The 53978-nt window shown below is 74.4% G+C and carries 62 protein-coding genes, 4 tRNA genes and 2 pseudogenes (1 of these 68 cut by a window edge); 37 read left to right on the forward strand and 31 right to left on the reverse strand.

The annotated features are described in order from the left end of the window. On the reverse strand, positions 1-236 hold the 5' end (the start) of the coding sequence (locus KKR89_RS14155) for an SDR family NAD(P)-dependent oxidoreductase (protein WP_208195996.1). The gene continues 451 nt to the left of window position 1, outside the view; the window shows 236 of its 687 coding nt (coding positions 1-236); it begins with the start codon at positions 234-236; the stop codon falls past the left edge of the window. Between the two features lie 136 nt (positions 237-372). Here KKR89_RS14155 and KKR89_RS14160 point away from each other — a divergent pair, with 136 nt between their 5' ends. From KKR89_RS14160 to KKR89_RS14170, 3 genes are read left to right on the forward strand one after another with little or no spacing between them, the layout of a single operon-like run. Next, positions 373-1224, forward strand: coding sequence for a helix-turn-helix domain-containing protein (locus KKR89_RS14160; RefSeq protein WP_208195997.1), 852 nt, complete (start codon positions 373-375; stop codon positions 1222-1224). Then, positions 1221-1460, forward strand: a complete 240-nt coding sequence (locus KKR89_RS14165; protein ID WP_208195998.1) for a hypothetical protein — start codon at positions 1221-1223, stop codon at positions 1458-1460. The genes KKR89_RS14160 and KKR89_RS14165 overlap by 4 nt, the downstream gene beginning before the upstream one ends. A 50-nt stretch (positions 1461-1510) precedes the next feature. Continuing rightward, on the forward strand, positions 1511-1987 hold the full coding sequence (locus KKR89_RS14170; protein WP_208195999.1) for a heme-binding protein: 477 nt from the start codon (positions 1511-1513) through the stop codon (positions 1985-1987). A 16-nt stretch (positions 1988-2003) separates the two neighbouring features. On the opposite strand, the gene KKR89_RS14175 is transcribed toward KKR89_RS14170, so the two are convergent. Together KKR89_RS14175 and KKR89_RS18630 are read right to left on the reverse strand one after the other, a co-directional pair. Further along, entirely contained in the window at positions 2004-3137 is a 1134-nt protein-coding gene (locus KKR89_RS14175) for an acetamidase/formamidase family protein (RefSeq protein WP_208196000.1), read from the reverse strand. A gap of 216 nt (positions 3138-3353) precedes the next feature. Next, complete coding sequence (locus KKR89_RS18630) at positions 3354-3707, reverse strand: integrase core domain-containing protein (RefSeq protein WP_208196001.1); 354 nt, start codon at positions 3705-3707, stop codon at positions 3354-3356. Positions 3708-3953: 246 nt separating this feature from the next. On the opposite strand from KKR89_RS18630, the gene KKR89_RS14185 reads away from it, so the two are divergent. Beyond that, entirely contained in the window at positions 3954-4502 is a 549-nt protein-coding gene (locus KKR89_RS14185; protein ID WP_208196002.1) for a hypothetical protein, read from the forward strand. 150 nt (positions 4503-4652) lie between these two features. On the opposite strand, the gene KKR89_RS14190 is transcribed toward KKR89_RS14185, so the two are convergent. Beyond that, entirely contained in the window at positions 4653-6923 is a 2271-nt protein-coding gene (locus KKR89_RS14190; protein ID WP_208196003.1) for a HelD family protein, read from the reverse strand. Positions 6924-7100: 177 nt separating this feature from the next. On the opposite strand from KKR89_RS14190, the pseudogene KKR89_RS18635 reads away from it, so the two are divergent. Further along, positions 7101-7328: pseudogene (locus KKR89_RS18635) on the forward strand (DUF1275 family protein); the annotation flags it as partial. A 50-nt stretch (positions 7329-7378) separates the two neighbouring features. Next, positions 7379-7795: a DUF1275 family protein gene (locus tag KKR89_RS18395; protein WP_251140901.1), complete on the forward strand. Its 417-nt coding sequence runs from the start codon at positions 7379-7381 to the stop codon at positions 7793-7795. A gap of 151 nt (positions 7796-7946) precedes the next feature. Here KKR89_RS18395 and KKR89_RS14200 read toward each other — a convergent pair whose 3' ends face one another. From KKR89_RS14200 to KKR89_RS14210, 3 genes are all read right to left on the reverse strand, one after another. Beyond that, complete coding sequence (locus tag KKR89_RS14200) at positions 7947-8195, reverse strand: hypothetical protein (protein WP_208196005.1); 249 nt, start codon at positions 8193-8195, stop codon at positions 7947-7949. 184 nt (positions 8196-8379) lie between these two features. Next, positions 8380-8703 carry a hypothetical protein gene (locus KKR89_RS14205; RefSeq protein ID WP_208196006.1) on the reverse strand — a complete coding sequence of 108 codons (324 nt, stop codon included), beginning with the start codon at positions 8701-8703 and terminating at the stop codon, positions 8380-8382. Between the two features lie 100 nt (positions 8704-8803). Beyond that, the gene (locus tag KKR89_RS14210; protein WP_208196007.1) at positions 8804-10297 is read right to left on the reverse strand and encodes a thioester domain-containing protein; all 1494 of its coding nucleotides are present in this window, start codon (positions 10295-10297) and stop codon (positions 8804-8806) included. 322 nt (positions 10298-10619) lie between these two features. Here KKR89_RS14210 and KKR89_RS14215 point away from each other — a divergent pair, with 322 nt between their 5' ends. The 4 genes and pseudogenes from KKR89_RS14215 to KKR89_RS18400 form a co-directional block, all read left to right on the forward strand. Further along, positions 10620-11648: a DUF429 domain-containing protein gene (locus tag KKR89_RS14215; RefSeq protein ID WP_208196008.1), complete on the forward strand. Its 1029-nt coding sequence runs from the start codon at positions 10620-10622 to the stop codon at positions 11646-11648. A 215-nt stretch (positions 11649-11863) separates the two neighbouring features. Beyond that, positions 11864-13705, forward strand: coding sequence for an ABC transporter ATP-binding protein (locus KKR89_RS14220; RefSeq protein WP_208196009.1), 1842 nt, complete (start codon positions 11864-11866; stop codon positions 13703-13705). Positions 13706-13980: 275 nt separating this feature from the next. After that, positions 13981-14457, forward strand: coding sequence for a cupin domain-containing protein (locus KKR89_RS14225; protein WP_208196010.1), 477 nt, complete (start codon positions 13981-13983; stop codon positions 14455-14457). A gap of 243 nt (positions 14458-14700) precedes the next feature. Then, positions 14701-14880, forward strand: a pseudogene (locus tag KKR89_RS18400) (integrase core domain-containing protein); the annotation flags it as partial. Positions 14881-14914: 34 nt separating this feature from the next. Here KKR89_RS18400 and KKR89_RS14230 read toward each other — a convergent pair. Together KKR89_RS14230 and KKR89_RS14235 are read right to left on the reverse strand one after the other, a co-directional pair. After that, the gene (locus tag KKR89_RS14230) at positions 14915-15475 is read right to left on the reverse strand and encodes a signal peptidase I (RefSeq protein ID WP_208196011.1); all 561 of its coding nucleotides are present in this window, start codon (positions 15473-15475) and stop codon (positions 14915-14917) included. Positions 15476-15543: 68 nt separating this feature from the next. Continuing rightward, positions 15544-16044 carry a TasA family protein gene (locus tag KKR89_RS14235; protein WP_208196012.1) on the reverse strand — a complete coding sequence of 167 codons (501 nt, stop codon included), beginning with the start codon at positions 16042-16044 and terminating at the stop codon, positions 15544-15546. A 451-nt stretch (positions 16045-16495) separates the two neighbouring features. On the opposite strand from KKR89_RS14235, the gene KKR89_RS14240 reads away from it, so the two are divergent. Beyond that, positions 16496-16568, forward strand: a tRNA-Lys gene (locus KKR89_RS14240). Positions 16569-16597: 29 nt separating this feature from the next. Here the strand turns inward: KKR89_RS14240 and KKR89_RS14245 are convergent. Further along, positions 16598-17179 carry a DUF6301 family protein gene (locus KKR89_RS14245; RefSeq protein WP_256443191.1) on the reverse strand — a complete coding sequence of 194 codons (582 nt, stop codon included), beginning with the start codon at positions 17177-17179 and terminating at the stop codon, positions 16598-16600. A 305-nt stretch (positions 17180-17484) separates the two neighbouring features. Between KKR89_RS14245 and KKR89_RS14250 the strand changes: the two genes are divergently transcribed. From KKR89_RS14250 to KKR89_RS14280, 7 genes are all read left to right on the forward strand, one after another. Beyond that, on the forward strand, positions 17485-17688 hold the full coding sequence (locus KKR89_RS14250) for a hypothetical protein (RefSeq protein WP_208196014.1): 204 nt from the start codon (positions 17485-17487) through the stop codon (positions 17686-17688). Between the two features lie 71 nt (positions 17689-17759). Then, positions 17760-18185: a MarR family winged helix-turn-helix transcriptional regulator gene (locus KKR89_RS14255; RefSeq protein WP_208196015.1), complete on the forward strand. Its 426-nt coding sequence runs from the start codon at positions 17760-17762 to the stop codon at positions 18183-18185. A 4-nt stretch (positions 18186-18189) separates the two neighbouring features. Further along, positions 18190-18648 (forward strand): hypothetical protein, encoded by a 459-nt coding sequence (locus KKR89_RS14260; protein WP_243882628.1) that lies wholly within the window; start codon positions 18190-18192, stop codon positions 18646-18648. Then, positions 18645-18908, forward strand: coding sequence for a hypothetical protein (locus tag KKR89_RS14265; RefSeq protein WP_208196016.1), 264 nt, complete (start codon positions 18645-18647; stop codon positions 18906-18908). The genes KKR89_RS14260 and KKR89_RS14265 overlap by 4 nt, the downstream gene beginning before the upstream one ends. After that, entirely contained in the window at positions 18905-19234 is a 330-nt protein-coding gene (locus KKR89_RS14270; protein ID WP_208196017.1) for a rhodanese-like domain-containing protein, read from the forward strand. Before KKR89_RS14265 ends, KKR89_RS14270 begins: the two co-directional genes overlap by 4 nt. A gap of 112 nt (positions 19235-19346) precedes the next feature. Next, positions 19347-19547: a hypothetical protein gene (locus tag KKR89_RS14275; RefSeq protein WP_208196018.1), complete on the forward strand. Its 201-nt coding sequence runs from the start codon at positions 19347-19349 to the stop codon at positions 19545-19547. 101 nt (positions 19548-19648) lie between these two features. Beyond that, complete coding sequence (locus KKR89_RS14280) at positions 19649-20734, forward strand: NADH:flavin oxidoreductase/NADH oxidase (protein ID WP_208196019.1); 1086 nt, start codon at positions 19649-19651, stop codon at positions 20732-20734. A gap of 47 nt (positions 20735-20781) precedes the next feature. On the opposite strand, the gene KKR89_RS14285 is transcribed toward KKR89_RS14280, so the two are convergent. The 10 genes from KKR89_RS14285 to KKR89_RS14330 form a co-directional block, all read right to left on the reverse strand. Then, entirely contained in the window at positions 20782-21168 is a 387-nt protein-coding gene (locus KKR89_RS14285) for a nuclear transport factor 2 family protein (RefSeq protein ID WP_208196020.1), read from the reverse strand. After that, a complete protein-coding gene (locus KKR89_RS14290; RefSeq protein WP_251140902.1) occupies positions 21165-22835 on the reverse strand; it encodes a DUF885 domain-containing protein in 1671 nt (556 codons plus the stop codon). The genes KKR89_RS14285 and KKR89_RS14290 overlap by 4 nt, the downstream gene beginning before the upstream one ends. Further along, positions 22832-23878 (reverse strand): LLM class flavin-dependent oxidoreductase, encoded by a 1047-nt coding sequence (locus KKR89_RS14295; protein ID WP_251140903.1) that lies wholly within the window; start codon positions 23876-23878, stop codon positions 22832-22834. The genes KKR89_RS14290 and KKR89_RS14295 overlap by 4 nt, the downstream gene beginning before the upstream one ends. Continuing rightward, positions 23875-24213 (reverse strand): TIGR04076 family protein, encoded by a 339-nt coding sequence (locus KKR89_RS14300; RefSeq protein WP_208196021.1) that lies wholly within the window; start codon positions 24211-24213, stop codon positions 23875-23877. The genes KKR89_RS14295 and KKR89_RS14300 overlap by 4 nt, the downstream gene beginning before the upstream one ends. After that, the gene (locus tag KKR89_RS14305; protein ID WP_208196022.1) at positions 24210-25454 is read right to left on the reverse strand and encodes an amidohydrolase family protein; all 1245 of its coding nucleotides are present in this window, start codon (positions 25452-25454) and stop codon (positions 24210-24212) included. Before KKR89_RS14305 ends, KKR89_RS14300 begins: the two co-directional genes overlap by 4 nt. Beyond that, a complete protein-coding gene (locus tag KKR89_RS14310; RefSeq protein ID WP_208196023.1) occupies positions 25451-26425 on the reverse strand; it encodes an ABC transporter ATP-binding protein in 975 nt (324 codons plus the stop codon). The genes KKR89_RS14305 and KKR89_RS14310 overlap by 4 nt, the downstream gene beginning before the upstream one ends. Further along, positions 26422-27429, reverse strand: a complete 1008-nt coding sequence (locus KKR89_RS14315; protein WP_208196024.1) for an ABC transporter ATP-binding protein — start codon at positions 27427-27429, stop codon at positions 26422-26424. The genes KKR89_RS14310 and KKR89_RS14315 overlap by 4 nt, the downstream gene beginning before the upstream one ends. Then, entirely contained in the window at positions 27426-28382 is a 957-nt protein-coding gene (locus KKR89_RS14320) for an ABC transporter permease (RefSeq protein WP_208196025.1), read from the reverse strand. Before KKR89_RS14320 ends, KKR89_RS14315 begins: the two co-directional genes overlap by 4 nt. Beyond that, complete coding sequence (locus KKR89_RS14325; protein ID WP_251140904.1) at positions 28379-29455, reverse strand: ABC transporter permease; 1077 nt, start codon at positions 29453-29455, stop codon at positions 28379-28381. Before KKR89_RS14325 ends, KKR89_RS14320 begins: the two co-directional genes overlap by 4 nt. Positions 29456-29517: 62 nt before the next feature. After that, positions 29518-31146, reverse strand: a complete 1629-nt coding sequence (locus KKR89_RS14330; RefSeq protein ID WP_208196027.1) for an ABC transporter substrate-binding protein — start codon at positions 31144-31146, stop codon at positions 29518-29520. A gap of 179 nt (positions 31147-31325) precedes the next feature. Between KKR89_RS14330 and KKR89_RS14335 the strand changes: the two genes are divergently transcribed. From KKR89_RS14335 to KKR89_RS14365, 7 genes are all read left to right on the forward strand, one after another. Next, on the forward strand, positions 31326-31862 hold the full coding sequence (locus KKR89_RS14335) for a helix-turn-helix domain-containing protein (RefSeq protein ID WP_208196028.1): 537 nt from the start codon (positions 31326-31328) through the stop codon (positions 31860-31862). 37 nt (positions 31863-31899) lie between these two features. Then, positions 31900-32832 (forward strand): dihydrodipicolinate synthase family protein, encoded by a 933-nt coding sequence (locus tag KKR89_RS14340; RefSeq protein WP_208196029.1) that lies wholly within the window; start codon positions 31900-31902, stop codon positions 32830-32832. Continuing rightward, positions 32829-34028, forward strand: coding sequence for an NAD(P)/FAD-dependent oxidoreductase (locus KKR89_RS14345; RefSeq protein ID WP_208196030.1), 1200 nt, complete (start codon positions 32829-32831; stop codon positions 34026-34028). The genes KKR89_RS14340 and KKR89_RS14345 overlap by 4 nt, the downstream gene beginning before the upstream one ends. Continuing rightward, a complete protein-coding gene (locus KKR89_RS14350; protein ID WP_208196031.1) occupies positions 34025-34351 on the forward strand; it encodes a (2Fe-2S)-binding protein in 327 nt (108 codons plus the stop codon). Before KKR89_RS14345 ends, KKR89_RS14350 begins: the two co-directional genes overlap by 4 nt. Then, the gene (locus KKR89_RS14355) at positions 34348-35928 is read left to right on the forward strand and encodes an FAD-dependent oxidoreductase (protein ID WP_208196032.1); all 1581 of its coding nucleotides are present in this window, start codon (positions 34348-34350) and stop codon (positions 35926-35928) included. Before KKR89_RS14350 ends, KKR89_RS14355 begins: the two co-directional genes overlap by 4 nt. Positions 35929-35942: 14 nt before the next feature. Continuing rightward, positions 35943-36353: a TIGR03618 family F420-dependent PPOX class oxidoreductase gene (locus KKR89_RS14360; protein ID WP_208196033.1), complete on the forward strand. Its 411-nt coding sequence runs from the start codon at positions 35943-35945 to the stop codon at positions 36351-36353. 173 nt (positions 36354-36526) lie between these two features. Next, positions 36527-37087 (forward strand): hypothetical protein, encoded by a 561-nt coding sequence (locus KKR89_RS14365; protein ID WP_208196034.1) that lies wholly within the window; start codon positions 36527-36529, stop codon positions 37085-37087. Here the strand turns inward: KKR89_RS14365 and KKR89_RS14370 are convergent. After that, the gene (locus tag KKR89_RS14370; protein WP_208196035.1) at positions 37041-37667 is read right to left on the reverse strand and encodes a hypothetical protein; all 627 of its coding nucleotides are present in this window, start codon (positions 37665-37667) and stop codon (positions 37041-37043) included. The genes KKR89_RS14365 and KKR89_RS14370 overlap by 47 nt on opposite strands. A gap of 246 nt (positions 37668-37913) precedes the next feature. On the opposite strand from KKR89_RS14370, the gene KKR89_RS14375 reads away from it, so the two are divergent. The 3 genes from KKR89_RS14375 (at position 37914) to KKR89_RS14385 (ending at position 40249) form a co-directional block, all read left to right on the forward strand. Next, positions 37914-38786, forward strand: a complete 873-nt coding sequence (locus KKR89_RS14375) for a formate/nitrite transporter family protein (protein ID WP_208196036.1) — start codon at positions 37914-37916, stop codon at positions 38784-38786. Between the two features lie 84 nt (positions 38787-38870). After that, on the forward strand, positions 38871-39419 hold the full coding sequence (locus KKR89_RS14380) for an MOSC domain-containing protein (protein ID WP_208196037.1): 549 nt from the start codon (positions 38871-38873) through the stop codon (positions 39417-39419). Positions 39420-39559: 140 nt separating this feature from the next. Then, positions 39560-40249: a YceI family protein gene (locus KKR89_RS14385; RefSeq protein ID WP_208196038.1), complete on the forward strand. Its 690-nt coding sequence runs from the start codon at positions 39560-39562 to the stop codon at positions 40247-40249. Positions 40250-40378: 129 nt separating this feature from the next. Here the strand turns inward: KKR89_RS14385 and KKR89_RS14390 are convergent, their stop codons facing one another. The 6 genes from KKR89_RS14390 to KKR89_RS14415 are packed head-to-tail and all read right to left on the reverse strand — an operon-like array spanning position 40379 to position 45746. After that, on the reverse strand, positions 40379-41248 hold the full coding sequence (locus KKR89_RS14390; protein WP_208196039.1) for a prenyltransferase: 870 nt from the start codon (positions 41246-41248) through the stop codon (positions 40379-40381). Then, on the reverse strand, positions 41248-41592 hold the full coding sequence (locus KKR89_RS14395) for a lycopene cyclase domain-containing protein (RefSeq protein WP_208196040.1): 345 nt from the start codon (positions 41590-41592) through the stop codon (positions 41248-41250). Before KKR89_RS14395 ends, KKR89_RS14390 begins: the two co-directional genes overlap by 1 nt. Beyond that, positions 41589-41951 carry a lycopene cyclase domain-containing protein gene (locus tag KKR89_RS14400; protein WP_208196041.1) on the reverse strand — a complete coding sequence of 121 codons (363 nt, stop codon included), beginning with the start codon at positions 41949-41951 and terminating at the stop codon, positions 41589-41591. The genes KKR89_RS14395 and KKR89_RS14400 overlap by 4 nt, the downstream gene beginning before the upstream one ends. After that, positions 41948-43600, reverse strand: a complete 1653-nt coding sequence (gene crtI / locus KKR89_RS14405) for a phytoene desaturase family protein (protein WP_208196042.1) — start codon at positions 43598-43600, stop codon at positions 41948-41950. Before crtI ends, KKR89_RS14400 begins: the two co-directional genes overlap by 4 nt. Further along, the gene (locus KKR89_RS14410) at positions 43597-44523 is read right to left on the reverse strand and encodes a phytoene/squalene synthase family protein (protein ID WP_208196043.1); all 927 of its coding nucleotides are present in this window, start codon (positions 44521-44523) and stop codon (positions 43597-43599) included. The genes crtI and KKR89_RS14410 overlap by 4 nt, the downstream gene beginning before the upstream one ends. A 41-nt stretch (positions 44524-44564) precedes the next feature. Further along, positions 44565-45746 (reverse strand): polyprenyl synthetase family protein, encoded by a 1182-nt coding sequence (locus KKR89_RS14415; RefSeq protein WP_208196044.1) that lies wholly within the window; start codon positions 45744-45746, stop codon positions 44565-44567. A 150-nt stretch (positions 45747-45896) separates the two neighbouring features. On the opposite strand from KKR89_RS14415, the gene galE reads away from it, so the two are divergent. Continuing rightward, a complete protein-coding gene (galE, locus tag KKR89_RS14420; protein ID WP_208196045.1) occupies positions 45897-46877 on the forward strand; it encodes a UDP-glucose 4-epimerase GalE in 981 nt (326 codons plus the stop codon). A gap of 58 nt (positions 46878-46935) precedes the next feature. Here galE and KKR89_RS14425 read toward each other — a convergent pair whose 3' ends face one another. Further along, entirely contained in the window at positions 46936-47841 is a 906-nt protein-coding gene (locus KKR89_RS14425; protein ID WP_208196046.1) for an LLM class flavin-dependent oxidoreductase, read from the reverse strand. Positions 47842-47940: 99 nt separating this feature from the next. Here KKR89_RS14425 and KKR89_RS14430 point away from each other — a divergent pair, with 99 nt between their 5' ends. Both KKR89_RS14430 and KKR89_RS14435 read left to right on the forward strand, forming a co-directional pair. Next, positions 47941-48891: a LysR family transcriptional regulator gene (locus KKR89_RS14430; protein WP_208196047.1), complete on the forward strand. Its 951-nt coding sequence runs from the start codon at positions 47941-47943 to the stop codon at positions 48889-48891. Positions 48892-48969: 78 nt separating this feature from the next. After that, positions 48970-50091 (forward strand): S1 family peptidase, encoded by a 1122-nt coding sequence (locus tag KKR89_RS14435; RefSeq protein ID WP_208196048.1) that lies wholly within the window; start codon positions 48970-48972, stop codon positions 50089-50091. A gap of 148 nt (positions 50092-50239) precedes the next feature. Here the strand turns inward: KKR89_RS14435 and KKR89_RS14440 are convergent, their stop codons facing one another. Both KKR89_RS14440 and KKR89_RS14445 read right to left on the reverse strand, forming a co-directional pair. Next, positions 50240-51157: a cation diffusion facilitator family transporter gene (locus tag KKR89_RS14440; RefSeq protein WP_208196049.1), complete on the reverse strand. Its 918-nt coding sequence runs from the start codon at positions 51155-51157 to the stop codon at positions 50240-50242. Positions 51158-51227: 70 nt separating this feature from the next. Continuing rightward, positions 51228-51590, reverse strand: a complete 363-nt coding sequence (locus KKR89_RS14445) for a metallopeptidase family protein (protein WP_208196384.1) — start codon at positions 51588-51590, stop codon at positions 51228-51230. Positions 51591-51707: 117 nt separating this feature from the next. Between KKR89_RS14445 and KKR89_RS14450 the strand changes: the two genes are divergently transcribed. The 6 genes from KKR89_RS14450 to KKR89_RS14475 all read left to right on the forward strand — a co-directional run bounded on the left by KKR89_RS14450 (position 51708) and on the right by KKR89_RS14475 (position 53500). Continuing rightward, positions 51708-51780: transfer RNA gene (locus KKR89_RS14450), tRNA-Glu, on the forward strand. Positions 51781-51834: 54 nt separating this feature from the next. Next, positions 51835-51908 (forward strand) — tRNA-Asp (locus tag KKR89_RS14455). A 40-nt stretch (positions 51909-51948) separates the two neighbouring features. Beyond that, positions 51949-52021, forward strand: a tRNA-Phe gene (locus KKR89_RS14460). A 211-nt stretch (positions 52022-52232) separates the two neighbouring features. Continuing rightward, a complete protein-coding gene (locus tag KKR89_RS14465) occupies positions 52233-52664 on the forward strand; it encodes a phage holin family protein (protein ID WP_208196050.1) in 432 nt (143 codons plus the stop codon). Positions 52665-52781: 117 nt separating this feature from the next. Then, on the forward strand, positions 52782-53216 hold the full coding sequence (locus KKR89_RS14470; protein WP_208196051.1) for a phage holin family protein: 435 nt from the start codon (positions 52782-52784) through the stop codon (positions 53214-53216). Next, positions 53213-53500 carry a DUF3618 domain-containing protein gene (locus KKR89_RS14475; RefSeq protein WP_208196052.1) on the forward strand — a complete coding sequence of 96 codons (288 nt, stop codon included), beginning with the start codon at positions 53213-53215 and terminating at the stop codon, positions 53498-53500. The genes KKR89_RS14470 and KKR89_RS14475 overlap by 4 nt, the downstream gene beginning before the upstream one ends. A 228-nt stretch (positions 53501-53728) precedes the next feature. Here the strand turns inward: KKR89_RS14475 and KKR89_RS14480 are convergent, their stop codons facing one another. After that, positions 53729-53944, reverse strand: a complete 216-nt coding sequence (locus KKR89_RS14480; protein ID WP_191782801.1) for a BldC family transcriptional regulator — start codon at positions 53942-53944, stop codon at positions 53729-53731. Positions 53945-53978 lie beyond the last annotated feature (34 nt).

Consider the following 53978-nt stretch of genomic DNA (forward strand, 5'->3'; position numbering starts at 1 on the left):
TTCACCAGCAGGTCGAGCCGACCCTCGGCCGCCTCGACGGTGGCCAGCGCCGCGGCCACCGACGCGTCGTCAGTGACGTCGAGCCCGACCCAGCGCGCACCGAGCTCCGCCGCGACCTGCTCACCCCGTCGCGGGTCCCGCGCGCCGACGTAGACGCGGTACCCCCGCTCGACGAGCCCGCGGGCGGTCTCCAGGCCGATGCCCCGGGTGGCTCCGGTGACGAGTGCGACGGTCATGCGTCCTCCTGTGGTCGGTGGCCGTGCGGCCGACCGGCAACGTAGGTCGCACGGCGCGTCCCGCGGCAGGTCCCTGCGCAGCCGGGGGTGCGACGGGGCCCCCGCTGCCGACGCCTCCGCGACCTAGCCTGGGCCGGTGAGCGAGACGACGAACCCCCTGGGCACGTACCTGCGGGCCCGGCGCGAGCAGGTGACGCCGCAGCAGGTCGGCCTGCCCGGCGGCGGCGTGCGACGGACCCCGGGCCTGCGGCGTGAGGAGGTCGCGATGCTCGCCGGCATCAGCGCCGACTACTACCTGCGCCTCGAGCGCGGCCGCGACCGCCACCCGTCCGTGCAGGTGCTCGAGGCGATCGCGCGCGTCCTGCAGCTCGACGACGCGCACCGCGCGCACCTGCTGTCGCTGGTCACGGGCTCGCCGCGGCGGCGCGCCCCGCGTGTGCCGCAGGTCCCGCAGGACGTGCAGGTCCTGCTCGACTCGCTCGTCCAGCCGGCGTTCGTCGAGGGCCCGTACTTCGACGTGCTCGCGGCCAACCGGCTGGCGCGCGCGCTGTCGCCCGGCCTGACGCCCGGGCGCAACCAGCTGCGCGACCTGCTGCTCGACCCGGCCGAGCAGGCGTCGTTCCCCGACTGGCGCAGCATGACCGAGTGCTACGTCGCGAGCCTGCGGCAGTCCGCCGGCGGCGCCGTCGACGACCCGGGCCTCGTGCGGCTCACGCAGGAGCTGACGGCCGCCAGCGCCCACTTCCGCGACCAGTGGGCAAGGCACGAGGTGCGCGGGCAGCGCACGACGGACCTGCGGCTCGTGCACCCCGACGTCGGCGAGCTGACCCTGCGGCGCGCACGGCTCGGCGTCGACGGGGCCGAGGGCCTGCGCCTCGTCGTCTACTACCCCGAGCCCGGGACCCGCGACGCCGAGGCACTCGCACTGCTGGCCTCGGCGAGCCTGCCCGTGGCCAACGCCCCGCACACGCGGCGGACCACGGCGTGACGACCCTCGCGATCATCGGCGCAGGCGAGGTCGGCAGCCAGCTCGCGCGCCCCGACGCCGTCGCGTTCGTGACGGACCTGTACGACCGGATCGGGTACGACACGGTCGACAACAGCCCGCTGCGCGAGTCGTGGCGCACCACGCCGGGGACCCCGGCCTGGCACGACCACGCCCGGCAGGACCGCGCCCGGCTGGAGGCGAACCTGCGGGCCGCGCGGCGGGTGGCGCGGCCGTGAGGGGTGCCGCCTGAGCCGCGGCCGCCGGCGACGTGCGTCAGGATGGGCCCGTGACCGCGCTCCCCACCTTCACCGTCGCCGACCTCGAGGCCGAGCCCCGGCTCGACCTCCCGGCGTTCACGCAGGACGACGCCGTGGACCTCGGCCTGCTGGCCGTCGCCGTGGTCCGCGAGCGCGGCGCGAACCTCGCGGTGCGCGTCGAGCTGGGCGGCGAGACGGTCTTCCTGGCCATGACCGGCTCGACGGGCGCGGGCAACCTGCCGTGGCTCGAGGGCAAGGCGCGGGTCGTGCACCGCTTCGGTGAGCCGTCGCTGCTGGTGCGCCGGCGCCACGAGGCCGCGGGCACGCCGTTCGACCAGCTCGCCGACGTCGACCACGGCCTGCTCAGGGCGCACGGCGGGTCCGTGCCGCTGCGCGCCGACGGCGAGGTCGTGGGCACGCTGACGACGTCGGGCGAGCCGGACGTCGTCGACCACGCCGTGGCGGCGGAGACCGTGCGGCGCTACCTGGCGGCGCGCACCGGCTGACGCGCCACCAGGGCGGCTACGTCCAGGCCGCCCAGTCCGCCTTCGCGATGAGGCAGTGCACGCCCTTGACCGCGTCGACCACCTGGCTGACCTCGAAGTCGCCGGCCGCCGACAGGTAGGCCAGCGCGACCGAGCGCGGCACCCCGAACCGCCCGTGCAGGAACGCCACCGCGTGGCGCACGGCCTGGCGCATGGCCTCGTCGAGGTCGGGGTCCATGCCGGTCGGGATCCAGTGCGTCGCGGTCTCCACCACCGGCATCCGCACGTCACCCAGGACGCCGGGCAGGTCCGCCGCGGCGACGACGCTCAGCCGCACGGTCGCCCGCAGCGACGCCTCGAGGGCGGTGAGCGCGACCTCGCCGTTGCCCTGCGCGAAGTGCGGGTCACCCGCGTAGAAGAGGGCACCGTCGACCGCGACCGGCAGGTACAGCGTGGCCCCGACGCCCGCGTGCTTGATGTCGATGTTGCCGCCGTGGTCGCCGGGCGGCACCGACGGCACGGGCGCGCTCGTCGCGGGCGCGGTCCCCATGAGCCCGAGGAACGGCGCGAGGGCGAACTGCACGGTGCGCCCGCCGCCCGCGTCCATGACCCCGACGTCACGCCCGGCGCGCTCCTCCACCCACGCGAAGTGGCTCACCGCGCCGTTCGTGATCATGCGGTCGACGTGTCGCGTCGGCGTCGAGTCGCGGTCCTGCGGGTACTCCCCCGCGAGCGCACCGAACCCGTGCCGGTTGCTGACGAACCCGTAGGGCACGCGGCGGGCGAGGTCGAGGACGTCGACCCGCAGCGCGTCACCGGGCCGGGCACCTGCCACGGCGATCGGTCCGGTGACGACGTGGGGGCCGTCCCCGGGTCCGCGCGCGATCCCGCTGCCCGCGATCTCGACGGCGTCGTCCAGCACGTCGACGTCGCCGAACTGCCGGATGTAGCGCGCGGGGTCGCGGCCCTGGTCGGGGAGCAGGCCCTCGTGGGACACGGTGTCGAGGGTGACGGTGGCACCGTCGGCGACGTGCAGCACCGGGGACGCGTCGGCGTTGGGGAGCCAGCCCCAGCGCACCTCGTCGACGCGCGAGGGCAGGTAGTGCTCACCCAGGACCGCGCCCCGGCCGGGCTGCAGCGTCGGGCGGTCCGTCGTCGTCCCCAGGCTCATGCCGCACCGCACGGCATGGCCGGGACAGCCCTGCGGGGGGACGTCGTGGGGAGCATCGCGCATGCCTTCCGGTCGCGGGCCCGAGGCGCCGGCCGGGGAACGGCGTGCCGCCGCGCCGACGTCCGTGCGGTCGGCCGGATGGTCCAGCCGATGTGCCCGAAGGTAGACGCGCCCCCGCGGGAGGAACAGGACTTCTCGGACTCGGAAACGTAGTCTTTACCGGCTCGACCCACGGCGAGACACCGGTCGGACCATTCGACCGCGAGGGTACGAGCGTGCCGTCCCGCGCAGCCGTGCCGCGGACGCGTCATCACCACCGGCGGGCCGGGCAGCGCCTGCCCGTGGCCGCGAGCTGTACTGACCCGCAGCGTTGTTGATGCGGTCGATGGGTCGTAGGCCGCCGATGCCGAGGTGGGGTCGGTCCAGGTTGTAGCGGTCGAGCCAGTGGGGCAAGAGGGCGGCGCGTTCGGCGTTGGTGGTGAAGACGCGTGAGTAGGCCCACTCGGTGGCCAGGGTGCGGTTGAGGCGTTCGACCTTGCCGTTGGTCCACGGGCAGTAGGGCCGGATCAACTTCAGGCGGATGCCGAGTTGGTCGGCCGCCTCGAGGAAATCCCGGGAGATCCGGTAGTTCCTGGCGTGTCGCTGATCACGCTCTCGACCGTGATGCCGTGGGAGGCGTAGAACGCGGCTGCTCGGGTCAGGAACCCGGCGCAGGTAGTGCGCCCGTGGACTGGCGGTGGGGGCCGGGTTCGGTAGGTCCGTCTCGGACTCGGACTTCTGGGCCGATCAGACGGAGTCCGCGCTGCGTGACCATCTATGGGCCACCTCGCCGGCCTCGTCAACGACGCCGGGTACACGCTCAACCGAGGTGCATGCCCGCCCGGCATCCAGGGCTACACCGACCCGGGCACCTGTCATGTGCGCGTGCGCGACGACGTCTCATCCGCGCAGGCTGTCAAGACCCTCGCCCACGACCTCGCGCACATCCGAGCCGACCACTTCGCGCGATTCCCTGACTACGCCGTCGACCTCCGATACCGCGGACAGGCGGAGATCGGAGCCGAGCCCATCGCCTACATCGTCACAACCCACGCCGGCATGGACAGCAGCGCCTACGCGGTCCCGTACGTCGCCGGCTGGGCCCAGGGAGACAGCAGCCTGGTTCGCGAGTGCCTCGGCCAGGTCGTTACGACGTCGTCCGCGCTGATCGCCGCCGAGTCGAGCGACACCGACGCGTCGCCGAGCGCACCGCCTCCATCGACATCCTCGCTGCCCAGGCGCGCCGCCCGTTCTGAACAGTCGCAGCCCTCGCCCAGCGGGTGGAGGAGTTCCGCATGGCATCCGCGGCAACGGCGCGGGCCTTGAAGCTCTGGACGTCGCTCGATATCCCACGGGGGGCGCCGATTCCCGGAATGCGGACCACCCGACGCGGCGGATTGACTGGCCGGTCGGAGCCATCGTTGATCCCACGCGAAACCGTCGCCGCCACCCTCGAAGGCTGCGCTCGGACCGCACTCAAGATGAGCGCCCGCGCGAGAGCCAGGTTGTGATCCGTGATCGCTTCTCTGGCGCCACACTGTCGTTCTGGCCTTGTTCTGGCGTTGCCGCCGCGGCGTGCAGCGCAGCCGTACCGGCCTCCTCGAATGGCATCGCGGAACTTCGCACGATCGTCAGACTCCGGGTGGCACGTGTCACTGCCACGTAGAGCAGCCGCGCGCCGGCCGTACGAGATGGCGCCGAAGCGACGATCGACTCAGGCTCGAGGGTGATGACGTGGTCGAACTCGAGTCCCTTGGCCTCCTGCGGCTCGAGGACTTCGACGCCGGCGGCATGACACGCCTCCCGGCCCGAGCGGGGGATCATCGCGAGCGTCGATGCGGTGCCGATCAGGACTGTAAGGCCAGAGCCTGCTCGTTGCAGCGCAACAGCGACCGACTGCTCGATGGCCCCGCCATCAGTTGCCACGGCGATGTCTGCCAGCGCGTCGGGCTCGTCGCGAACCGCGACTCCGACGGGAACGTCGGCGCCCGTGTAGGGAAGGATCGAGTTCGCCAACTTCAGCACGCGTGTGGGGAGGCGGAATCCGATCCGGAGCTCAGCGAGGGTCACGGCGCCGTCGACGGCCAGGTGATACGCGACGTCGCGCCAGTTAGTCGGGGTCCACGGGCCGGAGGCTTGGGCGAGGTCGCCGAGCAGGGTGATCCCGCCGCCCGTCGCCACCCGCCTGCCGATCAGCCGCAGCTCCATCGGCGTGAGGTCCTGCGCCTCGTCCACAGCGATGTGGCCCCAGACCTCGGCCCGGGAGTCGTGCGCGATTAGGGCAGCAAGCTCATCAAGCAGCGGCACATCACCGCGCGCCCACCCGGGCTTGGACGCCGCCGACCGATCGCGGTCCCACTCTCGATCCACCCAGGACCACAGAAGACGGACCTCTGATGGGTCCAGGATTGCGTCGGCTGCCCTAACCAAGAACTCCGACCGTGTCCACAGGTCGGCCAGGACCGATTCGGCCGAGATCTGTAGAACCGCGTTTTCGACAAGCTGGCGGATCGCGGGTAGCGCTTCAAGAGCGCTCATTGGATTCGGCACGGGGCTGAACTTGAGCCGACCAGATCCACCGATGGCCGCGATGTAGTCGTCTGACAGCCTTGAAACCACCCTGCCGAGGAACAACGACCGACGCTGGTCATGACGCCGCACATCGGCGCGAACCCCATCGAGGATGTCAGCGAGCTCTCCTCGACCAAGCTCGAGCCGATGGTCGGCAAGCTGGACGACGAGCGGGCGGTCGGGCAGGTGCACGTGCAGGTCGACGGCGCGCTGTAATACCTGTGCCATGCGAGCGTCACCCTTCAGGTGCGCTATCGGCCACGGCTCATCCTCGAGAGCCGTCGGTATCGAGGTGAGGTTCTCGATCGTGCGTTGATCAACGGAGGTGTCGCCGAGATCCGGTAGCACGCGTGCCACGTACTCGAGGAACTGGCTGCTCGGTCCGAGCAGCAGCGTGCCAGTCCGGGACAACTGCGGGTCGCGAACCAGCAGCATCGAGAGCCGGTGCAGAGCAACGGCAGTTTTGCCGGTCCCGGGCGCCCCCTGGACCGCGAGAATGCCGCGTCCTGGGCGCTCCATGAGTTCGTACTGCTCTGCCTGGATCGTTGCCACGATGTCGCGCATGTGACGCTCACGCCCGCGCGAAAGTGCGGCAAGGAGTGCGTCCATCTGTCCGTGGCCGCCCTGGTCCCAGGAGTCCGGGTGCCCGCCCGATGTATCGGCAATAGGCGCGCCAGATGTGCCCGATTGAGCTCGAGATGGTGATATCGCCGGTGCCGAGTCCTGCACGACCGGTAGGAAGCTCTCGTCCGAGAATGAAGCGACCGTGCCGTCTGCGAACGTGAATCGGCGCCGGCGCGCGACGCCCACATCAGCCCCGGGGCGGGCCGTGTAGAACGGTTTGGCTGCACGCGCCTGCCAGTTGACTACTGCGATGCCGTCGACGACGCGTCGGTGGGAGAGAGGTCGGTCCCCGTCGTCACGGACGAGGTAGCGACCTACGAATATGGCCTCGCCCGCCACGTCGTCGATCCGGCCGACGAAGTGCTGCTTGTCCAGCGATCGTTCGAGGGCCTCACCCGCTCGCCTCTCGGCGTGCGCCGCAAGCGCGGCGGCTGCAAACGCGTCAGCGCCCGCACGTTCCTGTCGTGGACCGAGTTGCTGGTCGAGAAACCTCTCCGCTGCTCGGTCCACGTAGGCATGCCACACCCGCTCGTTAGCAAGTTCCTCGTCCACCACACCTCCAGAGCCTGAGATCGGTATCGGCAGTTTCCTGCGTTTGCTCAACACCTCGGAGTCCGCAGTCCACGGCGCGACCTGCCTGCCATCAGTGCTGCGTTGGGCCCTCCTTCTAGCTGCTGGCCCGCTCGCGGTGCACCTCACCGCCATCCACGCCCTGCTGAAGGACACCTGATGCGCCGCCCCACCGCCGGCGGCCTGTTCACCTCGGGCCTGCTGCTGCTGACCGCCGCGACGGGCGCGACCGACGCCGTCAGCTATCTCGCCCTCGACGGCGTGTTCACCGGCAACATGACCGGCAACGTGCTGTTCCTCGCGTTCGCACTGGTCGGCGTGCCGGACATGCCGCTGCTCAACAACGGGTTCGTGCTCGCCGGGTTCGCCCTCGGCTCCGTCCTCGGCGGGCGCGTCGTGGGGCCCGGGCACCCCGCGGGCCTGCCGACGCGCAGCGCGTGCTGCTGGGCGTCGGGGCGGCCCTGGTCTTCGTGCTCGTCGCGGCGTGGACGGCGATCGGCCACCTGCACGCCCCGGCCGAGATCGCCCTCACCGCGGTGCTCGCCGCCCTCATGGGCGCGCAGGTCGCGGCTGCCAGACCCGTGGGCAACACCGACATCACGACGGTCGTCGTGACCAGCACCCTGGCCAACGTGACGCGCGAGAGCCGCCTCGGCGGCGGGCACCAGACCCGCACCCAGTGGCGCGACCGGGCCCTCGCCGTGCTCGCCATGGGCGCCGGCGCGGCCGTCGGCGCGGCCGTGCTGCGTACCGCCGACGAGCCGGCGGCGCTCGCCGCGTCCGGGGTCGTGTTCACCGCCGGGGTCGCCGCGCTGCTCGCCGGACGTCGGGCGGCGGCTACCGCGACCCCGTGACCAGCCCGTCGAGCACCGACCTCCGCGTCCGCGCGTGCCGCGCTGCCGGATCGGGCGCAGGGCACCGATCCCGAGGCCCACGCCGACGGGGCCCGGAAGCCCTGCGCCGCGGTCGGCGGCCCGAGGGCGGAGCCCGGGCCGTGGTCGACGGTCAGCGGAGGACGCTGCGCGCCCGGCGCACCATGAGCTCCTCCTCGCACGCCGTGGCCCACTCGCGGCGTGGGCCGCGCATGGTGGGTGCGGGAGCGAGGCCCAGCGCGACCACCGTGGCGAGGGCGTACGCCCGGCGCGGGGGGGCGTGACGCAGACGCGCCTTCACGTACGTCTTCCCGAACGCGCTCAGGTGCGCCTCGACGAGCACGCTCAGCGCCTGACGGGCGGGCTGGGACAGCGTCGACATGGTGGTCCTCTCCTCCGTTCCGACGTCTCGACGCCCCGCTGGCGGGGTCGGGGGCAAGTGTCGCTCTCCGACCTGAGTGCCTGTGGCGTGGGCGGGGCCCTGAATCGTCGGATCACGAGCCCTGGAGCGACGCGACAGGCTCGACCTGCTCACCGTCGAACGGGAACCAGCCTGACGCCGGCGTTCAGCGCAGCCCGTCCCGACCGGGGTCACCGTGTACCGCGTGGTGCCCGGCCGCAAACAGGTCGTGGGTCCAACGGCGTTGGGAGTCGACGACGATGCGCACCGGGTCGTCGGGGTCGGGCGTCTCGGCGGCGGCGTTGATGAACGCGCAACGGCGGACGCAGGGCATGCAGCTCACCGTGCCGATGAACTCCGCGAGGCGCGCCAGCGCATCGAGCGGGTCGGCCTGGTCGACGGCCGCTTCGTAGGCCTCGCGCTCGAGCGCGGCCTGCCGCCAGCGTCTCGTCGGCAGCGGGACCCCGTTCACCGGGGTCTTCTCCGACATCGAGTGACCACCTCGCCCGCGTGGTGCGGCGCGTGCCACGCCACGCGGGCGACGACGCGGCGACCCCGGGAGACCTCGGGGACCCGTGCCGGCGAGAGCATCACCCGCGGCGGGTGCCCCACCGTCGCGAGGCACCGACCAGGGCGAGCCCGGCAACCAGCAGGCCCACGGCGAGCGCGGCCAGCGGGCGCGAGAAGTCGGCGCCCGTGACGGCCAGTGCCGGCGCCCCGTCCGACGATCCGGCGTTCCGGGCAGGGTCGTAGGTGTTCGTCACGGTGATGACCGCGTCGGTGTCGGCCGTGATCGTGACGTCACCGGTACTGGCCGTCACGACTCCGAGGGCGGCCGTCTGCCCGGTGGTCGGTTCCGTGACGGTACAGGCGCTGCCGACCGGTATCCCGTCGTACCTGCTGGAGGTCGTGCCTGCGGGGCTGCCTGCGGGGAGGGTGATGCTCTGGCCGAGCACAGGGGTCCCGTCCAGCGTGCAGGCGACGTCGAGGACGACCTCGCCCTGCGCGCCCGCCGCGGCCCCGGCGATCGTCTTGTCGACCACCAGCGAGCCCGCCGCGAACAGCTCGACCGCGGCGGTCGTGTCCGCCTTGATGTTCCCTGTCTGCGCCAGCATGATCGTCTGGGCGGCCGCCTGGCCCGGCGTGTTCCCGTCGTAGAGGTAGATGGTGCCGGCGGGGACGTCGACCGTCGCGGTCGCGCCGAGGGACACCGTTCCGGGCGTAGTGCCGCGCAACCAGATCTGGGTGCCCGACGCGACCGGCGCACCGCTCGCGACCTCGACCGTGCCCGCGGCGTCGGAGTACGCGGTGACGCCGGCGGGGATGTCCAGGGTGGCGTCGGTCGGCGCGCCGTCGGTCGCCGTGGCGGTCACCGTGAGCGGTCCGACGAGGGCGCCCGCCGCGCCGCTGGCGGACGCCGGCGTGATCGCGATGGCGGGCGGTGACGGCTCCGCCAGCGGGCCGGCAAGGAGCGTGGCGGCCACGATGGACTCCACCAGCGGTCTGACCGGGTCCGCCGTGGAGACGATGTAGCCGTCAGTGAAGAACCAGATCGCGGCCTGGACGGCTGCTCCGCGCTGGTTGTCGTTCGCGGCAGCGGCCGGCTCGGTCGGGACGACGGGGTAGTAGCTGTTGACGATCCTGGCGACGTAGCCGGTGTTCTGCACGTTCGACTCGGCCCAGGTCGTGTTCGTGTACCCGAGGCCCGAGAACGTCCCGACGCGACTCTGGACGCAGTAGAACGGCAGGATCTCGCCGGTGTCCTCGACCGCGACCCGCCCGGTGCCGGCGAAGCTGGGGTTCCCGGGGTCGTAGCCCGTGGGGTTGCCGCTCGGGTAGCCGGCCGTCGGGTCGAACGTCGCTCCCACCGGGGGCAGGAACCCTGTGAGTCTCTGACCTACGGCGTTCGGAGGCGTGGCGATGACGAGGTCGGTGGCCGGAAGGTCGACGGGCGTCACGGGGGGCGGGTCGAGGATGATGATCGCCGGTGCCGGAGCGACGCCGAGCGCCAGCAGAAGGCCTGCGAACACCGCGACCGCTGCGCAGCGGCTCGCTCCCCAGCGCGCCAGACGTCGACCCGTCATCATGTCCCCCCGGACTTCACGTCACCGACGACTCACCCCGCGGACTCTCGTTCGAGAGCTCCGTCCGGGGCTCGCGCGCCCTTCATGACGTTTATACGCTATTCGGTCCGGTCTGACCGCTTCCGGCGGCGCCTTCGCGGGGGCTGCCCGCTCAGACGCGCGGACGGCAGGCACCTTCCGCGACACGCCACCGGCCGGATGACACTGCCCGGTCCAGCCGCGCTGCTGCGGCGCCCTGTGCCCTGCAGCTGCCGGTCCCCCACCCCCGCGACCTTCGCCATGTAGCGTCCGCCGCACGGGACTGGATGACGAGAGGACCACGATGGCCGACGGCCCCTCGGCTGACGACACGACGGCGGCGATCCGCTGGGCCATGTCCTACAACGGCTACGAGCGGCTCACCTCGGACCCCGGTGCGCTCGAGCGCCTCCTGCAGCCAGCCCGTGACGAGTTCGCCTCGACCGGCCGCACGCCCTCCTGGTGCGGCGTGGACCTGCTGCGCGGGTGGGCGTTCCTCCTGCAACGGCACGACTACTTCGCCGGCGGCGGGTCCCTGGGTGCGGAGTGGCACACCGTCCTCGACGCGGTACGTCACCACCCCACGTCGACGCGCGACGACCTGCCGCCGGCGCCGAGCACCGACCGGGCGGTCGGGGCGGGCGGTCCCGACGCCGTGCGCGTGCTCGGCGTGGACGGCTGCCCCCGCGGCTGGGTCGGGGTGGTCCTGGCCGGCGACGACGTGGCCGTCCACGTGGCGCCGCGGATCGACGAGCTCGTCGACGTCGCCGGACGCGACGCCCGTCTCGACGTCGTGGGCATCGACATCCCCATCGGCCTGCCCGATGCCGGCCGGCGCGAGGCGGACTCCCTGGCCCGCAGGCGCGTGGGCGCCCGGTCGTCGTCGGTGTTCACCACCCCGGTCCGTGAGGCGCTGCTGGCGGCGACCCACGCGGAAGCCGTCGCGGTGAACCGCTCGCGCGCGGGCACGGGCATCTCGATCCAGGCGTACGCCCTGCGGACGAAGGTGCTCGAGGTGGACGCCTGGGCGCGCCGGGCGCCGTGCCCGGCGATCGAGGTGCACCCCGAGGTGAGCTTCGCCGAGATGAACGGCGCGAGCCTCGCCCACGCCAAGTCCACGCGCGCGGGGCTCGACGAGCGCCTCGCCACCCTGCGCGCCCACGGCATCCGGCTCGGCGAGCCCGTCAGACGACCCGGGGCAGGCGCCGACGACGTGCTGGACGCAGCCGCCGTGGCCTGGACGGCGCGCCGCCGGGCGGTCGGCGACGCGCTGGCGCTCCCGGATCCGCCCGAGGTGTTCTCCGACGGGTGGCCGGCCGCGATCTGGGTCTGAGACCGGGCGAAAACCCTGTCCCTCGTCCCGGTCCGGACGCTATGGTCCGGTTTCCGCTGACCAGCAGTACCTGTGGCGTGCGGCGCCGCCCGGACGAGGAGGCCCACGATCGCCACGCACCGCTGGGCAGACCGGCCGTGAGGCGCCCCGACGACACCGCGAAAGGGACGCCGCGTGTCCAGGAGATGGTCCGTGCCCACCGGGGACGGTTCGTCGTGTCGTACGTCTTCCAGGTCGTCGGCGGGGTCGCGCCGCTGTTCCAGGTGCTCCTGCTGCGGGCGGTCGTCGACGGGCTGATCGAGGGACGGACCGGCACGGCGCAGGCCTTCGGACAGATCGCCGGGATGGCGGGGCTGGGGCTGCTCGGCGTGTGGTCGACGTGGGCCGCGAGCGTGACCGCGACCGCGGCCGCGGGCCTGGTCATCGCGGACCTGCGCTCGGCGATGTTCCGGCGCCTGACCACGATGCCGATCCACTTCTACACGACGGTCCGGCCCGGCGCAGTCGTCAGCCGCCTCACCAACGACGTCAACGGCGCCGAGGAGATGTACACCTCGGTGATCCCCGTGGTGGTCTCCAGCGTCACCACTATCGCCACGTCCCTGGTCATCGTCGCGTTCATCGACCCGCGCCTGGTGCTGCTGCTCGTCGTGATCCCGGTCGCCATCGCGTACGTGCGCAAGGCCGAGGCGCGGATCAACGAGCTCATCGCGAAGTCTTTCGACGTCGTCAAGGAGCTGTCGTCGACCGCCGAGACGTTCGTCAGCCGCGACGGCGCCGTGCTCGCGCGGCAGAACGGGCAGACCGCCCGGGAGCAGGCGACCTTCCAGGAGCGGTCCGCCGCGCTGGCCGGCCTGTCCACCGGCATCAGCCGCGCCGCCGCGACGTCGGGCGCGAGCTACGGGACCGCGTTCGTGCTCATCACCGCGGGCGCGCTGGCGATGGGCGTGTGGCTCGTGACGGAGCAGGACGTGACCGTCGGCAGCGTCATCCTCATCGTGCTCTACCTGCAGCAGCTCCAGGCACCGGTGCAGCGGCTGCTCAACACCCGCTACCCCCGGATGCGCTCGTCGATCGCGCTCGACCGGGTCGAGGCGGTGCTCGCCACCGAGCCGGAACGCGACCGGGCGGCAAGGGCCCCGGCAACGGGGACGGCCGACGGCCCGACGGCGGACGCCGACGACGGAGGGACCGCTCCGGCGCCCGCCCTGCGGACGCGTGACCTGAGGTTCCGGTACCCGGCGGTGTCGTCGTACTCGATCGAGGGCCTCTCCCACGCCGGCGACGCGCTGTCGATCCCCTGGCTGCCGCTGGTCGGCCTGTCCGGCGACGACGGCGCGCGCGCCGAGGCGGGCGTGCGCGTCGAGGCCGATGCCCTCGACGGGATCGACCTGACGGTGGGCCGCGGCGAGGTCGTCGCGGTCGTCGGGACGTCGGGCGCCGGGAAGTCCACGCTGGCCACGGTGATCGCCGGACTCGTCGACGCGGACAGCGGTGTCGTCGAGGTCGACGGCCGGCCGCTGGCCGACCTGGACGAGAAGCAGCGCGCCGGGCTCATCGCGTACATCCCGCAGGACCCGTACGTGCTGCACGCCTCCGTGCGGGAGAACCTGCGCTACGCGCGCCCCGACGCCACCGACGAGGAGCTCCTCGCGGTGTGCGAGCAGGTGGCCCTCGGTGACCTGGTGCGCGGGCTCGACGACGGCCTCGACGCGGTCATCGGCGAGAAGGGACACCGCCTGTCCGGCGGCGAGCGCCAGCGCCTCGCGATCGCCCGCGCCGCGCTCCGGCGCCCCGCGCTCGTGGTGCTCGACGAGCCGACCGCCCACCTGGACACCGCCACGGAGCAGCGCGTCCGCGCCGCGATGGCCACGCTGTTCGCCGGCGCCGGGGTCGTGATGATCGCGCACCGGCTGTCGACGGTCCGCGACGCCGACCGCATCGTCGTCCTGGAGCACGGCCGCGTCGCCCAGGAGGGTCCGCACGACGAGCTCGCCGCGGTGGCCGACGGCGGGTACCGCCGGTTGCTGGATGCGGGGGCGATGGGGCGGGAGTGACCGGGGTACGGGCGCGCCGCACGACGGACCGCGAGCGCCCGCGCCCGGTGACGCGCAGGTCTTGACGGTCCGCTCCGCGCAGGAGGACCGTGCCCGGAGGGCCGTGGTCGAGCACGGCCGCGCGGTCGCGGTCCGCCGCGACGTCCGCGACGCCGCACGGCGCCGCCACGGCGCACGGGCCGGGCCCGCGCCGCCGTCAGCCTGGCCGCGCACGCTCGCCGGCGTCGTCCCGCGCGCGCCGTGGCGTACGCCGTGATCCGCAGGGAGGCACCGCCATGCGTCTTCGTCCTGTCCTCACCGCCGGCGCGCTCGTCGCCGTCGGCACCGTCACGATCGTCACCGCGGCCGTCGGCACGCCCGGCTCCGGCACCACCGTCACCACCGACTCCGTGACCGGCCGCCTGGACGGCAGCGCGGGCCGCGGCGTCCTCAAGGTCCAGCAGGACGGCGTGCGGCTCATGAGCCACGGGCCGACCGACGTCACGACCTTCGACCTCACCTACCCGCCCGGCGCCTTCTCCGGGTGGCACTCGCACCCGGGGATCGTCGTGGTGGTCGTCCGGTCGGGCGAGGTCGTCCGGCAGACCGGGTGCACGTCGCAGCGGTTCGGCCCCGGCGACGCGTTCACCGAGGTCGGGCCGCACCAGGTGACCAACCCGAGCAGCACGACGGCCGTCCTGTCGATCACGCGGATCTACCCGGCCGCCGGCGCGTCGACACCGCGGATCGACGAGCCCGCGCCGCGCTGCTGAGCGTCCGCGCCGCTGTCCCCGCGTCGGTCACCCGCGGCCCACCGGGGTGACGTCGTCGCGCGTCCTCGCAGAACGCCCCCGCCCTCGCGGAGGCTGCGCTAGCGTCCGCGGCATGGACGGGCGCGTGGCCCGGTGTGCCATGGCGGCGGCAACGGTGCTGCGATCGTGCACGCGGATCGCGGAGCGCAGTACACGTCCTGGATCTTCGGGCACCGGCTGCGCTCGGCAGGCCTGCTCGGATCCATGGGCCGGGTCGCCTCGAGCGTGGACAACACGATGATCGAGTCGTTCTGGTCGACCATGCAGCGCGAGCTTGTGGACCGGCGCTCCTGGGCCTCCCGCGTGGAGCTGCCCTCGGCGATCTTCGAATGGATCGAAGGCTTCTACAACCCGGTCCGACGCCACTCCGGCCTGGGCTACCGGTCCCCGAACCAGTCCGATGACCTTCGCACCGCCGCTACGTCGCGACCGCGGCCTCGTTCGGGCGGACCGGACCGCGGGGCAGGGCGGCGCGCTGCGGCCGGGCCGCAGCTGCGTGCGGCTGCTCCGGGAAGAACAGGTCCCACAGCAGCGCCACCGAGAACAGGCCCGTGACGACGGCGGCGAGACCCGCCGGCTGCTGCAGGAAGACGAGTGCGTAGCCGGCACGCGGGATCTGGCCATGCACGACGCCGACGACGTCCGCGGCGTCGACCGGCGACGGGTCGACCGTCTCGTTGGCGTCGCCACGGGTCGTCAGGGACCCGCCGTCGGTGCTGCTGTCGACGCGGGCGACGCGGTGCGTCACGTAGCCGTACCGGGCGCCCTGCGGGGCCGGGAACGTCACGACGTCGCCGATCTCGACGTCACGGGGCGGTGCGGTGAGCACGAGGTCGCCCACGGGCAGCGCCGGGGTCATCGACGCGGAGGCCACCGCGAACATCCGGTGCCCCGAGAACCACAGGACGGCTCCTGTGGTGACGGTGCCGAGCACGAGCACGACGGCGACGACCCTGGTCAGACGCTTGAGGACGAGCACAGGAACCTCCGGAGGACGACCGGGGCGGGCGGGGAGAACGCCCGCCCCGGTCGGAGTGCCGAGTCGGATCAGGAGGCGGGGTGGACGTTGATCTGCGTCGCGACGACCTTGTAGCCGGTGCTGAGGTTCAGGCCCTGGAGGGCGCCGTGGCTGTCGTTGTCGACCGAGCTGTCGACGCTCAGCACGACCGGCAGCGTCGCCTGCCCGCCGACGTCGAGCCGCCCGACGTTCACGTAGTCGGCAGTGAGCACGTTGGTCCCGTTCACGTTGAGGTCGATGAGCGCGTGCTGCGCCCTCACCACCGCCGGGATCGACACCCAGAGGTCCACCGGGCTGTTGCCGGTGTTCGTCACCGTGGTCGCGCTTGAGACCGTGTCGCCGGGCAGGACGGTGCCCAGGTCGACGTCCAGGTCGGCGTTGACCGTGATGGAGCCGACGGTGCCCTTGATGGTGCCCGTCTCGGTGTCGGAGAAGTAGGCGCCCGTGCCGGTGGCGGCCAGCGCGAGGAGGCCGACGGTCGCGGCGACGGAGCCGACGAATCCGACGACGCGAGTGGTGCGCTTGTTCATGGAGGTCCTCTCGTGGACGGATCCGCCGACGGGGTCGACGCACCGGGCTGTGAGGCTCCGGTGGGGGGAATGGATCCGATGACTCCCGGTTTGCCCGGGCGCCATGAATTTAGGATGTCTTTGTTGTCCGTTTCGCCTGCCGAACGGGTGATCTTGGACAGATGTCCAGGAGTAGGGATGCGCGGGCGAGACCGGGGCACCTCCGGTGCGCGTCCCGAAGGTGGCCGGCCCCTCAGCCGTACCCAGGGGCGTGCGTGTCCGGTCGAAGACATCGGCGAGACACGAGCAACGGGCGGCGTGAGTGGTCCTGAACGCCGAGGAGGCCGCAGCCACGAACGCGCCCAGTCGGACGACCCCGCCGCGTACCCTGGGTGCGCGGACCTGCACGGCTGACCAGGGGTTCTCTCTCGAGTTCTCTCGATCCTTGTCTCAGTGAATGAGTGCTCGTCCCGGGCCTCTAGCTCAATTGGCAGAGCAGCGGACTTTTAATCCGCGGGTTGTGGGTTCGATCCCCACGGGGCCCACCTGACTCCCTCCTGACCTGCACGTTCACCTATTGGCCCCGACCTTCGGATCGGCCACAGCGGCGCACCTGGCGCAGCGCGTTCTCGAGGTCGTCGTGGCCCGTTCCAGGTACACGGTTCGGGTCGATACCCAGCCGCACCTCGTCACGCTCGAGGTCCGCCATGTCGCGCGAGAGCAGCTTGAGGATCACGACATCGTGCAGATCCTGCAGGACGATTCGACCACCGCTCGCCAAGTCCCACGCGCGGCGGGGGTACTCCCACGCATCGCGCCGTACCTCAGGCCCGAGTACGTCGGCGACGGAGGCGCAGACGCTCTCGAAAGCAGCGTGCACGGCCGCGGCGTCCGCCTCGTCCCGGTCGGAGACGTTCACAGTGAGGGACTCGAGTGTCGAGGTACCCGCCGCTTCGTCGCCGAGCAGCGCCCGCGCCCGAGGGTCGTCGACGGCTAGAGAGGTGACGAAGCGGAGGCCCGCCGAGCTCGCGCGGGTCACTCTCCAGCCGAGGCCCTCGGCCAACCGAAGCACTACCTCGCGATCGGCCGGCCACGCGACCTGCCCGAGCGCCTCGAGTAGGACTGCTACCTCTTGTGCCGCCGCTGCTTGTGCCACTGCGTCCTTCTCCTCGTTTCACGACCCGACGATTCGAACGTCGAGCGCGTTCTCACTCAGCCCCAGCCCGTGGATGCGCACGCCCCCGTCGCCCGACGCGTGGACGAGCTGGTACCGAACCCTGACGAAACCGTTCTCGCTGCGCGTGGTGTCGGTCGGGTACGGCGGAGTGGCGCCGGACGAAGCGCTCGAGGGTGTGCCCCCACTCGTCACCGGGCCGGGGTGAATCTTCTCAGCCCCTCGCCCCTCCTTGTCGATAGAGGGACGTACGCACATCAGCGCACGGCCCGGGGAGGAGATCGGCGATGAGCACAACAACCGCTCTCACGGCGAGCGACGTCCGGCGGGACGGCGAGCGGGCGCTCGCCGTGGCCCTCGGCCTCGCGCGACGCACGCCCCCGCCGGTGCGGCTGCCCTCGTTCGCGCAGCAGATCGTCCCCGGCCGTTCGCCGCTCGAGGCGTCGGGCTGGGCGGAGCCGGCCGTGAGGCGAGTGGCGACTCAGCGCTAACGGGGTTGCACGGCCGGCGGCGCGCGGGTCACGGGACGGTGCCACGAGCCTTGCGCCGTTAGCCTGCGGACATGCCCCAGGAACCGCCGTTCAGCCCCACGGTGACCCTCCTGACGCTCTCGCGCGCCTGGGACGCGGCGCTCACCGACGCGCTCAAGCCCCTGGGCCTGACGACCCGCAAGTACGGGCTGCTCGGGCACATCCGCGGGACGCCGGGCATCTCGTTCAGCGATCTCGCGCGCCGCTCGCGCATCACCGTGCAGAGCGCGCACGCGACGGTCGCGGCGTTCGCCGCTGCGGGTCTCGTGCAGGACGCGACCGCGCACGCCGGGTCCGCGTCGCGGCTGCGCGTGACGGCGGCGGGTGAGCAGCTGCTCGCGGAGGCGGGCGCCCGGGTGACCGAGCTCGACGCCCGGTTCTCCGCGTCCCACCCCGGCCTCGTCGACGCGTTGCGCGACGAGCTGCGGGCGATGAGGAGCAACCTTCAGTTAGACTGAAGGTATGGAACGCCTCCTGCTCGCCGCGCACGTCGTCGCGGGCATCCTCTTCGTCGGCCCGGTCGCCGTCACCACCAGCCTCTTCCCCCGGTACGCCCCGGTGGTCGACGCACGCGACCACACCCCCGGCGACGACGTCGGGCGCGCCGCGGCCGTCGCGTCGGCGCTGCACCGCGTCACCCGGCTGTACGGTGCGCTCGCGCTGACCGTCCCCGTCGTCGGGCTCGTGCTCGCGGGCGTGCAGGGGCGGCTCTCGGAGGTCTGGGTGACGGCCGCGATGGTGCTCACCGCCGTCGCGGGCGGGGTCCTCGTCCTGCGCATCACCCCCCTGCAGCGCGAGGCGCTCGAGACGCCCGACGACGGCACCCGGCTCCGCGCGCTGCGCGGGCTGGCCGGGGTGTTCAACGTGCTCTGGACGACCGTCGTCGTGCTCATGGTCGTGCGGCCGGGGGCCGCGGCATGAGGCCGCTGCTGCGGGTCCTCGACGTCCTGTCCGTGCTCGAGACGCTCAGCGTCCTGGTGCTGCTGGGCAACCTCGTCACGGTCCACGCCGACGGCATCACGTCGGCGCTCGGCCCCGTCCACGGCGCCCTCTACCTGACGGTCGCGGTCACCGCGCTGCTCGGCCGCGACCTGCAGCTGCGCACCCGGCTCGCCGCGCTCGTCCCCGTCGTCGGCGGCGTCCTCACCCTGCGCAACGTGCGGCGCGAGGCACGCCGATGAGCTTCCGCGACCGGCTGCGGCGGATCCCGACGGTCGACGCGCACGAGGCGATGCGTCTGGTCGAGGCCGGGGCCCTGGTGGTGGACGTGCGCGGCGGGCGGGAGTGGGCGCGTCAGCACGTCCCCGGCGCCGTGCACCTGCCGCTGCGCGACCTCGAGGCACGAGCCCTCGAGCTCCCCGACGACCGGCTCATCGTGACGTTCTGCACCGCGGGTCTGCTGTCGCGCGGTGCAGCGCGGCTGCTCACGGAGCGGGGCTTCGACGTGGTCGACCTCGCGGGCGGTCTCATGGCGTGGCGTGCAGCCGGCGGTCCGCTCGTGAGGTAACCCGTGGACCACCCCCCGCACCATCTCCGACGGCGTCCCTTGAGCCCGGCCGGCGGCGTGCCGACGATGTGCGTAGCAGCACCCGCACGTCGCCGTCCGGCGAGGAGGAGAGATGACCAGGCGCACCGCCGAGACCGCGAGCGACATCCGGCGTCACGGCGAGAGAGAGCTCGCTCTGGCCCTCGGCCTCGTGCGGCGCACGCCTCCCCCGGTCCGCGTGCCCTCTCCGGCGCAGCGGATCGTGCCCGGAGGCTCGCCGCTGGAGGCGTCGGGCTGGACGGAGCCCTCCGAGCAGGACCGCGCGCACCGCTGAGACGCCGGCGTCGCCGTGCCCATGCTCGGCCCGGCCGTGACGTCCGCCACGTGACGCCCGCGACCGACGCGGGGTCCCGCGGCACCGGTCAGACTGAGGACATGCCCTCCGCCCTGTTCTCGCCCCTCACCCTGCGCGGCACCACGTTCGCGCACCGCGTGTGGATGGCGCCGATGTGCCAGTACTCGGCCGCCGCCGACGGCCCGGACGCGGGTGCGCCGAACGACTGGCACGTGCAGCACTACGGTGCGCGCGCGGCGGGCGGCGCGGCCCTCGTGATCGTCGAGGCGACGGCCGTCGTCCCCGAGGGGCGCATCAGCCCCTTCGACCTGGGCATCTGGGACGACGCGCAGGTCGCGGCGCACCGGCGGGTCGTCGACCTGCTGCACGCGCAGGGGGTGCCCGCGGGCATCCAGCTGGCGCACGCGGGCCGCAAGGCGAGCACCGACGCCCCGTGGCGCAGCGGCGGGCCGCTGGGCGCCGACGCGGGCGGCTGGCCGGTCGTGGGGCCCAGCGCCGTGCCGTTCGCGGACGGGCACCCGACGCCGGTCCCGCTGACGACCGACGCGATCGCCGGCGTCGTGGAGGCGTTCGCCGCCGCGGCCCGTCGCGCGGTCGCCGCCGGGTACGACGTGGTCGAGGTGCACGCCGCGCACGGCTACCTGCTGCACCAGTTCTGCTCCCCGGACTCCAACGTGCGCGACGACGCGTACGGCGGCTCGTTCGAGAACCGCACACGTCTCGTCCGGGAGGTCACGTCGGCCGTGCGCGCCGCGGTGCCCGACGACATGCCGGTGCTGGTGCGCGTGTCCGCGACCGACTGGGTGGAGCCCGCCGGGTGGACGGGCGACGACACCGTGCGCCTCGCGCGCGACCTCGTGGGCGTCGACATGGTGCACGTCTCGACGGGCGGCAACCTGCCGCGCGTCCACATCCCGGTGGAGCCGGGCTACCAGGTGCCGCTCGCCGCACGCGTGCGGGCCGAGGCGGGCGTGCCGACGATCGCGGTGGGCGCCATCACCGACCCGGCGCAGGCCGAGCAGGTGGTCGCCGGCGGGTCCGCCGACGCCGTCGCGCTGGCCCGCCCGCTGCTCGTCGACCCGTTCTGGCCCCACCGGGCCGCGCTGGCCCTGGGCGTCGACCTGCCCCTGCCCCCGCAGTACGACCGGGCGCGCGCGCTGCTGTGACGACGCCGTCGGCGCGTCAGGCCACCAGCCCGACGACGAGCGCCCGGTCAGTCCCGGCGCTCTGCGTGGTGGTGCACGATCCGCCACGTGCCGTCCTCGCGGCGCAGCACGTCGGTGACGCGGAAGACCTCGTCGGGGGTGCCGTCGACGTACGTGGCGTGCAGCTCGTAGCGGACCACGCCCGTGTCGCCCCACACGTCGGCGGCGACCACGTGCGGCACGACCGACACCGGCCGCGGGCCGTCGGCGGCACGCGCACGGCGCTCGTCGCGCAGCGTGTCGAGCGCGGGCAGCCCGCGCAGGAGCCCCTCGGCGTCCGACTCCCACATGAGCACGTCCGGGTGCAGGTGCGCGTCGAACCGCGGCCGGTCGCCCAGCGCGTCGTACATCGTCGAGATGCGGGAGACGATCTCGCCGCGGGCGTCGGTGGTCATGCGTCGGTCCTGTCGGACGGGGTGCCCCGCAGGGCACCGTTGGTCAGGGCGGTCCGCAGCGGCCCCAGGCCCATGGGGCCCAGGCCGAGCGCGGTCATGTGGAACGTCTTGAGGTCGAGGTCGCCGACCTCGTCGCGGACCTGCTGCCACAGCCGGGCGCCGACCTTGAAGGCCAGCGCCTGCCCGGGCCAGCCCAGGTAGCGGTCGACCTCGAAGCGCGCGGTCGTGGGGTCCACCTCGGCGACCTCCTGCAGCACCTGCACCCCGAGCTCCGGGGTCCAGCGGGGCTGACCGTCGAGGCAGCGCACGCCCGTCCCGGACGGGATGGGCAGGTCCAGGTGCAGTCCGATGTCGATGACGATGCGGCACGCGCGCCACAGCTGCGCGAACACCGCGCCGAGCCGCTCACCCGGGTCGTCGAGCAGGCCGATGTCCTCCGCGAGGTGCTCGGCGTGGTGCGCCCAGCCCTCGGCGTACCCGTGGACGTGGCACAGCAGCCGCTGCCACGGGTGCAGGTCCAGCCCGTACGTGATCGCGTGCTGCAGGTGGTGCCCCGGGACGCCCTCGTGGTGGACGGTCGACACGTCGCGCCACGTGGCGACGTGCGCCGTGCCCGGCGGCACGGTCCACCACACGCGGCCCGGGCGGGTGCCCGCGGCGTCGGCCGGCGTGTAGTACATGACGCCCGACGCGGCCGTGGTCAGGCGGGCCTCGACGCGGCGGTGGGCCGCCGGGACGTCGAACCAGCGGCCGTCGACGGCGTCGGTGACGGCGTCGAGCCGGTCCTGCAGCCACCGCTCGAGCGGTGCGCCGACCTGGACGTGCCGTGCGACGTCGGCGTCGAGCGCGGCGACGGCCGCGGCGACGTCGGGCGTCCCGACGACGACGCGCGCGAGGTCGCGTGCACGGCCCTGGAGCCGCGCGATCTCGTCCCAGCCCCAGGCGTACAGGTCGTCGAGGTCGACCGACGTGCCGAGGAACGCGGCGCTGGTCACGGCGTAGCTGTCGCGCCCCACGCCGTCGGCCCGCCCGGCGCGCGGTGCGAGCCGGGAGCGCAGGTCGGCCGCGAACCGGGCGGTCGCCGCGGCAGCCGCGTCGGCTCGCTCGCAGAGCACGACGCCGAGCGCCGCGTCGCCGCCCGGGTAGTCGCGCACCGCGGCGGGGTAGTAGCCGTCGCGCACCCAGGTGTCGCACTGGTCGGCCACGGCCTGCACCTGACGCACGGCGACGACGTGCCCACGGTCCGCCGCGTCGTGCAGCGTGGCCGTGTACTGCTCGAGCGCGCGCGGCACCTCCGCGAGGTGCGCGGCGAACCGGTGCCAGTCGGCCTCGGTGTCGCGCGGCAGGCCGTCGAAGACCTGCCGCACCAGGTGCACGGGGGTGGCCAGCGGCGCGAGCAGCCGGCGCGTGAAGCCGACCTCGTCGAGCGCGACGTCGCTGCCGAGGCGCTCGAGCGCGGCCAGGCGCAGGGTCGCGTCCGGGCCGTCGGCGGGTGCGGCGCGCAGCGCGGCGAGCGTGCGGCGGTCGAGGTCGTTCCGCGCGGCGAACGCGTCGGGCGACAGGTCCGGCACGCGCATGACGCCGGTGCGGCCCAGTGCCTCGGCCGCGTCCGGGTCGAGGCGCGCCAGGTCGGCGACGTAGACGTCCAGGACGGCACGGGTCGTCACGCGGGCACCCCCGCCGTGGCACCCAGCGCCTCGCGGACGGCGGGCAGCACGGCCGAGCCCAGCAGGTCGATGCCGCCGGGGCCGCTCAGCCCGTGCGGCGTGCCGAACTCGACGCGCGTCGCGCCCGCCTCGACCAGCGCGACGGTCCGCTCGGCCACCGCCTGCGGCGTGCCGGCGAAGCAGAAGCGGTCCAGCAGGTCGTCAGGCAGCAGCGCACCGGCCTCGTCGAGCGCTCCGGCCGCCAGCAGGTCGTGCAGCCGGTGCAGCAGCGCGGGGTCGACGTCGACCGTCGGGTCGAGGGCCGCGACCACGTCGACGTACATCGCGACCTCGCGGCGCGCGACGCGACGGGCCAGGGCGCCGTCCTCGTCGACCACCGTGACGGCCCCGGCGACGACGCCGACCGCACCGGCGCCGCGACCCGCGGCCACCGACGCGTCGTCGAGCCACGTGCGCATGAGCCGCACCATGTCGGGGTTCGTCGAGCCGCCGATCTTCACCTCGTCGGCGATCCGCCCCGCGAGGCGCGCGCCGCGCGGGCCCCACACGCCCAGCAGCACCTCGACGACCGGCCGCAGCGGCCGGTAGTGCAGGCCCGTGCCGGCGGGCAGCGAGTGCACCGTGCCCTCGTAGCCCGAGTCGTCGCCCGCGAGCAGGCGCCGCACGATCGCGACCGTGTCCTCCAGCGCCGCCACGGGCCGGTCCTGCACGACGCCCGCACGGTCGAGCCACGACCCGCGCGCCAGGCCGAGGTAGGACCGGCCGCCGCTCGCCTCGTCGAGCGTCGCGGCCTGGCCGGCGATCTCCACGGGGTGCGTGAGGTACGGGTTGAGGCACGCCGGGCCGAGCGTGAGCGAACGCGTGCGCGCGGCGGCCGCGAGCAGCGCGGGCAGCGGCGGCTGGAACCCGAGGTCGGCGTACACGGACAGGCCGTCGAAGCCGTGGCCCTCGACGCGCTCGGCCAGCGCGCCGTACTCGGCGGTCGTCTTGTCGGACTGCAGGGCGACCGTGATCCGGACGGGACGGTCGGGGGGCACGCTCACGTGAGCTCCTCGGTGGGGACGGACGACCGGCCGGTGCGCTCGATGCGCATGATCAGCCGCTCCTCGGGGTCGGGGCACGCCACGTACGCGTCCTGCGCGAGCCAGTCGCCCGGCGCGAGGTCCCGCTGCTTGGCGGGCAGCAGCGGCAGGACGGCGGACAGGGCGTAGAGGCAGAAGTGCTGCCCGGCGGGGATGGTCAGGCGCGACTGCGACAGCTCGAGGCAGTCACCCACCCGCATGCCGCAGACCGAACGGCCCTCGATGCGGTCGACGACGACGCGCAGGTCGTGCAGGTCGGTCGTGGCACCGTCGGACGCCGGGTCGGGCGCCGTCACGGGCGGCCCAGCGCGGTCAGCACGCCGCGGTCGTCGCGCACGACGCGCCCGCCCTGGACGACGGCGTGCATCCCGCGCAGCGCCGACACGTCGGCGACGGGGTCGGCGTCGAGCACCAGCAGGTCCGCCACGGCACCGGGCACCAGGCGGCCGACGACCTCGTCACCGCCCAGCCAGCCCGCCGGCACGCTCGTCGCCGAGCGCAGGACGTCGAGCGGCGTCATGCCCGCCTCGGCCATGAACTCCATCTCGCGGACGGTCGCGGTGGTGCCGTCGTAGTCCGCCTGCGGCGGCATGTCGGTGCCCATCATGATCGTCACGCCGGCCGCGATCGCGTGCTGCAGCGACTGCCAGTGCACCGGCCCCGCGCCCAGCGCGCGGTCGATCATCCACTGCGGCACGCCGTTGGCGCGGAAGAACTCCTCGCAGCGGCTCACGGTGATGGTCGGGACGTACGCGACGCCACGCTCCGCCATGAGCGCGCACACCTCGGCCGTGAGGTCGTAGCCGTGCTCGACGCAGTCCAGGCCGAGCTCGACGGCGCGCGCCACGACCGGTGACGGCCCCGCGTGCGCCGTGACCTTGCGGCCCCAGTCGTGCGCGGTCGAGATGACGGCGGCCATCTCGTCGTCCGTCATCTGCGGGGTGTCGATCGCCTCGTGCAGCCCCGCGATGCCGCCGGAGACGCAGACCTTGATGAGGTCCGCGCCCGCGCGCAGCTGCACACGCGTCGCGCGCCGGAACCCGTCCGCGCCGTCGGCCTCCATCGCGTCGGAGTCGTGCCCGTGACCGCCCGTGCAGCACAGCGCGTGACCGGCGGTGAAGATCCGCGGGCCGGGGACGTGACCGGCGCGGATCGCGGTGCGCAGCGCCATGTCCGCGAAGTTGGTCTCCCCCACCAGGCGCACGGTGGTGACGCCGGCGCGCAGCGTCTGCGCGGCGTTGCCGGCCATGAGCAGCGCGAGCGTCGCGTCGCCCGCGCCCTGCGCGGCGTCCTGCATCGCTCCGGGCAACGCGAGGCCCAGGTGCACGTGCATGTTGACCAGGCCGGGCACGACGACCGCACCCGCGAGGTCGACGACCGTCGCGTCCGGAGCACCGGCCACCACCTGCGCCGCCGGGCCCACCGCCCCCAGCGTGCCGTCCGGCAGCAGGTGCAGCGCCTGGCCGGCCACGGCCGCGTCGGTCAGGCCGTCCCAGACCGTCGCGCCCGTCAGGACCGTCCCCCGTGTCGTGCTCATGCCCGTCCCTCCGTCACGCCGGCACCCGTGCCGGCCGTCTCCTGCGCGTGCAACCAGCACGCCGACCACTGCTGACCGATCTGCACGACCGGCGGCTCACCCGTGCACACGTCCATCGCGCGCGGGCAGCGCGGCCGGAACCGGCAGCCCGTGGGGATGCGCGCCGCGTCCGGCACCTCGCCGCGCAGGCCGACCGGCAGGGTCGGGTGCGCCGAGATGCGCGGCAGCGCGTCGATGAGCGCGCGCGTGTACGGGTGCTGCGGCGACGCCCAGACCTGGCCGGTCGGCCCGGACTCGACGATCCGGCCCAGGTACATCACCGCGGTGACGTCCGCGATCTCGTGCACCAGCGCCAGGTCGTGCGAGATGAACAGCATCCCCAGGCCCAGCTCGCGCACCAGGCGCACCAGCAGGTTGACCACCTGGGCCTGCGACGACGCGTCGAGCGCCGTGACGGGCTCGTCCGCGACGAGCACGTCGGGGTCGGCCGCCAGGGCGCGGGCGATGACGACGCGCTGGCGCTGCCCGCCGGAGAACTGGTGGGGGTACCGCTGCGCGGCGTCCTCGTCCAGGCCGACGAGGTCCAGCAGCCGGCGGACCTCGCCGTCGGGGTCCGCCGCGGCGGCCGGCGTGCGCAGGCCGTCGCGCAGCTGCGAGCCGATCGTGCGGCGCGGGTTGAGCGACCCGTACGGGTTCTGGAAGACCATCTGCATGCGGACGTCGTGCGCCGAGCGGCGGCGCCACCGCAGCGGTGCGACGGGCGCGCCGTCGAGCAGCACCGAGCCGGTCGTCACGGGCTCGAGCCCCACGACGGCCCGGGCCAGCGACGACTTGCCGCACCCCGACTCGCCGACGAGCCCGACGACCTGGCCTCGCTCGACGTCGAGGCTGACGCCGTCGACGGCGCGCACGGTGCCGCGGCTGCGCGAGCGGAACTCGACCTCGACGTCGCGGATCTCGAGCAGGCTCATGCGGGCACCTCGTGCAGGTCGGGCTGGACGACGCACGCCACGCCGCGGCCGGGGGCCACGGCCAGCAGCGGCGGCGGGGCGTCGGTGCAGCGGTCCTCGCGGAACGCGCAGCGCGGGGCGAACGGGCAGCCGGGGCCCGCGGTGGCGGGCGTCGCGGGCGTGCCCGGGATGGTCGTCAGGGCGTGCGTGCCGCGCGTGCCGGCGGCACCCCAGGAGTCGTCGGCGTGCGGGCGGGCGCGCAGCAGCGCCGCGGTGTACGGGTGGCGCGGGTCCAGCAGCAGGTCCGTGGTCGGGGCCTGCTCCATGACGCGTCCGGCGTAGAAGACGTACGACCGCGACGTCAGCGCGGCCAGCACGCCCAGGTCGTGCGTGATGAACAGGACCGACAGGCCCATGTCGCGCCGCAGCTCGTCGAGCAGCTCGAGGATCCCCGCCTGGACGGTCACGTCGAGGGCCGTCGTCGGCTCGTCGGCGATGAGCAGGCGCGGGTTGCACGCGAGCGCCGCGGCGATGGCCACCCGCTGGCGCATGCCGCCGGAGAACTGGTGCGGGTAGGCCTTGAGCGTCCGCTCGGGCTCGGGGATGCGCACGCGGTCGAGCAGCTCGGCGGCGCGACGGTTCGCGGCGCGCTTGTCGAGCCCCAGGTGCAGGCGCATGTGCTCGGTGAGCTGCCGGCCGATCGTCAGCATCGGGTGCAGCGCGGACGTCGCGTCCTGGAAGACCATGGCGACCTGCCTGCCGCGCACCGCGTTCCACTGCGCACCGCGCAGCGCGAGCAGGTCCGTGCCGTCCAGCCGCGCCGTGCCGCGCACCTGGGCGCCGTCGGGCAGCAGCCCCAGCAGCGCCTGCGCCGTCATGGACTTGCCGGACCCGGACTCGCCCGCGATGCCGACGATCTCGCCCTCGTCGACGTGCAGGGACGCGTGGTGGATCACGGGGACGGTGCCGCCACCCGCGGCGGGCAGGGCGACGGCCAGGTCCTGGACGTCGAGCAGACGGGTCATGACATGCCCTTCGCGTGCCGGGGGTCGAGACGGTCGCGCAGCGCGTCGCCGAGGACGTTGAAGGCCAGGACGACGGTGAGGATGGCCAGACCGGGGAACACGCTGACCCACCACATCGACAGGTCCCGCGAGCCCCCGGCGATCATGGCGCCCCACTCCGGCGCGGGCGGGCGGGGGCCGAGACCGAGGAAGGACAGCGCCGCGAGCATGAGCACCGCGTTGCCGAGCTCGAGGGTCGCGAGCACGACGGCCGGGCCCACGGAGTTCGGGACGACGTCGCGGCGCAGCGCCTGCACGGGCCCGACGCCCAGCATGCGGGAGGCCGCGAGGTAGTCCGACCCGCGGATGCTGAGGACCGCGGACCGGATGACGCGCGTGTACGTCGGCCAGGACACCAGGATCAGCGCCAGGACCGCGTTGCGCGTGCTCGGCCCGAACGCCGCCGACACCGCCATGGCCAGGATGATCTGCGGGAACGCGAAGAAGAGGTCGGTCACGCGCATGATGACCTCGTCGGCGACGCGGCCCAGGTAGCCGGCCACCAGGCCGAGCAGCCCGCCGACGGCGAGCGACCCCAGCACGATGACGAACGCGAGCGGCAGCGACAGGCGCGCACCGTGCAGCACGCGGCTGAGCACGTCACGCCCGAGCTCGTCGGTGCCGAACGGGTGCGCGGCCGACGGCGGCGCGTACATGTCGGGCGACTGCGCGATCGGGTCGATCGGGGCGATCCACGTCGCGAGCGCGGCCACGACGAGCCAGCCGACGACGATGACGAGCGCGACCACGACCGCGGGCTGGCGCCAGATGCCGTGCACGGACGGGACGCGCAGACGCTGCGGCCACGTGCGGCGCGCGAGCGCGCGGGCGGTGCGCCGGTCGACCGGGCCTCCCGGGGCGTCACCGGACGCGTCGGTGGGCACCGGGGCAGGACGCTGGACCTCGAAGCTCATGACACCCTGATCCGTGGGTCGATGACGCCGTACAGCAGGTCGACGCCGAGGTTGACGGCCGTGTACACGAGCGCGACGAAGAGGCTGACGCCCATGATCGCGGGCATGTCGAGCCCGCTCGCCGCCCGGTAGGCGTACTGCCCGACGCCGGGCCAGCCGAAGATCTGCTCGACGAGCACGGTGCCCGACAGCAGGGAGGCGAACGCCAGGCCGCTGACGGTGATGACGGGCACGAGCCCGGCGCGCAGCACGTGGCGGCGCAGGATGGTGCGCTCCGGCAGGCCCTTGGCCCGCGCGGCGCGGATGTAGTCGGCGTCGAGCACCTCGAGCATCGCCGAGCGCACGAAGCGCGTGAGCACCGCGACCGTGAGCGTCGTCAGCACGAGCACCGGCAGCGCGAGGTGCTGCACGGCGTCCCACCACACGTCCCACCGGCCGGCAAGCGCGGCGTCGACGGTCATCATGCCCGTGACGCGCTCGGGCGGCACGATCCACGTGCTGAGCCGACCGCCCGACGGGCTGACGCCCAGCACGTAGAAGAAGACGTACAGGACGACGAGCGAGAGCCAGAACGACGGCGTCGAGAGCCCGACGAGGGTGCCGACGCGCACGACCTGGTCACCCGTGCGGTCGTGGTGCACGGCCGCGTAGAGGCCGACGGCGGTGCCGATGACCACCGCGAGCAGCATCGCCGGCAGCGCGATCTCGAGGGTCGCGGGCACGTAGGTGAGCAGGTCGCCCAGCACGGAGCGGCCGGTCTGCTGGGAGATGCCGAGGTCGCCCTGCAGCACGTGGGTCAGGTACACCCAGTACTGCACCGGCAGCGGCTGGTCGAGCCCCCACTTGGCGCGGTACGCGGCGACGACCTCGGGGTCGTTCAGCGCCGTCTCGGACAGGTTGGCCGACGCGGCGTCGCCGGGCACGGCCTGGACGATGAGGAAGGTCATGACCGTGACGCCGAGCAGCAGCGTCAGGGTGATCGCGACGCGGCGCGAGATGTAGCGGGCCGCACGGGTGACGCCACGCCACCGGTCCCGGGCGGGGGCACCGCCGGAGGGCGGGGTGGTGGTCACCCCGCCCTCCGTACGGTCCTGCCGGGCGGTGGTGTCGCTCCCCGACGGGGCGACACCGCGCGTCATCGACGCGCCACGGCGCGCAGGTCGACCTGCCACCCGGCCGGCGAGTAGTCCGCGCCCACGAGGTCGGACGTCGAGACGACGACGCCCGAGTTGTACGCGAGCGGGATGTACGGCCCGTCCTCGTCGAGCACGCGCTGCCAGTCCTGCATGGCCGCGTCCTGCTCGGCGGTGTCGAGCGCTGCCCGCACGCGGTCACCCGCGGCGACGGCCTCGGGCGTGGCCCGCTCGAGCGTCCAGCCGGTGCGCTCGGCGCTGGTCTGGCCGGGGTGGAAGTTGTTCACCAGCGACGAGGCGACCGGGTAGTTCAGCGACTGCGGGCTGAACCGGAACGCGACCTTGCCCGCCGTCTGCGCGTCGAGGAACGACGCGATGGGCTGGGGGTCGAGCTGCACCGTGATGCCGGCCTGCGCGGCGTCGTTCTGCACCTTGGTGGCGATGGTCGCCAGGTCGACGCCCCGGTACGTCATGGCCGGGAACATCAGGGTGACGCTCGGGTCGGCGACGCCCGAGGCCGCGAGGTGCTGCTTCGCGGCATCGAGGTCCTGCGCCTTCGACTCGGACTCCGGCAGCGCACCGGCGAACGCCGTGGGGACCATGCCCGCGGCGGGACGCGCCTCGGAGCCGAACAGCGCCGCGAGGCCCTCGTAGTCGATCGACGCGCGCAGCGCACGGACGAACTCGAGGTTCGAGGTGATCTCGCTGACCGCGGGGTCCTGGTGCAGCGTGAGGAAGTAGAACGTGTCCTGCGTGCTGGAGACCTGCAGCTCGTCGCCGAGGTCCTCGAGCATGCGGCCCGACAGGTCGAGCGCGACGAAGTCGCGGCCCGCGCGCTCGACGCTCATCTTCTGGTTCTGCGCCTCGACGTTCTGGATGACGATGCGCTCGTACGCCGGCGCCTCGCCCCAGTACTCGGGGTTGGCCGTCAGGACGATCTCGGACGCCGGGTCGAACGCGTCGAGCACGTACGGGCCCGAGCCGATCGACTCGCCGTCCATGAAGGACGTCGCGGAGTCGGACTCGGCGGCGTCGGCCGCGTCCGTCGCGCCGTTGGCACGTGCCGTCTCGGCGTTGACGATGCTCGTGGCGGGCATCGCCAGGATCGTGGGGACGTTCGGGTTCGGCGTCTCGGTGGTGACGACGACGACGCCGTCCTGCGGCGACGAGGCGCTGAAGCCCTGGACCGTCACGGACGGGCTGCCCTTGAGGTTGACCAGGCGGTTGAGGCTGAACACGACGTCGTCGGCCGTGAGCTCGGAGCCGTCGGAGAAGACGACGTCGTCGCGCAGCGTGAACGTGAACTCGGTCGCGTCGTCGTTGGACTCCCAGCTCTCCGCCAGCAGCGGCTGCGGGTCCGAGACGTCGGAGCCCTCGAAGGTCACGAGGGTGTCGTACATGGCGTGCACGGCCATCGCGCCCGTCGCCTCGTACACCTGGGCGGGGTCGAGGTTCTTGACGACGAACGAGTTCGCCACCGTGAGGGTGCCGCCGGTCGCGGGCCCGTCGGTGCTGTCACCGGCCGCGCCACCGGCGCCGCCGGCGGACCCGGCGGTGCACCCGGCGAGCGTCAGGGCCGCCACGGCGGCCAGCGCGAGGTGCGCGCGACCTCGGGGGGTGTGTCGCTGCATGCTTCTCCGTCCGTGCCGGGTCCCGCGGCGCTGTGGGACCGGCCCTGTGTGTCGGTGGCGTGGGGGGGACGCCGTGTGCGGCTGATGACACCACAGGCGCGCGCCGGACGTACAGTCTGATCAAACGTGTTCACCAAGACGAAACACATTCGCGTGATTCGCACCGGTTCGGAGGCCACATGCTGGGACACCGCCTACGCGCGCTCCGCCACCAGCACGCCCTGACGCTGCGGCAGGTCGCGGACGCGACCGGGCTGTCGACCGCCCTCCTCAGCCAGATCGAGAACGGCCGCACCGACCCGAGCGTCACGACCCTGCGCAAGCTCGCCCAGGTGTTCGAGGCCGACATGGCCACCCTCTTCCGCGACCCCGACGCCCCCGCCGTGCACGTCTCGCGCCCCGGCGAGCGGTTCCGCATGGCCGCACCGGCCGGCCTCATCACCTACGAGCGGATCACCCCGGGCCGCGGCGACTTCGAGGTGCTGCGCGCGCAGCTCGCGCCCGGTGACGTCAGCTCCGAGCACGCCTGGGGCCACGAGTCGACCGAGTGCGTCTACGTGCTCGACGGCGCGATCACCGTGACCGTCGGCGACACGCAGCACGCACTGCAGGCGGGCGAGGCCATCACGTTCGACTCCCGCCAGCCGCACCGGTACGCCAACGAGTCCGACGCGCCGGCCGCCTTCCTGCTGACGGTCTCCCCACCCACCCCCTGACACCGCGCGCCACCCCGCGCCGCCCTCCTGGAGCACCATGGACCGCCACGACGTCGACTGGCACGGGTACCTCCCCGCCGTCACCACCCCGTTCGACCGCGACGGCGCGCTCGACCTGGACGCCCTCGGCGCGCAGCTCGAGTGGCTCGTCGGGCAGGGCATGCACGGCGTCGTGCTGGCCGGCACCACGGGTGAGTGGTTCTCGATGTCCGCCGACGAGCGCGCCACGCTGTTCCGCGAGGGCGCCCGCGCCGTCGACGGACGCATCACCGTGCTGGGCGGGTGCAACGCCTACACGGCCGCCGAGTCGGTGCAGCACGCGCGGGCCGCGCAGGCCGCCGGCCTCGACGGCGTGCTCGTGACCCCGCCGCCGTACGTCGTGCCGACGGACCGCGAGGTGCTGGCCTTCTACGGCGACGTGGCCGCGGGCAGCGACATGCCGCTGTGCGTCTACAACTGGCCGCGCGGCTGCGTCGTCGACCTGGGCACCGAGCTGCTCGCGCGGATCGCGGAGATCGACACGGTCGTCGCGGTGAAGAACTCCACCGGTGACGCCGCCGCGTTCTGGCGCGGCCTGTACGCGCTCGAGGACCGCGTCCGCTACTTCGGCGTGCCGACCAGCCCGCTGGGCGCCGACCTGGCCGGGCTCGGGCACGGTGACGGGCTCATGGGCTCGGGCGGGGTCCTCGGCGCCGACCACCCCGACTTCTGGCGGGCCGTCGCCGCGGGCGACCGCCGGCGCGCCGTCGCGCTGGGTGCGCGCGACCGCGTCGTCATGGAGCGGTGGTTCACGCCCGACTACGGCGCCCGCTTCGGCAGCTCGCAGGCGATCATGAAGACCGCGCTGCGGCTGCGCGGCGTGCCCGCCGGGTACGTGCGCCGCCCCCTGCTGGAGCTCACGGACGACGAGGTCGCGGTCGTGGCCGCCACGCTGCACGACCTCGGCATCGAGACCGTCGACCCCGCATGACGGGGCAGCGCGACGTCGTCGTCGTGGGCGGCGGCCTGCTCGGCTGCGCGACGGCCCACCTGCTGGCGCGCGAGGGCGCCGCCGTCACGCTGCTCGAGCGCGACCAGGTCAACCGGCACGCGTCCGGCCAGAACGCCGGCAGCCTGCACTTCCAGCTCGAGTACCGCATGGTCGAGCGGGGCCTGGAGGCCGCGCGCACGGCCGCCGCGGCGATGCCCCTGCACCTGGACGCGTCGGCCCGGTGGGACGCCCTCGTCACCGAGCTGGGGCCCGACCTGGGTCCCGAGCTGGGCGTCGCACGCCACGGCGGCCTCATGCTCGCCGACGACGCCGCGACCGCGCGCCTGCTCGAGGCCAAGGCCCGCATCGAGCGCGAGCGCGGCCTCGACGTCCACGTGCTCGACGGCGCCCAGGTGCGCGAGCTCGCGCCGTACCTGTCCTCCACCGTCGTCGCCGCGGCCTACTGCCCCAGCGAGGGCCGGGCCAACGCGCGCACCGCCGCGCCGGCGCTCGCACGCGCCGCGGTCGCGCACGGCGCCGACCTGCGCACGCGCACCGAGGTGACGTCCCTGCGCCGCGACGGGGCCGCGTGGGTGGTCGGCACCCGCACGCAGGACCCCGACGGCACGCACGACGACGAGCTGCGGGCCGACGCGGTCGTCCTGGCGGCGGGCGTGTGGACGCGCACGCTGGCCGCGATGCTCGACGTCGACCTGCCCATCACGGTGCTCGCGCTCATGATGAGCGTCACGCAGCGCACCACGCCCTTCCTGCCGCACCTGGTGCAGCACGCCGGCACGCGGCTGTCGCTCAAGCAGACCGCCGACGGCAACGTGCTCGTCGGCGGCGGGTGGCCGGCGCACCTGGTGCGCGCACCCGACGGCACCCCGGTGCACGGCGCGCGCGGCGAGGTCGTGCCGGCGTCGCTCGCGGGCAACGCGCGGGCCGCCGTGCGCGCGGTGCCGCGGCTCGGCGAGCTGCAGACGCTGCGCACGTGGGTGGGCGCGACGACCGTGGGGCCCGACCAGCTGCCCGTCGTCGGGCCGGTGCCCGGTGCACCCGGCGCGTTCGTCGCGACCGGGGGCTCGGCCTTCACCCTCGGCCCCAGCTTCGCGCGCGTGCTCGGCGACCTCGTGCAGGGCCGCACGCCGGCGGTCGACGTGCAGCCGTACGACCCGCGGCGGTGGGCCGCGTGAGCGGGCCGGTGGACGGCGGCGCACGCGCCGGACGCGTCGCCGGAGCACGGGGTGCGGGATTCACGCTGCGCGTCGACGGCCACGACGTGGCCGCATACGACGGCGAGAGCATCGCCGCGGCACTCCTCGCGGGAGGCGTCGAGGCGTTCCGGACGACGGCCGACGGCACCCCCCGCGCCCCGTTCTGCCACATGGGCACGTGCTTCGAGTGCGTCGTGCGGGTCGGCGGCCGCTCGGTGCGGGCCTGCCTGACCCCCGCGACGCCCGGTGACGACATCGGCTGGCTCGACGAGCGCGACCCCGACGAGCGGAGGGCCGGATGACCGCGGACGTGCACGACCTCGTCGTGGTCGGTGCCGGCCCGGCCGGGCTCGCGGCCGCGCTCGCCGCCCGGGCCCACGGGCTCGACGTGGTCGTCGTCGACGAGCAGCCGCAGCCGGGTGGGCAGATCTTCCGCCGGCCGTCCGGCGGGCTGGCCGCCGCGGGCCACCGCTGGCCCGCGGGCTACCCGTGGGGACCCGACCTGCTCGCGCGGGCGACCGCGTCGGACGTCGCCTGGCGCCCGCGCACCACCGCGCTGGGCGTGCTGCGCGGCGAGGCCGGCACGCCGCTGCGGCTCGCCGTCAGCGGCCCCGACGGCCCGGACGCGCTGGCGACGCACCGCCTGCTGGTCGCGACGGGCGCCTACGACATGCCCGTCGCGCTGCCCGGGTGGACGCTGCCCGGCGTCGTGACCGCCGGTGCCGCGCAGGGCCTGCTGAAGTCGCAGCGCGTGCTCGTCGGCCACCGTCCCGTGCTCGTCGGGGCGCACCCCCTGCTGCTGCTGGTCGCCGACCAGCTCGTCGCGGCCGGTGCGCACGTCGCCGAGGTCGTGCTGGCCCGCGGCGTGCCCGGGCCGGCGGAGGCCGTGCGCGCGCTGCCGGCCGCGCCGGGGCACGTCGGGCTGCTGACCGCGAGCGCCGCGGCCGTCGGGCGGCTGCTGCGCGCGGGCGTGCGCATCCGCACGCGCACGCTGCCGACGCGCGTGCTCGGCGAGGACCGTGTGGAGGGCGTCGAGCTGCGGCGCGTCGACAGCGCCTGGCGACCCGTCGGCCCGGCCCGGACGGTGGCCGCGGACGCCGTCGTGCTGGGCTTCGGGTTCCACGCGTCCACCGAGCTCGCGCGGCAGGCCGGCTGCGTGACGCGCTGGGACGGCGCCGGCGGTGGCTGGGTCGTGACGCACGACGGCGAGCAGCGCACGAGCGTGCCCGACGTGCTCGTGGCGGGCGAGCCCGCGGGCGTCCGGGGCGCCGACCAGGCCCGCGCCGAGGGGCACCTCGCGGGCCTCGTCGCCGCGCGCGACCTGGGCGCCACCGTCACCGCGCGCGACCTCGACCGGGCGCACCGTGCGGTCGCGCGCGCCCGCCGCTTCTCCGACGTCGTGCAGCGCGTGTTCTCCCCCGACCTCGCCGGGCTCACCGCGCTGGCCACCCCCGGGACGCTCGTGTGCCGCTGCGAGTCCGTGACGCGCGCGACCGTCGAGCGCACGCTCGCGGCGAACCCGCACGTGTCCACGGCCAACGCCGTCAAGCTCGAGTGCCGCACCGGCATGGGCACGTGCCAGGGCCGGTACTGCGAGGCGACGGTGGGCGCGCTCGTCGCGCGCGGCACCGGACGTCCCATGGACCAGGTCGGCCCCTTCACCGCCCACCTGCCCGTCAAGCCGGTCCCGCTGGCCGAGCTGGCCGCGCTGGGCGAGCTCGCCGCCGCGCCGTGCGACGCCGTGCCCGGGCCCGCACCGTCCGCGCCCGCACCGTCCGTGCCGGCACCGCTCGCACCCGTGCCGCTCACCCACCCGACCTGGCCACTCCCTGCAGCGCACGCCCACGTGCCCGAGGATGGAGGCGTCCCACGGTCCTGACGGAAGGAACCGCCGTGCCGAAGCCTCCTCTGCCCCCCGCCGTCGCCGAGCTGTTCGCCCGCCCCAACCCGGCGGTCATGGCGACCGTCCACCCCGACGGCCACCCCGTGACCGTCGCCACCTGGTACCTGCTCGAGGACGACGGCCGCGTGCTGCTCAACCTCGACGCGGGCCGCGCACGTCTCGAGCACCTGCGCCGCAACCCCCACGTCGCCCTGACCGCCCTGTCGCAGGAGAGCTGGTACACGCACGTGAGCGTGCAGGGCCGGGTCGTCGAGATCGTCGACGACGTCGACCTGGTCGACATCGACCGCCTCTCGACGCACTACGGCGGCAACCCGTACCCCGTGCGCGACCGTCCGCGCGTCAGCGTGCGGTTCGCGATCGACCACTGGCACGGCTGGGGCGCGGCGAAGCAGGACTGACCCCGCCCGGCACACGGCCCGGCTCACCACGCCGCAGTACGCACGGAGCTCGTCGTCGCGCGTGCACCCTGCCGGACCGCCACACGGTCCCGGCCGGCGGCCGCCTACCGGGACGCGGGCGGACGGCGGCCCGGCCGTCCGCCGGTCCGCACCGCGTGCGGCACCATGTGCCCATGACACCGCCCTTCGGTCGCTCGCTCGTGCGCACCACCCGGCTGTGGGTGTGGGTCGCCGCCGCGGGTACCGTGCTCCTCCTGGTGATGGGCGCCCTGCTGGTGACGGGGCGGTCGCCCGCCCGCGCGCGCCCGCTCGTCACGGTGGAGACGACGTACGCACCCGGTCAGGCGATCCCCGTGAGCTCCGTGAAGCCCGTCGTCGTGCTCGCGCAGCCCCTCGACGCCGACACCGCGCAGGTGACGTGCACCGAGGAGCGCCACAGCCAGAGCCGGGAGGAGCCGCGCGTGCTGGACGTGGGCCCCGAGACGTACCCCGAGCTGACGACCGTGCGCGACACGGACTCCGGCGAGGACTGGGCGTTCGTCGTCGCGACGGGTGACGAGCGGCTGCTCTCCTCCGTCGTGTGCGAGGGCGGCGGCGTCGAGCGGTTCACGACCATGCGGGCGCACGACCCGGCGTCCGACCGCGGCTTCGGCACGAAGCTGCTGCTGGTGGCGCCGCTGCTGGCCCTCACGTCCTGGATCGCGCACCGCGTGACGCGCCGGCGGGAGGCGTGACCGCGGCCCGCGCGCGGCCAGCCGTCAGCCACAGCCCGGCGACCGCCGAGCCGAGCCCGCCGGCGACGAGGTCCCCGACGGTGTCCTCGTAGCCGACGTAGATCTCGGGGTCGATGTACGCGTTGCCGAGGTACTCCCCCACCTCCCACGCGACGCTCAGCGCGAGCCCCAGGCCGACGGTCACGACGACGACCCCGGCACGCTCGGCGCGCGACGTCACGCGCCGCGGCGCCACGACGACGCCCGTCCGCCGCGCGAGCAGCAGGTAGGCGACGGCCGCGACGAGCCCCGTGACCACCAGGTGCATGACGACGTCGAGCCACGCGACCGCCTGGTAGAGGTCCAGCGCGCCGCACCACGCCGCCGCGAGCAGGCCGATCCCGTAGGCGGCGTCGAGCCCGCGCGGCGCCCCGGCCGCGAGCGGGACGACCAGCCCCGCGAGCACCAGCGCGAACAGCGCCGTGTCGACCGGCCCGCGCACCAGCGCGACGAGCAGGCACACCACGCCGACGACGCGCACGGCACCGCCGGGTCCCGTGACCAGGCCGCGCAGCGACGGCGCGGTCGTGGTGTACGCCATGCCGCACCTCCGGTCGGGCCGGAGCGTCCGCCCTGCCGCGACGGTACGTCCGCGCGGGACCGCCCGCACGGTGAGGTGCGCCGCGGCACGACGGCGCCCGCGCAAGGACCTCACAGGTGCGCGCCGCGCGGTGAGCGGACACCGCAACCGGACGGGCACGTGCGGCGCACCGGCCCGTAACCGACGGCTCCTAGCGTCGGCTCCCGGTCGCGTCCGCGGCCGCTCGACCGTCACCGGGGGCCACCGATGTCCTACGTCAAGCCGTCCGACCTCGTCACGTCGCTCGTCGACGCGGGCGAGGCGAAGATCTTCATGTCGACGCGCGACACCCTCCTGAGGGCGTACATGGCCGGCGCGCTGCTGACGCTCGCCGCCGCGTTCGCCATCTCGATGAGCGTGCAGACGGGGTCGCCGCTCATCGGTGCCCTGCTGTTCCCCGTCGGGTTCATCATGCTGTACCTGCTGGGGTACGACCTGCTCACCGGCGTGTTCGTGCTCGCGCCGCTCGCGTGGCTGGACCGGCGCCCCGGCGTCACCGGGCGGGGCGTGCTGCGCAACTGGGGGCTGGTGTTCCTCGGCAACTTCGGCGGTGCGCTCACCGTGGCCGTGCTGATGTCGATCGTCTTCACCTACGGGTTCTCGACCGAGCCGGACGCGGTCGGCGTCGCGCTCGGGCACATCGGCGAGGGCCGGACGCTCGGCTACGCGGAGCACGGCGCCGCGGGGATGCTGACGCTGTTCGTCCGCGGGCTGCTGTGCAACTGGATGGTCTCGACGGGCGTCGTGGGCGCGATGGTCGCCAAGGACGTCCCGGGCAAGGTGATCGCCATGTGGATGCCCATCATGCTGTTCTTCGCGATGGGGTTCGAGCACTCGGTCGTCAACATGTTCCTGTTCCCGACGGGCCTGATGCTCGGCGGGCAGTTCACGGTCATGGACTACCTGGTGTGGAACGAGATCCCCACGGTCCTGGGCAACCTGGTCGGCGGCCTGACGTTCACCGGGCTCGTGCTGTACGCGACGCACGGGCGCACCGGGGCGTCGCGGCGGGCACCGGAGGGAGCCGCACGGGCGTCGACCGACGTCCCCCGCGAGGAGCCGGTCGATCAGCTCGTCTGACCGCAGGGACGAGCGCGCGCACCACCGCGTCCTCACCTGCCGTGACGTTCCAGCCGTCCGGCCGGCGCCACCTAGGCTGGTCGGGTGGCCTCGATCCTCGCCGTCTGCGTCGTGCACGCCCTGCGCCCCGACCCCGGCCCCGTCGGGGTGACGGCGATCGACAAGAGGGCGGTGACGGGACCGGTGCGCGTCGGGCGGTACGGGCTGCGCGCCGACGTGCAGGCCGACCGCAAGTTCCACGGCGGCGAGGACCAGGCCGTGTACGTCTACGGCGAGGACGACGCCGCGCACTGGGCCCGCGAGCTGGGCCGCGAGCTGCCGCCGGGGTGGTTCGGCGAGAACCTGCGCGTGGCGGGTCTGGACCCCAACGAGGCGCGGATCGGCGAGCGCTGGCGCGTCGGGGCGGACGTGGTGCTGGAGGTCACGGGCCCGCGCACGCCGTGCGCGACGTTCGCACGCTGGGTGGGTGGCGACGACGAGCGCGGGTGGGTCCGACGGTTCCGGGACGAGGCCCGCGTCGGCGCGTACCTGCGGGTCGTGCACCGCGGGTCGGTGCGCGCGGGCGACGAGGTGGTCCTCGAGCAGACCGCCCCTGCGGGCGCGCCCACGGTGCGCGAGGTCCTGCTCGCCTGATCCGAAACGTTCCGGACCGGGGCAAACCGGTCGAGGGGTGGTTGAATCTTCTCTGATCCGCGTCCTCCCACGGTCGAGCAGTCGTACCCACCGCGCACCGGGGGCGGAGGCGACGACGACCGACGACTGGGGACGACGACATGAGCGAGCCGATGCGGACCTCGGACCGACCCGTCCGCCAGTGGCAGGGCCTGACGATCCCGGACCCCGGCACGTACGAGCTCGACGACGCCCACAAGCGCGTCGGGTTCGTCGCCCAGCACATGATGGTCAGCCCCGTGCGCGGCGAGTTCGCCCGCGCGGCCGCCACGATCGTCGTCGGCGAGGACCCGCTGCGCTCGTCGGTGACCGCCGTCATCGCGACCGAGAGCCTCACGACGCACCACGAGGACCGCGACACCCACCTGCGCAGCGCCGACTTCCTCGACGTCGCGCAGTTCCCCCTGATCGAGTTCCGCAGCACCGACGTCGCGTGGCGCGGCGAGCCCGACGCGATCCTCACCTGGGCGCGGCTGCGCAACCACAACGCCGACCGTCGGCGCGTGTCCAGCAGCACCATCGAGCGCGCCGACCGCAACCGCATGAAGTTCGACGTCACGGGCGACCTGCGGATCAAGGGCGTGACGCGGTCCGTCACGCTGCGCATGGACTTCGGCGGCGCCGGCCGCGACCCGTACGACCGTGACATCTTCGGGTTCCACGCGGTCACCGACATCGACCGCGAGGACTTCGGCCTGGTGTGGAACGTCGCGCTCGAGGCCGGCGGCTGGCTCGTCGGCAAGAAGGTGCGCATCGAGATCGCCGGCGAGGCCGTCCACCAGGCGGCGTGACCGCCCCGGGTCTCGGCGCAACGGGGACGCACGTCGTCTGGCCCCAGTCCTGAACCCGATCGGGGCCGCAGACGGGTGACGCCCCCGGCGGAGGCGTGACCTGCGCCACGCCGGCGTCCGACGGGGCCGTCAGGTCAGCGCGACCGCGAGCAGCAGCATGGTCACGAGGAACCCCGTCAGCAGGTTGAGCCACAGGAACGTGCGCCACCCGGCGTTCGCGCGCTCGCAGTCGTCGTCGGTGACGTGGCGGAACCGCCACGTGCTCACGGCGTACGGCAGCGGCAGCAGCGCCGCGAGCACGCCGGGCCACGGCAGCGCGAGCAGCACCCCCGCGGCCGCGACGTACGCCGCGGTCGCCGCGAGGACCGTGGGCCGAGCACCGAGCACGGTCGCGACCGACGCGAGGCCGCCCGCGCGGTCCGCACGCACGTCCTGGACCGCGCCGAACGCGTGCGACGCCATGCCCCACAGCAGGAAGGCGACCAGCACGGGCCACGTCGTGCGCGCCGCGAGGTCGGCGCCCGCCAGGACGAGCGCGTAGAGCAGCGGCCCGACGAAGTGCACGGCGGAGGAGAACGAGTCGAGGACGGGGCGCTCCTTGAACCGCAGGCGCGGCGCGGAGTAGGCGACGACGTCGGCGACGACCAGCAGCAGCACGACGCCCGCGAGCGGCGACCCGAGGGCCAGCAGCCACACCACGAACGGCACGGTCGCCACGACGCACGCGACCAGGATGCGGCGGTGCACGGCGCGCGCCCGCGACGGGTCGACCAGGCCACCCTCGATGCCGCCCTTGCGGGGGTTCGCGAGGTCGGAGGCGTAGTCGAACACGTCGTTGATCCCGTACATCAGCAGGTTGTACGGGACGAGGAAGAACAGCGTCCCCACGACGAGCCGCACGTCGACGCGGCCGTCGGTGGCCATGAGCCAACCGGCGGCGAACGGGTAGGCGGTGTTGATCCAGGAGAACGGGCGGGACGCCGCGAGCACCTCGCGCATCAGTCGGGCGTCCCGGCCGCGGCCGGCGCCGGCTGCCCGTCCGGGTGCGACGACGTGCGGCGCGAGCGCCCCAGCACGGTCCACAGCACGGGCACGAACACGGCGGCGGCGATCGCGTACGCGAAGTCCTCGAGCGGCGCGCCCAGGACGTGGACCCCGAGGATCTTGGCGGGGTCGAACACGTACAGGCCGACGTCGATCATGAGGGTGTCGAACACCGCCGTCAGGGCGCACACGAACAGCGCCGCCCAGACCAGCGGCCGGGCGCGCAGGCGCCGCAGCACCGGCAGGGACACCACGGTGAGCAGCAGCAGCACGATCACGTTGAGCACGATGTTCGTCACGACGCACCCCCGTCGGTCCCCCGTGCCGCGGCCCGGTCCGCGGCGCGCCGGGCCGACGACAGGTCGAACCAGCGCCACGCCAGCAGCCCCACGTAGGTGAGCAGCGCGAGGAAGAACGCCTCCTCGACCGGCAGCTCGGGTGCCAGCAGCAGACCGGTCATGTGCGGCGAGTCGCCGCGCGCGAAGATCCCCAGCGCGAGCCCCGCGACGTCCCACAGCAGGAACCCCACGACGCCGAGGCCGACGGTCCAGGCCGCGCGCCGCGCGTCGTACCAGAACGCGAGCCGGAACCGCCGGTCCAGCACGGCCAGGCCGCCCAGGGACAGCAGCAGCGCACCGAGGTACACCAGCCCCGTCATGCACGCCCCGCCGTGACGTCGGACCACAGGCCGCGCGGCAGCGCCGAGCCGAGGTACCCGGGCCGCAGCGGCGCCGGCAGGGGGCGGGACGACGTCTCCCCCAGCAGCCGCTTGGCGACCAGCTCGGCGCCGATGAGGACCATCGGCAGGCCGACGCCGGGGACGGTGCCTCCGCCCACGTGCAGCAGGTTCGGCACCCGGTGCGAGGCGACGCCCGGCCGGAACATCGCCGACTGGCGCAGGGTGTGCTCCATGCCGAGCGCGGTGCCGCGCCACGCGGACAGGTCGCGCGCGAAGTCGGCAGGGCCCACGACGCGCCGCACGACGACCCGCGAGCGCAGGTCCGGCACGCCCGCCCACGCGCCCACCTGGTCCAGGTAGCGGTCGGCGTGGGCGTCGAGCTCGCCCGCGCGGCTGCCGAGCGCGGGGTCGGCGGGGTACGGGACGAGGACGAACAGGTTCTCGTGACCCGGGGGTGCGGCGGTCGGGTCGGTCGCGGTGGTGCGCGAGACGTACAGCGACGCGACGTCCGGCACGCGCAGCCCCGATGCGGGGGTCGCCCGTCCGGCGCCCAGGATGGCCTCGAAGTTGCCGGGCCAGTCCTGCGTGAAGAACAGCGAGTGGTGACGCAGCTCGGGCAGCTCGCCGCGCACGCCCGCCATGACGAGCAGCGCCGAGATGCCCGGGCCGCGCCGCTCCCAGACGTCCGGGGGCAGGTCCGCGTGGTCCGGTCCCAGCAGGGCGGTCTCGGTGTGGTGCCGGTCGGCGCCGGACACCACGACGTCCGCCGGGACGAGGGTGCCGTCGGCCAGCCGGACGCCGCGGGCGACGCCGCGGCGCCGCGGGTGGCGCGCGCTGCGCGGTGCGTCGTCGACCTCGATCTCCAGGACGTCGGCGCCGGTGCGCACGGTGACGCCCTCCTCGACCGCGGCCTTGGCCAGCGCCTCGACGAGGGTGTACATGCCGCCGCGCGGGTAGAACACGCCCTCGCCGAGGTCGAGGTGGCTCATGAGCGAGTACAGCGCGGGCACGCGGTACGGCGACGACCCGAGGAACACGGCGTGGTAGCCGAGGACCTGCCGCAGGACGGGGTGCTGCACGGTCCCGGCGATGCGGTCGGCGAGCGTCTGCGTCAGCAGCCGGGCCAGGGTCCCCGTGCGGAGCAGCACGTCGCGGGACAGCGCCCGGTCGGGACGCTCGAACGTCGTGTAGAGGAAGTGGTCCAGCGCCGTGCGGTACGCCTCGCCCGCGTCGGCGACGTACCGGCGGATCGCGGCGCCCGCGCCGGGCTCCAGCGCGTCGAACGTCGCGGCGTTGGCGAGCGGGTCGGCGACCACGTCGAACGGCTCGACGCCGGACCCGGGCTCGGGGAAGAGCCGGTAGGCAGGGTCCAGGCGCTGCAGGTCGACGTGGTCGGACACGCGTCGCCCGAGCAGCGCGAACGTGTGCTCGACGACCTCGGGCATGAACCACCAGGACGGACCGGTGTCGAACCGGAACCCGTCGGCCTCCCACGTCCCCGTCCGGCCGCCGAGCTGGTCGTGGCGCTCGAGCAGGGTCACCTGGGCGCCGCCGCGCGCGAGCAGCGCGGCCGTCGCCAGGCCGCCGACCCCGCCGCCGATGACGACGACGCGCACGGCCGCGCTCACCGGGCCACCGCCCGCGAGCGGAGCAGCGGCGTGGCGCGGACCCGGTCCCGCGTCTCGTCCGCCAGCACCCCGGCCACGGCGCGCACGACGACGGCGGCCTTGACCGGTCCCGGGACGCGGACGCGACGGGCCCGCAGGGTCGCGACGGGTGTCGCCGCGAGGTCGCGCAGGAGGCGGTCGTAGAGCCCCGCGGTCGCGGCGACGGCGCACCGCGCGCGCGTCGGCAGCAGCGGGAGGGCGGCGCGCGCGCGGTCCAGGTCCCCACCGATCTCCTCGAGGACGGCCCGCACGTCCTCGCGGGTGAGGTGCTCCGGGTCGACGCCCGGCAGGTACGCGCGCCCGAGGTCGCCGCTGTCGGCGGCCAGGTCCCGCAGGAAGTTGATCTTCTGGAAGGCCGCACCGAGCGCCCGCGCCCCGTCGACGGCCGGGGGCGCCGGCACGACGGGCGGGTCACCGGGTCGGCGGTCGGCGTCGAGGAACGCGCGCAGGCACATCACCCCGACGACCTCCGCGGACCCGTAGACGTACCGCTCGTAGCTCTCGCGGTCGTGGGTGCGCACGGTCAGGTCGGCCCTCATGGAGGCGAAGAACGGGTCGATCTCGCCGTGCCCGATGCCGATGCGCCGCGCGGTGCGGGCGAACGCGTGCACGACGACGTTGGTCGAGTAGCCGGTGCGCAGGGCGCGTGCGACCTGCTCCTCGAGCTCGTCGAGCTCGGCCCCCGCGTCGGGGCCGCGGTAGGTGTCGACGACCTCGTCCGCGAGGCGCACGAGCGCGTACACCGCGTGGATGTCGCCGCGCGTGCGGGCGCCGAGCAGGCGCGTGCCGAGGCCGAACGACGTCGAGTACGCCCGCAGGACCAGCGCGCTGGCCCGCATCGCGATCGCGTCGTACAGGACCTGACCGGTGGTGGCCGTGCGCATGTCGTGCGTCCTCATCTCGGTCGTGCCGGTGGTCCGGAGCCTCAGCGCGCGCGCCCGGCGAGGTCGTCGACGACGCCTGCCAGGTACGTCGCCAACGGCTCCGGCAGGTGGGTGGCGAGCGTACGCGCGATGTCCGCGCTGCGGCGTGCCAGGGCGCGCACGTCCTCGACCGCGCCGGTGTCGTGCAGGACGTCGACCACGGCGTGCGCACCGGAGTCGTCGAGGTCCGCCCGCCCGACGTGCGTGTCCAGCAGCGCTGCCTGCCGCGGGTCGGCGCGCTGCCAGGCGACCCGCAGCAGCTCGGTGCGCTTGCCCTCGCGCAGGTCGGAGAGCACGGACTTGCCCGTGAGAGCCGGGTCGCCCATGGTCCCCAGCTCGTCGTCGACGAGCTGGTAGGCGACGCCCAGTGCCGTGCCGACCCCCGCGAGCACAGCCCGCGCGACGCCCGGGGCGTCGGCCAGGACGGCGCCCGACTCGAGCGGCACCCGGAACGAGTAGACGGCGGTCTTGAGCTCGGCGACGAGGACGGCGTCGACGTCCGACGGCACCGCGAGCGCGCCCCGGACGTCGAGCAGCTCGCCGCTGACGGTCGTCGCGACGCCGTCGGCGAGCAGCCGCACGAGCTCGCCCAGCCGGGCCGGCGGCACGGCGCCGGTCGCGAGCAGACCGAAGGCCTGCGCGAGGGCCGCGTCGCCCGCGAGCAGCGCGGCCGCGCCGACCTGCTGGTCGACCGCGGCCCGCGGCACCCCGTCGGCGGTGAGCCGGGCACGCGTGCGGCCCGCGACGTTGGGGTGGCCGCGCCGGACCTCGTCGTGGTCCAGGACGTCGTCGTGCACGACCATCGCGGTGTGCAGCAGCTCGTGGGCGGCGGCCACGTGGGCCGCGGCGACGAGGTCCGTGCCCCCGAGGCCGAGGTACGCCGCGGCGACGAGACGGGGGCGCAGCAGCTTGCCCCCGGTGACCGCGTCGAGGTCCTGCCACAGGTCGGCGCACGCGGGGTCGAACGCGACGGCCCGGCGGCGCTGCTCGCCGACCAGGTCACGCAGGATCCGCCCGGCAGCGTCGGTGACGTGCTCGACGCCGTGCGCGAGCGCCGCACCGGCCGCGGGTGCGCCGGTCGCGGGTGCGCCGGCCGCGGGTGCTCCGGCCGGGGTCGTGGCGGTCACGGGCGCGGGGCTGCTGCGGGTCGCGCCGGGCTGCCCGCGCTCGCTGGTCTGACTCACATCGCCCCCCGAGCCGTCGAAGAATGCTCAGCGTACTGAGTATTCGCGTTCGAGCCACCGGAACCGCCGAACCGACCGGTGCGACCACCTGGTGGTGGGGTTCGTCCGCATCCGTCCGGGTCCGCGAGTCCCCTCATTATGCTGACGCGCATGACCTGGCTGGTGACCGGCGGCGCCGGCTATATCGGCGCGCACGTGGTGCGCGCACTCCTGGACGCCGCACGCGCGGGCGACGAGCGGCTGCGCCCCGTGGTCCTGGACGACCTGTCGAGCGGGTACGCCGCGTTCGTGCCGGACGGCGTGCCGTTCGTCCGGGCGTCGGTCGTCGACACCGACGCCGTGCGGGACGCGCTCGTCGCGCACGGCGTGACGGGGGTCGTGCACCTCGCGGGCTACAAGTACGCGGGCGTCTCGGTGCAGCGCCCGCTGCACACCTACGAGCAGAACGTCACGGGGACCGCCCACCTGCTCGCGGCGATGACGGACGCGGGCGTCGACCGGGTCGTGCTCTCCTCGTCCGCGGCCGTCTACGGCAGCCCGGACGTCGATCTCGTCACCGAGGACACCCCGACGACGCCGGAGTCCCCCTACGGCGAGTCCAAGCTGGTCGCCGAGTGGCTGCTGCGGGACCAGGGCGTCGCGACCGGCCTGCGCCACACGTCGCTGCGGTACTTCAACGTCGTGGGCTCGGGGGCCGAGGACCTGTACGACGCCAGCCCCCACAACCTGTTCCCGCTGGTCCTCGACGCCCTGGCCTCGGGCCGCACGCCGCGCGTCAACGGCACCGACTACCCGACGCCCGACGGCACGTGCGTGCGCGACTACGTGCACGTCGCCGACCTGGCGCTGGCGCACGTCGAGGCGGCCCGGGCACTGGCGGACGACCGGCCGCTGGACCGCGTCTACAACCTCGGCTCGGGCGACGGCCTGTCCGTCGCCCAGATCATGACGACGATCGCCCGGGTCACGGGGATCGACTTCACGCCGGAGCGGGGGCCACGTCGGCCGGGCGACCCGGCGCGCATCGTCGCGTCGGGCGAGGCCGCCGCCCGGGACCTCGGGTGGGCGATGCGCCACTCCCCCGAGCAGATGGTCGCCAGCGCCTGGGACGCCCACCGCCGCGCCGCGTGAGGCCTCGACCGGCGCCGCCGCCGCGCCTTCGACGGGCGCGGCGCCACCCTGGTCGGCGTCAGCGCGTCGCCGGCTCCAGCGCCTGCAGGCGGGGCAGCTCGGCGGCGAGGCGCTCGAGCTCGCGCTCGTCGCCCGCGTACACGCCCGACGCCCGCGGCCAGTGCAGGACGACGTCGCCGAACCCGAGCGCGGCGGCACGCTCGACGCCCTCGACCGCGAGCGCGGCGGATCCCAGCGAGAACCGGGGCGCACCGTCGAGGCTCAGCCACCGGCCGATCGGCCGATCCCCGGCGACCTCGTCGAACGCCTCGACCATGCTCGCGAGCCCCTGCCACCAGGCCTCCTGCGCGGCGTCGGCGTCGACACCCTCGCCGACGCCGGTGCCGGGCCCGTAGGTCGCCCAGCCCTGGCCGTACCGCGCGGCGAGCGCCATGGCGCGGGGACCGTTGGCGGCGACGACGAAGGGCGGACGCGGCCGGGCGAGGGTGCCGGGCACCATGCGCGCGCCGTGCGACTGGTAGTACTCGCCGTCGTGGTCCGTGACCGGCTGGGTCAGCAGGGTGTCGAGCAGGCCGAGGAACTCGGCGAAACGTCGGGTGCGCTCACGGCGGGTGGGCGCCGGACCCATGACGCCCGCGTCCCAGCCCTCGCCGCCCGCGCCGACGCCGAGGACGAACCGGCCGCCGGCCACGTCGTCGAGGCCCATGACGTCCTTGGCGAACGGGACGGGGTGCCGGAAGTTGGGGGACGCGACCCAGGTGCCCAGCCCGATGCGCTCGGTGACGGCGGCCGCCGCCGCCAGCAGCGGGACCGTGGCGAACCACGGCTCGTCCGCCAGCTCGCGCCACGCAAGGTGGTCGTACGTCCACGCGTGGTCGAAGCCCATCTCCTCGGCGCGCCGCCACCGCGTGCGCGCGCTCGCCCACCGCTCCTGCGGCAGCAGCACCACCCCGACCCTCACCATGCCGCGTCACGCTACCTGGACGACGCGAGTCACAATGCGCCGACGGCGGGTGCTACCCGGTCGTGACAACAGGGCCCGCTCGCCCGTACCCTCAACGGCATGGAGCTGGAGGTCCGGCATCTGCGCACCCTGACGACCGTCGCCTCGCTCGGCAGCATCACCAAGGCCGCGGCCGTGCTCGGCGTCGCGCAGCCCGCCCTGAGCGCGCAGCTGGCCCGCATCGACCGCGCCCTCGGAGGGCCCACCTTCGTCCGGGACCACCGCGGCGTGCGACCGACGCCCCTCGGTGCCCTCGTGCTCGACCGCGCCCGCACGCTGCTGCCGGCGATGGACGCCCTGCGGCAGGACGCGCGACGGGTGGCGTGCGGCGACACGGCCGCCACGCTGCGGCTCGCCGGCGCGGGTTCCGCCCTCGCCGCACCTCTCGTACGCCGGTTGTCGTCGGGGGGCGACCCACCGCCGACGCTGCGCGCCGTCCCGGACACGGCGCGCGCCGTGGCCGAGCTCGCGGCCGGCGCCCACGACGCGGTGCTGGCGGGCACGTGCGGCGACGCCCTGCCTCCCGCGCACCCCGGCGTCCAGTGGCGCCTGCTCGGGACGGACGCCGTGCACGTCGTCGTCGGCGAGGGCCACCCGGGCGGTGGCGACGTCCGCCTGGCGGAGCTCGCCGACGCGCGCTGGGTCACGGCCGCGGGCGACAGCTGCTTCACCGAGTGCTTCCTGCGGGCGTGCGCCCGCGCGGGGTTCACGCCCCCGACGCCCAGCGAGTGCGACCGCGCGGAGGCGCTCGAGCTCGTCCGCGCGGGCGTCGCCGTCGCCCTGACGCAGCCGTACGGCGCGCTGCCGGCCGGGCTGCGTGCGCTGACGCTGCGCGGGACGCCGCTGACGTGGTCCACCTGGCTGGCGACGCACGACGACACCGCCACCGACGTGCGCACGCGCCTGGTCGGGGCCGCGCGCGACGCGCGGCGCGAGGAGCTCGCCGCCGCCCGCGGCCGCCGCGGTGGCACGTCGCCGCACCTCGACCGGAAGGTGAGACCAGCGGTATGACTGACGCGGGATCTAGTTTCTGACTGCAGTCGGCGCCTATCGTGACAGCACGGTCACCACCGAACGAGAGGCCCCACCATGACTCACTCCGTCACCCTCCGCCGCCGTGCGGCTGTGTTCGGCGCCACCGCGCTGGCCCTGCTGCTGGCCCCCTTCACCACCGGCGGCGCGTCCGCCGCGACGCCCGCCTCCGACGTCCCGGCCGGGATGGTCGAGGCGCTCGAGCGCGACCTCGGCGTCCCGCGCACCGAGGTCGCCCGGCGCCTGACGTTCCAGGACGACGCGGCCACCCGGGTCCGCACGCTGACGCAGGCCCTCGGCTCGACCTACGCGGGCGCCTGGGTCGACCCGGCCGCCGGCACCGTGCACGTCGCCACCACCACGCCGTCGAAGGTGCGCGGCCCCATGGCCGCGGGGGTGACCACCGTCCACGCCGAGCGCACGCTCACCCAGCTCGAGTCCCTGGGCGCCCGCCTCGACGCGGCGGGGCTGCCCGCGGACGTCGCCACCTGGTACGTGGACGTGCCGACCAACAAGCTGGTCGTCGAGGCTGTGGCCGGCACCACCGCCGCGGCCGACCTCGTCGCCGCCGCCGGCCTGCCGGCCGACGCCGTCACGCTCGCGACCGCCGAGGCGCCGCGGACGTTCATCGACGTGATCGGCGGCAACGCGTACTACATCAACGCGCGCTCACGCTGCTCGGTCGGCTTCGCGGTGCAGGGCGGCTTCGTGACCGCGGGCCACTGCGGTGCGGTCGGGGCGTCGACGACGTCGCCGTCCGGCACGTTCCGCGGCTCCTCGTTCCCCGGCAACGACTACGCGTGGGTCCAGGTCGCGGCGGGCAACACCCCGCGCGGGCTGGTCAACAACTACTCGGGCGGCACGGTGCGCGTCACCGGCTCGCAGCAGGCCGCGGTCGGCGCGTACGTGTGCCGCTCGGGCAGCACGACCGGGTGGCGGTGCGGCACCGTGCAGGCCTACAACTCCACCGTCCGGTACTCCCAGGGCAGCGTCTCGGGCCTCATCCGCACCAACGTGTGCGCCGAGCCCGGGGACTCCGGCGGCTCGCTGGTCGCCGGCACGCAGGCGCAGGGCGTGACGTCCGGCGGCTCGGGCAACTGCCGCTACGGCGGCACGACGTACTTCCAGCCCGTCAACGAGATCCTGCAGGCTTACGGTCTGCGGCTCGTCACCGGCTGACGGTCCCGCGGCGGGCGCGCCTCGCCGCCCGTCGCCTCCCGCCCCGGGTCGCGCCACCGCGACCCGGGGCACCGGCGGCCCGTTCCGTCCGACGGGCGGCCGCGCGACGGGTGGCGCGACACAGGGGGCGTCGCGCCACCCGTCGCCCTCAGGGGTGCAGGGCCTGCTCGCCGCCGTGCGACGCGGGCTCGAGCTGGAACGTGCAGTGCTCGACGTCGAAGTGCCCCGACAGGCACGCACGCAGGTGGTCCAGCACACGCCCCGTGCCCGCGCGGTCGAGCTCCTCGTCCGCGACGACCACGTGGGCGGAGAGCACCGGGACCCCGGACGTGATGGTCCACGCGTGCAGGTCGTGCACCCCCAGGACGCCCGGCACGCCGGCCATGTGCTCGCGCACGACGTCGAGGTCGACGCCCACGGGCGTGGCCTCGAGCAGCACCGCAGCGACGTCCCGCAGGAGCAGCGCGGCGCGCGGCAGGACGAGGCACGCGATGACGACCGACGCGATGCCGTCGGCGCGTGTGAACCCCGTCGTGAGCACGACGAGCGCCGCAGCGACGACGGCGACGGAGCCCAGCGCGTCGCCCAGCACCTCCAGGTAGGCGCCACGCACGTTGAGCGACTCGCGGCGGCCACGGTGCAGCAGCGCCAGCCCGACGGCGTTGGCAGCGAGCCCCAGGAGCGCGACGGCGAGCATGAGTCGCGGCTCGACGTCGGTGGGCCGCGCGATGCGGCGGACACCCTCCACGAGGACGAGGACGCCCACCGTCGCCACGACGAGGCCGTTGACCATGGCCGCGAGGATCTCCGCACGCTGCCAGCCGAACGTGCGGCGCGCCGTCGCCGGCAGGGTCGCGAGCGCGCCGGCCCCGAGCGCGACGGCCAGGCCCGCGGCGTCCGTGAGCATGTGGCCGGCGTCCGCGAGCAGCGCGAAGGAGCCGGACAGCACGCCGCCGACGACCTCGACGCTCATCACCACGAGGGTCAGGGCGAGCACCCGGGCGAGCCGTCCGCGGTGCCGGGCCGTCGCCGAGCCGTGGTGACCGTGCGCGTGACCGCCGGTCACGCGCCCGCCCTCCGCGACCGCGGGGGCACCGCACTCATCGCCACACGGCGACGCTAGCCGCCCCCCGTGGCTACGCCCAGCCCAGCGCGTGCAGCCGCTCGTCGTCGATGCCGAAGTGGTGGGCGATCTCGTGGACCACGGTGATCGCGACCTCCTCGACCACCTCCTCGCGGTCCTCGCAGATCGCGAGCGTGGGCAGCCGGTAGACGAAGATGCGGTCGGGCAGCGACCCCGCCGCCCAGAACTCGCCCCGCTCGGTCAGCGGGGTCCCCTCGTACAGCCCCAGCAGGTCCGGCTCGTCCGGCGGCGCGTCCTCCTCGACGAGCACGACGACGTTGTCCATCATCGCCGCGAGCTCCTCGGGGATCTCGTCCAGGGCGTCGCGGACCGCGTCCTCGAACTCCTCGCGCGTCATGTCGACCACGGGCACCATCCTGCCCCCGGGGGGCACGCCGACCAGCACGCACGGCATCGCTTTTGGAGTTACGGCCACCAGACCGTATGCTCATCACCGGTCTTCCGACGCCTCGACGTCTGGGGCGGACAACCCGCCCTCATCGTCTAGCGGCCTAGGACCCCGCCCTTTCACGGCGGTAGCACGGGTTCGAATCCCGTTGGGGGTACGAGCAGGACAGCACGACAGCAAGAAGGCTTTAGGGTGGTCACGGCCACCACAAGGCCCCGTAGCGCAGTTGGTTAGCGCGCCGCCCTGTCACGGCGGAGGTCGCGGGTTCAAGTCCCGTCGGGGTCGCTGCGAGGGACCGGCCGAGAGGCCGGTCCACTCGTTGCGAGGCTCTGTAGCTCAGTTGGTAGAGCGTTCGACTGAAAATCGAAAGGTCACCGGATCGACGCCGGTCGGAGCCACCTCAGACGGCCCCGCGGGACGCCCGCCGGGGCCGTCGCCATGCCCGGCCCCTGATCGCCGGCAGCACCTCGCCAGGCCCGCCCCCGCACTGTCGGACACCGACGCGGCAGCGGACGTCACTCCGGTCGACTCGGGCCCATCGTCCCGGTCGGGGCGCACACCTGCGCGCCTACCGTGGGAGCACAGCTCCTACCGAACGAGGAATTTCCCGTGACCACGACGACCGACCGCCCCCGTCCCCGCATGCTCGACCGGCTCACCGACCCCCTGGCGGAGCGCGCCCGGGACCGGTTCGAACGGGCGGAGGACAAGTTGCGCGCCGCGGTCCAGCACGAGCTGGACGCCGTCGGTGCGAGCATGCGCACCCGCGCCGTCCGCATCCGGCCCTCGGCGATCGCCTTCGCCGCGGCCGCGCTGCTCACCGTGATCGGCATCACGCTCTTCGCGTTCGCCGCGGTGGTGGGCGTCGCGCAGGCCCTGCCGCTGTGGCTGTCGGCGCTGCTCGTCGGCATCACGCTCGTGCTGCTCGCCGCCGGTGCCGCGGCCTGGGGCCGCGCGATGCTGCCCGCCGGCAACCCCGTCATCCCCGTGCCGCCGAGCACCCACCCTGCCGAGGAGCTCGTCCACCCCTGGGCGGACTGAGCCACCGCCCCCTCGCCCGCGGCACGGCAGGCTGCGCGTCGCGTCGCGCGGACGCGGCGGGACCTGCAGACTGATGCTCCGGCATCAACCGTCCCTGCAGGTGAGGAAGGTCGTCGAATGGTCACGCACTCCGGATGGGCGAGCGACACGCGTCCCGACGCACCCGAGGACCCCCGGTCGCTCGGGCGCCTGGTCGGTGACCTGAGCGAGCAGGCCACGCGGCTCGTGCGCGCCGAGATCGCGCTCGCGAAGGGCGAGATGACGGCCAAGGCCCAGCAGATGGGCGTCGGGGCCGGTCTCCTCGCGGGCGCGGGCGTCCTCGGGCTGTACACGCTGGCCGCCTTCATCGCGACGGCGATCATCGGGCTGGCGAACGTCGTGCCGGCGTGGCTCGCCGCGCTGATCGTCTCGGTGGTGCTGCTGCTCGTCACCGCCGTGCTGGCCCTGCTGGGCGTCAAGCACGTCAAGAAGGGCGCACCACCCGTGCCCGAGCGTGCGATGGAGAACCTGCAGGAGGACGTGGACACCGTCAAGAAGGGGCTGCACCGGTGAGCGACAAGGACACGATCCCGCCCGCGCACGTCGCGGCGCTCGAGGCCGAGGTGACCCTGGCGCGTGAGCAGCTCGCCGCGACCGTCGACGCGCTCGTCGCCGAGGCGGACCCCCGTCGGCAGGTCGAACGCCTCCAGCAGAAGGGCCGCCGGCTCGTCTTCGACGCCACCGACGACGCGGCGCTCCCCGAGGACCGCGCACGCGCCCGCAAGGTGCTCGTCATCGCCGGCGCCGTCGTCGCCCTGGTGGTCGTGGGCGTCGTGCGGCGGGTGACCCGGCACTGACGCGCGGCGGTCGCCCGGCACCGCCGCGACCGCCCCGACACGTCCCCGCACGCGACGACGGCCGCTGCCAGGCTTCCCCGGGTCTCGGGGCCACCGGCAGCGGCCGTCGTACGTGCGGTCCCGCGGGCCGCTGCCCACCGTGGTGGGACGGCCGAGCCGAGGCCGTCGGTGTCACGCGCACTCCCCCGCGGTGCGCGCCGGACCTCCGGACGGTCGGCTCCGTCGAGCTCAGGACTGCGGGTTCGACCTCGGCTGCGGAACGCCGTTGAGCAGCTCGCGGACCTCGGACTCGCGGTAGCGGCGGTGGCCGCCGAGCGTGCGGATCGAGGACAGCTTGCCGGACTTGGCCCAGCGCGTGACCGTCTTGGGGTCGACCCGGAACAGGGTCGCCACCTCGGACGGTGTCAGCAGGGCCTCTGCATCGGACGAGTGCGTGGTGGACACTGCGTACCTCCCTTGTCTAGCCGCCCCGACATGC

Origin of the sequence: Cellulomonas dongxiuzhuiae (assembly GCF_018623035.1) — a bacterium.
Taxonomy (GTDB): Bacteria; Actinomycetota; Actinomycetes; order Actinomycetales; family Cellulomonadaceae; genus Cellulomonas; species Cellulomonas dongxiuzhuiae.

Excerpts from the sequence above, each read along its gene's own strand:
- KKR89_RS14175 (WP_208196000.1), bottom strand. The coding sequence starts at position 3,137 with ATGAGCCTGGGGACGACGACGGACCGCCCGACGCTGCAGCCCGGCCGG.
- KKR89_RS14185 (WP_208196002.1), top strand. The coding sequence starts at position 3,954 with ATGGGCCACCTCGCCGGCCTCGTCAACGACGCCGGGTACACGCTCAAC.
- KKR89_RS14200 (WP_208196005.1), bottom strand. The coding sequence starts at position 8,195 with ATGTCGACGCTGTCCCAGCCCGCCCGTCAGGCGCTGAGCGTGCTCGTC.
- KKR89_RS14205 (WP_208196006.1), bottom strand. The coding sequence starts at position 8,703 with ATGTCGGAGAAGACCCCGGTGAACGGGGTCCCGCTGCCGACGAGACGC.
- KKR89_RS14210 (WP_208196007.1), bottom strand. The coding sequence starts at position 10,297 with ATGACGGGTCGACGTCTGGCGCGCTGGGGAGCGAGCCGCTGCGCAGCG.
- KKR89_RS14215 (WP_208196008.1), top strand. The coding sequence starts at position 10,620 with ATGGCCGACGGCCCCTCGGCTGACGACACGACGGCGGCGATCCGCTGG.
- KKR89_RS14225 (WP_208196010.1), top strand. The coding sequence starts at position 13,981 with ATGCGTCTTCGTCCTGTCCTCACCGCCGGCGCGCTCGTCGCCGTCGGC.
- KKR89_RS14235 (WP_208196012.1), bottom strand. The coding sequence starts at position 16,044 with ATGAACAAGCGCACCACTCGCGTCGTCGGATTCGTCGGCTCCGTCGCC.
- KKR89_RS14250 (WP_208196014.1), top strand. The coding sequence starts at position 17,485 with ATGAGCACAACAACCGCTCTCACGGCGAGCGACGTCCGGCGGGACGGC.
- KKR89_RS14255 (WP_208196015.1), top strand. The coding sequence starts at position 17,760 with ATGCCCCAGGAACCGCCGTTCAGCCCCACGGTGACCCTCCTGACGCTC.
- KKR89_RS14260 (WP_243882628.1), top strand. The coding sequence starts at position 18,190 with ATGGAACGCCTCCTGCTCGCCGCGCACGTCGTCGCGGGCATCCTCTTC.
- KKR89_RS14265 (WP_208196016.1), top strand. The coding sequence starts at position 18,645 with ATGAGGCCGCTGCTGCGGGTCCTCGACGTCCTGTCCGTGCTCGAGACG.
- KKR89_RS14270 (WP_208196017.1), top strand. The coding sequence starts at position 18,905 with ATGAGCTTCCGCGACCGGCTGCGGCGGATCCCGACGGTCGACGCGCAC.
- KKR89_RS14275 (WP_208196018.1), top strand. The coding sequence starts at position 19,347 with ATGACCAGGCGCACCGCCGAGACCGCGAGCGACATCCGGCGTCACGGC.
- KKR89_RS14280 (WP_208196019.1), top strand. The coding sequence starts at position 19,649 with ATGCCCTCCGCCCTGTTCTCGCCCCTCACCCTGCGCGGCACCACGTTC.
- KKR89_RS14285 (WP_208196020.1), bottom strand. The coding sequence starts at position 21,168 with ATGACCACCGACGCCCGCGGCGAGATCGTCTCCCGCATCTCGACGATG.
- KKR89_RS14305 (WP_208196022.1), bottom strand. The coding sequence starts at position 25,454 with ATGAGCACGACACGGGGGACGGTCCTGACGGGCGCGACGGTCTGGGAC.
- KKR89_RS14310 (WP_208196023.1), bottom strand. The coding sequence starts at position 26,425 with ATGAGCCTGCTCGAGATCCGCGACGTCGAGGTCGAGTTCCGCTCGCGC.
- KKR89_RS14315 (WP_208196024.1), bottom strand. The coding sequence starts at position 27,429 with ATGACCCGTCTGCTCGACGTCCAGGACCTGGCCGTCGCCCTGCCCGCC.
- KKR89_RS14320 (WP_208196025.1), bottom strand. The coding sequence starts at position 28,382 with ATGAGCTTCGAGGTCCAGCGTCCTGCCCCGGTGCCCACCGACGCGTCC.
- KKR89_RS14330 (WP_208196027.1), bottom strand. The coding sequence starts at position 31,146 with ATGCAGCGACACACCCCCCGAGGTCGCGCGCACCTCGCGCTGGCCGCC.
- KKR89_RS14335 (WP_208196028.1), top strand. The coding sequence starts at position 31,326 with ATGCTGGGACACCGCCTACGCGCGCTCCGCCACCAGCACGCCCTGACG.
- KKR89_RS14340 (WP_208196029.1), top strand. The coding sequence starts at position 31,900 with ATGGACCGCCACGACGTCGACTGGCACGGGTACCTCCCCGCCGTCACC.
- KKR89_RS14345 (WP_208196030.1), top strand. The coding sequence starts at position 32,829 with ATGACGGGGCAGCGCGACGTCGTCGTCGTGGGCGGCGGCCTGCTCGGC.
- KKR89_RS14355 (WP_208196032.1), top strand. The coding sequence starts at position 34,348 with ATGACCGCGGACGTGCACGACCTCGTCGTGGTCGGTGCCGGCCCGGCC.
- KKR89_RS14365 (WP_208196034.1), top strand. The coding sequence starts at position 36,527 with ATGACACCGCCCTTCGGTCGCTCGCTCGTGCGCACCACCCGGCTGTGG.
- KKR89_RS14370 (WP_208196035.1), bottom strand. The coding sequence starts at position 37,667 with ATGGCGTACACCACGACCGCGCCGTCGCTGCGCGGCCTGGTCACGGGA.
- KKR89_RS14375 (WP_208196036.1), top strand. The coding sequence starts at position 37,914 with ATGTCCTACGTCAAGCCGTCCGACCTCGTCACGTCGCTCGTCGACGCG.
- KKR89_RS14385 (WP_208196038.1), top strand. The coding sequence starts at position 39,560 with ATGAGCGAGCCGATGCGGACCTCGGACCGACCCGTCCGCCAGTGGCAG.
- KKR89_RS14390 (WP_208196039.1), bottom strand. The coding sequence starts at position 41,248 with ATGCGCGAGGTGCTCGCGGCGTCCCGCCCGTTCTCCTGGATCAACACC.
- KKR89_RS14400 (WP_208196041.1), bottom strand. The coding sequence starts at position 41,951 with ATGACGGGGCTGGTGTACCTCGGTGCGCTGCTGCTGTCCCTGGGCGGC.
- KKR89_RS14410 (WP_208196043.1), bottom strand. The coding sequence starts at position 44,523 with ATGCGCACGGCCACCACCGGTCAGGTCCTGTACGACGCGATCGCGATG.
- galE (WP_208196045.1), top strand. The coding sequence starts at position 45,897 with ATGACCTGGCTGGTGACCGGCGGCGCCGGCTATATCGGCGCGCACGTG.
- KKR89_RS14425 (WP_208196046.1), bottom strand. The coding sequence starts at position 47,841 with ATGGTGAGGGTCGGGGTGGTGCTGCTGCCGCAGGAGCGGTGGGCGAGC.
- KKR89_RS14430 (WP_208196047.1), top strand. The coding sequence starts at position 47,941 with ATGGAGCTGGAGGTCCGGCATCTGCGCACCCTGACGACCGTCGCCTCG.
- KKR89_RS14435 (WP_208196048.1), top strand. The coding sequence starts at position 48,970 with ATGACTCACTCCGTCACCCTCCGCCGCCGTGCGGCTGTGTTCGGCGCC.
- KKR89_RS14445 (WP_208196384.1), bottom strand. The coding sequence starts at position 51,590 with ATGGTGCCCGTGGTCGACATGACGCGCGAGGAGTTCGAGGACGCGGTC.
- KKR89_RS14470 (WP_208196051.1), top strand. The coding sequence starts at position 52,782 with ATGGTCACGCACTCCGGATGGGCGAGCGACACGCGTCCCGACGCACCC.